Annotated in this window: 52 protein-coding genes and 1 tRNA gene (2 of these 53 cut by a window edge); 20 read left to right on the top strand and 33 right to left on the bottom strand. The window is 34.9% G+C overall.

The genetic code is table 11. The annotated features are described in order from the left end of the window. Positions 1–1,794, bottom strand: partial view of an ABC-F family ATP-binding cassette domain-containing protein gene (locus tag BLS98_RS17265; RefSeq protein ID WP_089737795.1) — the 5' portion only. 102 nt of this gene lie to the left of the window's left edge; the window shows 1,794 of its 1,896 coding nt (coding positions 1–1,794); it begins with the start codon at positions 1,792–1,794; its stop codon lies beyond the left edge, outside the window. A 284-nt stretch (positions 1,795–2,078) separates the two neighbouring features. Here BLS98_RS17265 and BLS98_RS17260 point away from each other — a divergent pair, with 284 nt between their 5' ends. Next, the gene (locus tag BLS98_RS17260; RefSeq protein WP_089737793.1) at positions 2,079–2,591 is read left to right on the top strand and encodes a 5' nucleotidase, NT5C type; all 513 of its coding nucleotides are present in this window, start codon (positions 2,079–2,081) and stop codon (positions 2,589–2,591) included. Positions 2,592–2,740: 149 nt separating this feature from the next. After that, positions 2,741–4,396, top strand: a complete 1,656-nt coding sequence (locus BLS98_RS17255) for an alpha/beta fold hydrolase (protein ID WP_089737791.1) — start codon at positions 2,741–2,743, stop codon at positions 4,394–4,396. A gap of 150 nt (positions 4,397–4,546) precedes the next feature. Here the strand turns inward: BLS98_RS17255 and BLS98_RS17250 are convergent, their stop codons facing one another. Then, complete coding sequence (locus tag BLS98_RS17250; RefSeq protein WP_089737788.1) at positions 4,547–5,410, bottom strand: glycoside hydrolase family 25 protein; 864 nt, start codon at positions 5,408–5,410, stop codon at positions 4,547–4,549. Positions 5,411–5,475: 65 nt separating this feature from the next. On the opposite strand from BLS98_RS17250, the gene BLS98_RS17245 reads away from it, so the two are divergent. From BLS98_RS17245 to deoC, 5 genes are all read left to right on the top strand, one after another. Beyond that, entirely contained in the window at positions 5,476–6,738 is a 1,263-nt protein-coding gene (locus BLS98_RS17245; RefSeq protein ID WP_089737786.1) for an NAD(P)/FAD-dependent oxidoreductase, read from the top strand. Next, entirely contained in the window at positions 6,735–7,406 is a 672-nt protein-coding gene (trmD, locus tag BLS98_RS17240; protein WP_089737784.1) for a tRNA (guanosine(37)-N1)-methyltransferase TrmD, read from the top strand. The genes BLS98_RS17245 and trmD overlap by 4 nt, the downstream gene beginning before the upstream one ends. Positions 7,407–7,782: 376 nt before the next feature. Next, positions 7,783–8,718 (top strand): endonuclease/exonuclease/phosphatase family protein, encoded by a 936-nt coding sequence (locus BLS98_RS17230; RefSeq protein ID WP_089737780.1) that lies wholly within the window; start codon positions 7,783–7,785, stop codon positions 8,716–8,718. A 28-nt stretch (positions 8,719–8,746) separates the two neighbouring features. Continuing rightward, positions 8,747–9,217: an Lrp/AsnC ligand binding domain-containing protein gene (locus BLS98_RS17225; RefSeq protein WP_002976659.1), complete on the top strand. Its 471-nt coding sequence runs from the start codon at positions 8,747–8,749 to the stop codon at positions 9,215–9,217. 4 nt (positions 9,218–9,221) lie between these two features. Beyond that, positions 9,222–9,965 (top strand): deoxyribose-phosphate aldolase, encoded by a 744-nt coding sequence (gene deoC, locus BLS98_RS17220; protein ID WP_089737779.1) that lies wholly within the window; start codon positions 9,222–9,224, stop codon positions 9,963–9,965. 56 nt (positions 9,966–10,021) lie between these two features. Here the strand turns inward: deoC and dusB are convergent, their stop codons facing one another. Continuing rightward, positions 10,022–11,017: a tRNA dihydrouridine synthase DusB gene (gene dusB / locus BLS98_RS17215; RefSeq protein ID WP_089737777.1), complete on the bottom strand. Its 996-nt coding sequence runs from the start codon at positions 11,015–11,017 to the stop codon at positions 10,022–10,024. A gap of 156 nt (positions 11,018–11,173) precedes the next feature. Beyond that, on the bottom strand, positions 11,174–14,401 hold the full coding sequence (locus BLS98_RS17210) for a hypothetical protein (RefSeq protein WP_089737774.1): 3,228 nt from the start codon (positions 14,399–14,401) through the stop codon (positions 11,174–11,176). Between the two features lie 150 nt (positions 14,402–14,551). Here BLS98_RS17210 and BLS98_RS17205 point away from each other — a divergent pair, with 150 nt between their 5' ends. The 3 genes from BLS98_RS17205 to BLS98_RS17195 all read left to right on the top strand — a co-directional run bounded on the left by BLS98_RS17205 (position 14,552) and on the right by BLS98_RS17195 (position 17,225). Then, positions 14,552–15,346 carry a T9SS type A sorting domain-containing protein gene (locus BLS98_RS17205; protein ID WP_089737772.1) on the top strand — a complete coding sequence of 265 codons (795 nt, stop codon included), beginning with the start codon at positions 14,552–14,554 and terminating at the stop codon, positions 15,344–15,346. 91 nt (positions 15,347–15,437) lie between these two features. Beyond that, positions 15,438–16,229, top strand: a complete 792-nt coding sequence (locus BLS98_RS17200) for a carbohydrate binding domain-containing protein (protein ID WP_089737770.1) — start codon at positions 15,438–15,440, stop codon at positions 16,227–16,229. 186 nt (positions 16,230–16,415) lie between these two features. Continuing rightward, positions 16,416–17,225 (top strand): T9SS type A sorting domain-containing protein, encoded by an 810-nt coding sequence (locus tag BLS98_RS17195; protein WP_089737769.1) that lies wholly within the window; start codon positions 16,416–16,418, stop codon positions 17,223–17,225. 54 nt (positions 17,226–17,279) lie between these two features. Here BLS98_RS17195 and BLS98_RS17190 read toward each other — a convergent pair whose 3' ends face one another. The 8 genes from BLS98_RS17190 to BLS98_RS17155 all read right to left on the bottom strand — a co-directional run bounded on the left by BLS98_RS17190 (position 17,280) and on the right by BLS98_RS17155 (position 26,580). Continuing rightward, positions 17,280–20,102 (bottom strand): gluzincin family metallopeptidase, encoded by a 2,823-nt coding sequence (locus tag BLS98_RS17190; protein WP_228425373.1) that lies wholly within the window; start codon positions 20,100–20,102, stop codon positions 17,280–17,282. A 53-nt stretch (positions 20,103–20,155) separates the two neighbouring features. After that, positions 20,156–21,535 (bottom strand): orotidine-5'-phosphate decarboxylase, encoded by a 1,380-nt coding sequence (gene pyrF / locus BLS98_RS17185; protein ID WP_089737767.1) that lies wholly within the window; start codon positions 21,533–21,535, stop codon positions 20,156–20,158. A gap of 123 nt (positions 21,536–21,658) precedes the next feature. Continuing rightward, entirely contained in the window at positions 21,659–22,000 is a 342-nt protein-coding gene (locus BLS98_RS17180; RefSeq protein WP_089737855.1) for a YkvA family protein, read from the bottom strand. 84 nt (positions 22,001–22,084) lie between these two features. Beyond that, entirely contained in the window at positions 22,085–22,624 is a 540-nt protein-coding gene (locus BLS98_RS17175; RefSeq protein ID WP_089737764.1) for a TlpA family protein disulfide reductase, read from the bottom strand. Positions 22,625–22,633: 9 nt separating this feature from the next. After that, entirely contained in the window at positions 22,634–23,197 is a 564-nt protein-coding gene (locus BLS98_RS17170) for a thioredoxin family protein (protein ID WP_089737763.1), read from the bottom strand. Positions 23,198–23,214: 17 nt separating this feature from the next. Next, positions 23,215–24,285, bottom strand: coding sequence for a chorismate synthase (gene aroC / locus BLS98_RS17165; protein WP_089737761.1), 1,071 nt, complete (start codon positions 24,283–24,285; stop codon positions 23,215–23,217). Between the two features lie 50 nt (positions 24,286–24,335). Beyond that, positions 24,336–25,907, bottom strand: coding sequence for an LIC_10190 family membrane protein (locus BLS98_RS17160; protein ID WP_228425371.1), 1,572 nt, complete (start codon positions 25,905–25,907; stop codon positions 24,336–24,338). 115 nt (positions 25,908–26,022) lie between these two features. Continuing rightward, a complete protein-coding gene (locus BLS98_RS17155; RefSeq protein ID WP_045500795.1) occupies positions 26,023–26,580 on the bottom strand; it encodes a glycine zipper family protein in 558 nt (185 codons plus the stop codon). 358 nt (positions 26,581–26,938) lie between these two features. Between BLS98_RS17155 and BLS98_RS17150 the strand changes: the two genes are divergently transcribed. Further along, positions 26,939–27,385, top strand: coding sequence for a hypothetical protein (locus tag BLS98_RS17150; RefSeq protein WP_089737756.1), 447 nt, complete (start codon positions 26,939–26,941; stop codon positions 27,383–27,385). Between the two features lie 216 nt (positions 27,386–27,601). On the opposite strand, the gene BLS98_RS17145 is transcribed toward BLS98_RS17150, so the two are convergent. The 8 genes from BLS98_RS17145 to thrA all read right to left on the bottom strand — a co-directional run bounded on the left by BLS98_RS17145 (position 27,602) and on the right by thrA (position 35,692). Beyond that, positions 27,602–27,829 carry a glutathione synthase gene (locus BLS98_RS17145; RefSeq protein ID WP_089737755.1) on the bottom strand — a complete coding sequence of 76 codons (228 nt, stop codon included), beginning with the start codon at positions 27,827–27,829 and terminating at the stop codon, positions 27,602–27,604. A gap of 709 nt (positions 27,830–28,538) precedes the next feature. Further along, positions 28,539–28,609, bottom strand: a tRNA-Cys gene (locus BLS98_RS17140). 59 nt (positions 28,610–28,668) lie between these two features. Then, complete coding sequence (locus tag BLS98_RS17135; protein ID WP_089737752.1) at positions 28,669–29,166, bottom strand: RDD family protein; 498 nt, start codon at positions 29,164–29,166, stop codon at positions 28,669–28,671. A gap of 45 nt (positions 29,167–29,211) precedes the next feature. Then, positions 29,212–30,576 (bottom strand): DUF4403 family protein, encoded by a 1,365-nt coding sequence (locus BLS98_RS17130; RefSeq protein ID WP_089737750.1) that lies wholly within the window; start codon positions 30,574–30,576, stop codon positions 29,212–29,214. A 35-nt stretch (positions 30,577–30,611) separates the two neighbouring features. Next, positions 30,612–30,980, bottom strand: coding sequence for a dihydroneopterin aldolase (gene folB, locus BLS98_RS17125; protein WP_089737749.1), 369 nt, complete (start codon positions 30,978–30,980; stop codon positions 30,612–30,614). A 3-nt stretch (positions 30,981–30,983) separates the two neighbouring features. Continuing rightward, positions 30,984–32,288 carry a threonine synthase gene (gene thrC / locus BLS98_RS17120; RefSeq protein WP_089737747.1) on the bottom strand — a complete coding sequence of 435 codons (1,305 nt, stop codon included), beginning with the start codon at positions 32,286–32,288 and terminating at the stop codon, positions 30,984–30,986. Positions 32,289–32,294: 6 nt separating this feature from the next. After that, complete coding sequence (locus BLS98_RS17115) at positions 32,295–33,230, bottom strand: homoserine kinase (protein WP_089737746.1); 936 nt, start codon at positions 33,228–33,230, stop codon at positions 32,295–32,297. A gap of 11 nt (positions 33,231–33,241) precedes the next feature. After that, positions 33,242–35,692, bottom strand: coding sequence for a bifunctional aspartate kinase/homoserine dehydrogenase I (gene thrA / locus BLS98_RS17110; RefSeq protein ID WP_089737744.1), 2,451 nt, complete (start codon positions 35,690–35,692; stop codon positions 33,242–33,244). A gap of 333 nt (positions 35,693–36,025) precedes the next feature. Between thrA and BLS98_RS17100 the strand changes: the two genes are divergently transcribed. From BLS98_RS17100 to BLS98_RS23105, 4 genes are all read left to right on the top strand, one after another. Next, the gene (locus tag BLS98_RS17100; protein ID WP_089737740.1) at positions 36,026–36,220 is read left to right on the top strand and encodes a bacteriocin-like protein; all 195 of its coding nucleotides are present in this window, start codon (positions 36,026–36,028) and stop codon (positions 36,218–36,220) included. 71 nt (positions 36,221–36,291) lie between these two features. Beyond that, positions 36,292–36,462, top strand: coding sequence for a bacteriocin-like protein (locus tag BLS98_RS23400; RefSeq protein WP_167356245.1), 171 nt, complete (start codon positions 36,292–36,294; stop codon positions 36,460–36,462). Positions 36,463–36,499: 37 nt separating this feature from the next. Further along, positions 36,500–36,712, top strand: coding sequence for a hypothetical protein (locus BLS98_RS17095; protein WP_089737738.1), 213 nt, complete (start codon positions 36,500–36,502; stop codon positions 36,710–36,712). 53 nt (positions 36,713–36,765) lie between these two features. After that, positions 36,766–36,969: a bacteriocin-like protein gene (locus BLS98_RS23105; RefSeq protein ID WP_139166144.1), complete on the top strand. Its 204-nt coding sequence runs from the start codon at positions 36,766–36,768 to the stop codon at positions 36,967–36,969. 55 nt (positions 36,970–37,024) lie between these two features. On the opposite strand, the gene BLS98_RS23505 is transcribed toward BLS98_RS23105, so the two are convergent. The 4 genes from BLS98_RS23505 to BLS98_RS17080 form a co-directional block, all read right to left on the bottom strand. Continuing rightward, complete coding sequence (locus BLS98_RS23505) at positions 37,025–37,183, bottom strand: bacteriocin-like protein (RefSeq protein ID WP_181575116.1); 159 nt, start codon at positions 37,181–37,183, stop codon at positions 37,025–37,027. A gap of 161 nt (positions 37,184–37,344) precedes the next feature. Beyond that, positions 37,345–38,364 carry a quinolinate synthase NadA gene (gene nadA / locus BLS98_RS17090; RefSeq protein WP_089737736.1) on the bottom strand — a complete coding sequence of 340 codons (1,020 nt, stop codon included), beginning with the start codon at positions 38,362–38,364 and terminating at the stop codon, positions 37,345–37,347. A gap of 106 nt (positions 38,365–38,470) precedes the next feature. Beyond that, the gene (gene gmk, locus BLS98_RS17085; RefSeq protein ID WP_089737734.1) at positions 38,471–39,034 is read right to left on the bottom strand and encodes a guanylate kinase; all 564 of its coding nucleotides are present in this window, start codon (positions 39,032–39,034) and stop codon (positions 38,471–38,473) included. 70 nt (positions 39,035–39,104) lie between these two features. Beyond that, positions 39,105–39,962: a YicC/YloC family endoribonuclease gene (locus BLS98_RS17080; protein ID WP_089737731.1), complete on the bottom strand. Its 858-nt coding sequence runs from the start codon at positions 39,960–39,962 to the stop codon at positions 39,105–39,107. Positions 39,963–40,057: 95 nt separating this feature from the next. On the opposite strand from BLS98_RS17080, the gene miaA reads away from it, so the two are divergent. After that, positions 40,058–40,972: a tRNA (adenosine(37)-N6)-dimethylallyltransferase MiaA gene (miaA, locus tag BLS98_RS17075; protein WP_089737730.1), complete on the top strand. Its 915-nt coding sequence runs from the start codon at positions 40,058–40,060 to the stop codon at positions 40,970–40,972. A gap of 159 nt (positions 40,973–41,131) precedes the next feature. On the opposite strand, the gene BLS98_RS17070 is transcribed toward miaA, so the two are convergent. The 4 genes from BLS98_RS17070 to BLS98_RS17055 form a co-directional block, all read right to left on the bottom strand. After that, positions 41,132–42,544, bottom strand: coding sequence for an efflux transporter outer membrane subunit (locus BLS98_RS17070; RefSeq protein ID WP_089737728.1), 1,413 nt, complete (start codon positions 42,542–42,544; stop codon positions 41,132–41,134). A gap of 224 nt (positions 42,545–42,768) precedes the next feature. Beyond that, a complete protein-coding gene (locus BLS98_RS17065; RefSeq protein ID WP_089737724.1) occupies positions 42,769–45,954 on the bottom strand; it encodes an efflux RND transporter permease subunit in 3,186 nt (1,061 codons plus the stop codon). A gap of 38 nt (positions 45,955–45,992) precedes the next feature. Continuing rightward, complete coding sequence (locus BLS98_RS17060; RefSeq protein ID WP_089737723.1) at positions 45,993–47,153, bottom strand: efflux RND transporter periplasmic adaptor subunit; 1,161 nt, start codon at positions 47,151–47,153, stop codon at positions 45,993–45,995. Positions 47,154–47,520: 367 nt separating this feature from the next. Next, positions 47,521–48,144, bottom strand: a complete 624-nt coding sequence (locus tag BLS98_RS17055) for a TetR/AcrR family transcriptional regulator (protein ID WP_228436030.1) — start codon at positions 48,142–48,144, stop codon at positions 47,521–47,523. A 263-nt stretch (positions 48,145–48,407) separates the two neighbouring features. Between BLS98_RS17055 and BLS98_RS17050 the strand changes: the two genes are divergently transcribed. Continuing rightward, entirely contained in the window at positions 48,408–48,962 is a 555-nt protein-coding gene (locus BLS98_RS17050; protein ID WP_089737719.1) for a thioredoxin family protein, read from the top strand. Between the two features lie 347 nt (positions 48,963–49,309). Here BLS98_RS17050 and BLS98_RS17045 read toward each other — a convergent pair whose 3' ends face one another. Then, positions 49,310–50,173 (bottom strand): AraC family transcriptional regulator, encoded by an 864-nt coding sequence (locus tag BLS98_RS17045; protein ID WP_089737717.1) that lies wholly within the window; start codon positions 50,171–50,173, stop codon positions 49,310–49,312. A gap of 123 nt (positions 50,174–50,296) precedes the next feature. Between BLS98_RS17045 and BLS98_RS17040 the strand changes: the two genes are divergently transcribed. Genes BLS98_RS17040 through BLS98_RS17030 form a run of 3 tightly spaced genes read left to right on the top strand, consistent with a single transcriptional unit; the run spans position 50,297 to position 55,490 of the window. Continuing rightward, a complete protein-coding gene (locus BLS98_RS17040) occupies positions 50,297–51,526 on the top strand; it encodes an MFS transporter (RefSeq protein ID WP_089737715.1) in 1,230 nt (409 codons plus the stop codon). 2 nt (positions 51,527–51,528) lie between these two features. Continuing rightward, entirely contained in the window at positions 51,529–53,010 is a 1,482-nt protein-coding gene (locus BLS98_RS17035) for a trehalase family glycosidase (protein WP_089737713.1), read from the top strand. Positions 53,011–53,033: 23 nt separating this feature from the next. Further along, the gene (locus tag BLS98_RS17030; protein WP_089737711.1) at positions 53,034–55,490 is read left to right on the top strand and encodes a TonB-dependent receptor; all 2,457 of its coding nucleotides are present in this window, start codon (positions 53,034–53,036) and stop codon (positions 55,488–55,490) included. Between the two features lie 64 nt (positions 55,491–55,554). On the opposite strand, the gene BLS98_RS17025 is transcribed toward BLS98_RS17030, so the two are convergent. The 4 genes from BLS98_RS17025 to BLS98_RS17010 form a co-directional block, all read right to left on the bottom strand. Next, positions 55,555–56,385 carry a hypothetical protein gene (locus tag BLS98_RS17025; RefSeq protein WP_139166143.1) on the bottom strand — a complete coding sequence of 277 codons (831 nt, stop codon included), beginning with the start codon at positions 56,383–56,385 and terminating at the stop codon, positions 55,555–55,557. A 74-nt stretch (positions 56,386–56,459) separates the two neighbouring features. Then, positions 56,460–56,795, bottom strand: a complete 336-nt coding sequence (locus BLS98_RS17020; RefSeq protein WP_089737707.1) for a DUF7674 family protein — start codon at positions 56,793–56,795, stop codon at positions 56,460–56,462. Positions 56,796–56,882: 87 nt separating this feature from the next. Next, positions 56,883–57,449: a leucine-rich repeat domain-containing protein gene (locus BLS98_RS17015; RefSeq protein WP_089737706.1), complete on the bottom strand. Its 567-nt coding sequence runs from the start codon at positions 57,447–57,449 to the stop codon at positions 56,883–56,885. 98 nt (positions 57,450–57,547) lie between these two features. After that, positions 57,548–57,671, bottom strand: partial view of an MBL fold metallo-hydrolase gene (locus tag BLS98_RS17010; RefSeq protein ID WP_089737853.1) — the 3' portion only. Its footprint extends 515 nt past the window's final position; 124 of the gene's 639 nt are visible here — the last part of the coding sequence; the start codon falls outside the window, past its right edge — the gene reads right to left on this strand; its stop codon occupies positions 57,548–57,550.

Raw genomic sequence — 57,671 nt, 5'->3', positions numbered from 1 at the left:
AGATTCGTTGTTAAGCTGATCTAAAATTTTTGTACGTTGCTTTTCAAGCTCAGGCATTTCTTTTTCAATGGTTTCTAATTCTCTTTGTTCTTTGAAGGTTAATTTCCTTTTTTGAGAATTGGATGATGAAGGAGCTTCTGTAACAGCAACAGTCTCTTTTACAGGTTCAGGTTTTACAGCTGTATTTTTTTCTAAAGCTTCCTCCCGGCTTCTTGCTTCCCGGTATTCTGAGAAGTTTCCTACAAAATCTCTGATTTTTCCATCCCCTTCAAACGCGAGAACATGATCTACGATTCTGTCCATGAAATATCTGTCGTGGGAAACAATGATTAAAGATCCCTGGAATTGCTGCAGGAAGTTTTCAAGAACTGTTAATGTAGGAAGATCCAGGTCATTCGTAGGCTCATCAAAAATCAAGAAGTTAGGATTCTGATATAAGATATACATCAGGTGTAATCTTCTCTTTTCACCTCCTGATAGTTTTGAGATAGGAGAGTATTGTGTCTGGTCATCAAATAAGAATAATCTAAGGAACTGCGATGCGGAAAGACTTTTTCCATTCGCTAATGGATAGAATTCTGCAATTTCCTTAATGAAGTCAATCACACGCTCATCCTCTTTATAGGTAAGACCTTTCTGGGCGAAATATCCGAAAGAAATAGTTTCTCCCGTTTCAATTTCACCTTTGTCTACTTTTTCAAATCCCTGGATGATGTTCAATAATGTAGATTTTCCGGCTCCATTTTTTCCGATGATACCTACCTTTTCACCACGTTGAAATTGGTAGCTGAAATCTTTTAATAAGACTTTATTTCCAAAGCTTTTATCAATATGTTTTAGTTCAAGAATTTTATTTCCAAGACGCTTCATTTCAAAATCCAGCTCTAAGCCTTGTTTTCTTGTATCGGTTTTGGCTACCTTTTCTGTTTCGTAAAAGGAGTCAATTCTGCTTTTAGACTTTGTTGTTCTTGCTTTGGGCTGTCTGCGCATCCATTCCAATTCCTTTCTGTAAAGGTTGTTGGCTTTATCAATAGTTGCATTAAGGTTATCCTCACGAATCATTTTATTTTCAAGATACGTGGCATATGAACCATTGTGAACATAAAGATTTCTATCTTCCATTTCCCAGATAATATCACAAACACTATCAAGGAAATATCGGTCGTGGGTAACAAGTAATAAAGTGATTTTTGCTTTGTTCAGATAGTTTTCAAGCCATTCTACCATATCCACATCCAAGTGGTTGGTAGGTTCATCCATAATAAGGAGTGTGTGTTTGTGCTCAGCTCTGGTTTCAGTTAATAACTTAGCAAGGGCAACACGTTTTACCTGTCCTCCGGAAAGGGTCCCCATTTTAGCATCAAGATCTGTGATTTTAAGTTGAGAAAGAATTTGCTTCATCTCATTTTCAAGATCCCAGGCTTTGTGGGCCTCCATATCAGCCAAGGCCTTCTCAATAAAGTCATGATCTGTAGAATGAAGAGACTTATGGTAGTTCTTCAACGCAAGAATTGGTTCAGAATTCAAAGTCATCATGAATTCATCAATGCTTAGATTGGAATCAAAATCGATTTCCTGGTCGAATAAAACAACCTGGATATCTTTATTAATGATCGCAGTGCCGCTGTCTGCAATTTCTTTACCCATTAAAATTTTCAGAAGGGTGGATTTTCCACTTCCGTTTTTGGCAACAATGGCAATTTTGTCCCCCTCATTGATGTGAAAGGAAATGTTTTCAAACAAAACTTTGATGCCATAAGATTTGGTAAGATTTTCTGCAGAAACGTAATTCATTGGGAATTAATAGTTTGATTTTAATTTTGAACTGAGCCGCAAAAATACGAAAATGTAACCATAAAATTTTCCAGAAGCTCCTTTATAAAAATGAATATTTATGATTTCTTAATAAACTGTGTCCATTATCTGAAAAAACAATTCGGTAAATTTGATGATAGAAGAGCTGGAAGCAGGAAGTCATTTTTGAACATATGATTTTAAGATTGTTGATATGTAAAGCTTACGATCAGCCATCATCCGGCTTCATACCTTAATAAATAATAAAAATCTGACTTAAAGCAATGAAAAAAGTGATTGTTGATATGGATGGGGTAATGGCAGATGTATACCATCAGCTGATTCAATTTGAAAAAAGAGATTCCGGAACAGAGATGAAACCTGATAGTATGACAGGAAAACCCGAACTAGAAAGCTTTCCCAATGGAAAAAAGCATGTAAATGAGGTGGGGTTTTTCAGAACATTGCCGGTAATGGAAGGAAGTCAGAAAGCCATAGAATACCTGAATAGCAAGTATGATCTGTATATTGTTTCGGCAGGAATGGAATTTCCAAACAGTTTAAGAGAAAAGTATGATTGGCTTGCAGAGCATTTTCCATTCATCACCTGGGAACAGATTGTTCTTTGTGGAAGCAAGAAAGTAGTATCGGGAGATGTAATGATTGATGATTATCCAAAGAATTTAGACCATTTTTCAGGGCAGAGACTGATCTTTACACAGCCTCATAATGAACTGATTGAAAACGAAACCTACACAAGAGTGAATTCATGGGAGGAAATCATGGAAATTTTATAGATGAATAGTAATATTTAAATGTTTTTTAGAATTGATGCTCTAAAATGTGAAATATTTAGAATAATTTTAACTAAAAGGTGATTAAATTTAATAATGCCTTATGAATGTTGATGGTTATAAAATAGATATGTTTGCATCAAACTTTTAACATGAAAAAACTTAGTGTTTTATCCTTTATTCTCACGGTTTCAGCCTTCAATGCACAGGTCATTTCCGGAACCATTATTTCTAAAAATGAAAATCAGCCTATTTCTTATGTGAAGATTGGGGTAGATAAGAAAACTATCGGAACCATATCAGACGGAAAAGGAAACTTTTCAATAGATCTTACTGGTCTGGACCTACAGCAAAAAGTGAAAATCGAAGTACCGGGATATGACCTGTATGAAGAAACCGTACAGAATTTCAAAAAAAACGATCAGCAGAAAGTTTTTTTAAATGAGAAAACTAAAACCATCAAGGAGATTGCCATTAAGCCTAAAAAACTGGTAGATAAAAACTGGGGTGTAAAAACGAAAACTAAAAGTGTTTTATATTTCGTTAATCCGGCAGGGGATAAAGCAGGTTTTCTGGGTGAAACAGCGCTGCAATTTAATACAAAGAAAAGATCCAAAATCAAGAACATTAATCTGAATATTGCCCGTTATACTTCCACGGAACCAGTTATGATGCGATACAGTATTTATAGCGAGAAAGACGGTTTCCCGGATGAAAACTTATTGGACGAAGAAATTACAGTACAGCTTACTGAAGATATGATTAAAGACGGAACTTATACGCTTGATGTTAACGATCATAACATCTGGGTGAAAGGAAAGTTTTTTGTAGGAATTCAGTTTTTAAAAGCATTTAACGGAAGCATTAAAATAAGTGCTGCACTATTCAAAACAGGATTCATTAGAGAGTTCTATGGAGACTGGAAAAAAATGACGATTGCAGCACCGGCTATAAATATCGATGTTAAAATGGATAAAAACGGAAAAGATACCAAGGATGACGATGGTGGATATGCAGATGATGATATCTCTCAGGGATGGATGGCAGATAACTCAAAAAATATAGAAGAAGCCAATCAGTCTATATATGGTAAAAATGACTCGGCCGGTAAGTATTTGAAACTGAAAGATACCGATATGTACTATGAAATTTATGGGGAAGGTGAACCTTTGGTATTGCTTCACGGAAATTCAGGGAGTATTAAAGATTATTATCAGCAGATTCCGGTTCTATCCAAGCAATATAAGGTTATTGCAATAGATACAAGAGGGCAGGGAAAAAGTAAAGATACTTCCAAGAGAGATTTTACCTATAAATTATTTGCAGACGATGTAAAAGCATTAGCAGACGAGTTAAAACTTGATAAAATTAACATTGCCGGTTGGAGTGACGGTGGAAATACAGGGCTTGAGTTTGCACTGAAATATCCAGAACGTCTCAATAAATTGATAACGATCGGAGCCAACACTTTTCCTGAAGGAGTAGAAGAAAAGCTTATCGAACGTTTTACCAATCAGATGAAACAGTTGAATGATTTGGCACCTGAGGAAACATTTGGTGAACGCAGACTTTTAAAAATCATGTTGACACAGCCTAATATCAGTAAAGAAGATTTAAATAAAATAAAAAGCCCGGTTCTTGTCATTGCAGGAGATAGAGATGTTATTAAGCCGGATCATACAGAATTTATTTCCAAACAAATTCCTAATGCAGAAAAAAGAATTTATAAAGATACAACCCACATGGTTCCTTTTGAAAAACCGGATCAGCTGAATGCAGACATTCTGAGCTTCCTTGGGAAGAAATAGATAAGCAGGAAAATATAAATTTAAAAAGCACCTTTTAATTTCAGTGTTGAAATTAAAAGGTGCTTTTTTTGGATCATTATAAAATAAATTTAAAATTGATATTGGTGACTCTAGAAGCTTCCTTCTTCCAGCATCCATCTTCCTTTCTTATCAATCCAACGTCAGTCTTTTCAAAGACCAGGAATTACCATTGTAAATATCAAGATCTACCTTTGTATTAATTCCGTGAACAATTCCGTTTTCTGTAAATTGCCAAAAATCCCATTGGCTATCTGGAGATGGAGTAGGAACATCATTATAATTAGCCAGCCATAAAGGGTAGCCTTCAAATTCACCTTTCAGAAAATCCTTATAATAATGATAATAGGTGTAAATGATAGGTTTCTCACCATAAGTCTCTTCTACGATTTTACACCATACCTTCAGGTCTTCTATTAATTTTTTATTCGTCTTTCGTTTCGGAATTTTTTCAATATCCAGAATAGGTGGTAAATCTCCACTTTCCAGTTTTACATTCGCTAAAAAATTATTCGCCTGGATCACCGGATCTTCATCAGCTCTGTAAAAATGATAAGCTCCACGGATCAGGTCATGCTTTTTAGCCATTTCCCAAAACTCATCAAAATGTTTATCTGCACTTTTATTTCCCATGGTTGCCCGCATTACAACAAACTCCAAAGGAATTGTTTTATTGCCAATGCTGAGGCTGTCCCATTTGATATCCTCCTTGTTTTGATAGTGAGAAACATCAAAGCCATAGGTCTTATCAAGATTGTTGGCTAATATTCTTTGGATTCTTGAACTTTCCTTTTCACTGTTGTGAAGTTTTCTATGGGTGAATTTATTAAAGTACAACGCATAGTAATAGCTTACGGATTGTTTAAGATAAAATCCGGTCCCGATTAAAGCTACAATTAAAATGGCTAATATCACCCTTCGGCGGAAAAAATAGCTGTTCCGTCTGTTCTTATGGATCTGTTTGGCAGTTTTTTTGGTATACTTTTTTGGTGTCATAAAGTTTTGCAAAACTAACTTTTTTCACTACTAAATGCTAAATAAAATCAGTAAATTTGTGTATTATGGAAACACGCGAAAAAATCATCATTATAGGAGGAGGATTTGCGGGGCTGCAGCTTGCAAAAACATTGAATAACAAGAATAAAAAGGTTATTGTTCTGGATCGGATGAACCATCATATGTTTCAGCCGCTTTTTTATCAGGTAGCCTCCGGAAGGATAGAACCTTCCAACATTTCTTTCCCATTCAGAAAGATTTTTCAGCAATCCAGAAACACTCAGTTCCGGATGACGGATGTAAAGGAAATTGATGCTGCTAATAATAAAGTCATTACCGATGAGGCTGAATTTACTTACGATAAACTCATCATTGCAACAGGGTGTAAAACTAATTTTTTCGGTAACAAAGAACTTGAAGGGAAAGCTTTCGGTATGAAAAATACCCAGGAAGCCATCAGTATCAGAAATCACGTTTTGATGACCTTTGAAAAACTGATTATTGAAAAAAGCCGCAGTGATGACGGGAACTGGAATATCGTTATCGTAGGAAGCGGACCAACCGGTGTAGAGCTGGCGGGTGCTTTTGCTGAAATGAAAAAAGATATTCTTCCGAGAGATTATCCTTATATGAATTTCGATCATCTGAAAATCATTCTCGTAAGTTCTACAGAGAAACCACTTGCTGTAATGAGCAGTGAAGCCCAGGAGAAATCTGAAAAATACCTTAAAGATCTTGGGGTAACCTTCATGAGTGGAGAAGTAGTTACAGATTATGATGGGGATAAAGTACATTTGAAAAGCGGGAAAGAAATACCCTCTAATAATGTAATCTGGGCAGCAGGAGTTACGGGAAATGTAATTGACGGATTCCCTGAAGAAAAATTAGTAAGAAACAGATATATCGTAGACCGATACAACAAAGTAAAGGGGTATGATAATGTATATGCAATCGGAGATATTGCTTATATGGAAACCCCTAAATATCCACAGGGACATCCACAGGTTGCCAATGTAGCCATTAATCAGGCCAAAAACTTAGGAAAGAACCTGTTGAAGAAAACTTCCAGTGAATGGAAAGAGTATGAATACGATGATCAAGGTTCTTTAGCAACTATAGGAAAGCACAGAGCCGTTGTAGATTTACCATTTATAAAATTCCAGGGATTTTTAGCCTGGTATTTCTGGATGTTTCTCCATTTAATGCTAATTTTGAGCGTTCGAAATAAGCTGGCCATATTCTTCAACTGGATGTGGAGCTATATCAACAAGGATTCTTCCTTAAGATTAATTATTATACCTACTAAGAAAAACGGAACATTACAATGAGAATTGATATCATAAGCGTACTTCCAGAATTGATGGAAAGTCCATTTACAACCTCTATTTTAAAGAGAGCAATGGACAAAGGACTGGCAGAAGTACATTTTCATCAGCTGAGAGACTGGGCAATCAATAAGCACAAACAAATTGACGATGAACCTTACGGAGGCGGAGCTGGAATGGTGATGATGGTAGAGCCATTGGATAAATGTATCTCAGAATTGAAGTCTCAAAGAGATTATGATGAGGTGATCTATCTTACACCAGATGGAGTAACGCTGAACCAGAAAATTGCCAATACTCTTTCTATAAAAAATAATCTGATCTTCCTTTGTGGACATTATAAAGGAATAGACCAGAGGGTGAGAGACCTTCATATTACCAAAGAAATATCGATAGGTGACTATGTGCTTACCGGTGGAGAGCTTGCAGCATGTGTACTGGCTGATTCTATTATTAGACTGCTTCCGGGAGTTTTAAATGATGAACAAAGTGCTTTAACAGATAGTTTTCAGGATGATCTTTTGTCGCCACCTATTTATACAAGACCTGAAGTCTATAAAGGACTGGAGGTTCCTAAAGTCTTATTAAGCGGAAATTTTGGAAAAATTGAAGAATGGCGCCACGATGAAGCAGTAAGAATTACTAAAGAAAAACGCCCTGATCTCCTTTAATATGGCGCTACAGGGTATTTAAACCCTATTTTTTTTATTTATTCTATTTGTCTATAAATTAAATGGAATAATATTTGTTATTTTTGTAAGTGAAAAGGAAAATATTAGCAACTTTGGTCTTTTAATTGGATTTTTGTTTTCGATATTTAAAATTTTGTTCATTATTTTAATTCTGATATATTGAATGAAATAATAGATTAATTGAAAATTTAATTCACTATTAATGGTTTTATTGATTTTTTTTATTACATTTGAAATATTTCTTATTATAAATTGATTTGTTAACATTGTGAACAAATCAATGCGATTTGAAAAAAATAATAAATTTACAATTAGGAAAAAGAGCATATTAATTAAAGTATAGAAATTTGTGTTGATGGAACTGTTCTCTTTTTATAATGTTGAAAATTTATTTTTACCCGACCCTAAGCCTGTCCATAAATTAGATCCTACAAAGTCAGGTTTAAGAAACTGGGATGAGAAAAGATATAAAAACAAGCTTTTTAAAATCTCTCATGCATTTCAATTGATGAAGGAGGAAAATGGAGTATTGCCATTTATTATAGGATTATCGGAAGTTTCCGGAAGGAAAGTTTTAGAAGATCTTGTAGAAATGGAACCTTTTAATTCTGAATATGGAATTGTACATTACAATTCTATGGATGAAAGAAAAGTGGATGTAGCCATGTTATATAATAAAAATAAAGTAGAGGTTATCGATTCTGAAACCATTACTTTCTTTTTTGAAATAACCTATAAAAACACAGGAAATTACGACACAACCAGAGACGTACTTTTTTCAAAAATTAAATATAAAGGGGAAATTATTAATGTCTTTATCGCCCATCTTCCCTCTAAGCGGGAAAAAGATATCAATAAACCTAAAAGAGCCTTTATATTGAATGAGGTTCGGCAGCGGATCATGAAAATTGTAGATGCTGATAAGGAACATGTCATATTGTGTGGTGATTTTAATGAAAACCCGGATGATGAAAATTTAGTACAAATTCTCTATGACAATGATCATGAGAAGGTTTTGATGAATCCTTTTCAGGAGTTGTTTTCTACAAGAAATTATTCTACTTTTCATTATAAGTCTGGATTGCTGTATGATCAGATTATGATGTCGAGATCCCTTCTTGACAATACAACACTAGCTTTTCAGGAAGCCCGTGTGTTTAATTCTGAGAAACTCAGCAGCAGGACCAGAAATTTTGAAGGACGACCTTTCCGAACTTATGCAGGCACCCGGTATTTAGGCGGATACAGCGATCATTTCCCGGTTTTTGTAAAGTTTAAAAGCTTATCATAAAAAAACATAAATAATAAAAAAGTAGAAAATGAAAAATTCGAGTAACACAAGCTATCATTTAGATTCCATCGACAAGGAAATAATCTACATGTTGATGGATAATGCTAAAACTTCTTTAGCACACATTTCAAAGAATGTTGGGATCTCTACAACAGCGGTACACCAAAGGATTAAAAAACTGGAACATGCAGGAGTTATTGAAAATTCAATTTCATTCCTTAATCCTAAAAAAATTGGATATAAAGTAATTTCTTATATCGGAGTTTTTTTGGATCAGCCAAGCCATTACCCTGAAGTGGTAAAATCTTTGCATGATATCAATGAAGTAGTGGAAGCCCACTATACAACAGGGAATTATACAATATTCCTTAAAGTTCTTTGTAAAGATAATGATCATTTGATGCAAATTCTTAGCAAACTCCAAAAACTGAAAGGAGTAACAAGAACAGAAACTTTTATATCTTTGGAACAAGGTATTTACAGACAATTGAAAGTATAACGATATGAACATAGCCCAATATTTGGATTCAACTTACTTGAAGACACCGGAACAATCAGGTATTTCACATGAAGGAACTCTTCAGATTGATAAAGAACTTGCACAGGTAGCCATTGATAATGGTATTTTTGCAGTAATGATTAGGCCGGATTATGTAGCGGAGATTAAAAAATATATTCAGGAGAGAAATTCAAATGTTGCAGTAGGAACTGTAATAGGATTCCATGAAGGAACATATTCGGTAGAAGAGAAGCTTGCAGAAGCCTCAAAAGCTATTGAAGATGGAGCAGATGAGCTGGATTTTGTAATTAATTACAGTGCTTATCTTCAGGGAAATACTGACTTGGTAAAAGAAGAATTTGTAAAATGTACAAAGCTGGCTTTGGAACACCATAAAATTACAAAATGGATCATTGAAATCGCAGCCCTTACTGATGCTCAGATTGCAGATCTTACCAAAAATATTTCGAACTGGGCAGAAGAGAATTTTTCAGCCAATGATTTACCTCATATCTTTGTTAAATCATCAACCGGATTTTATGAAACTACAGATGGGAAGCCTAATGGGGCAACATTTGAAGGAATAAAAATTATGTTGGATAACGCTGGAAAACTTCCTGTAAAAGCTGCCGGAGGAGTAAGAACTCCTGAAGATGCTGAAAAAATGATTACTATGGGAGTGAAGAGAATTGGAACTTCCTCAGCATTGGCACTCATTAAAAATGAAGCTTCATCAGGCGGATATTAAATTTGATATTCAAGAACAAATAAAAAACCATCAAGTTAATTTGATGGTTTTTATTTTTATACCTGAGCCTGATATTCTTCGTAGAATTGCTGGGTTTCCTTAATCAGTGCATCCATTTCTTCTAAGGTGAAAACTTCAAGGAATCTTTTTCTAAAATCCTTGAAGTGAGGAATACCTCTGAAATAGTTGCTGTAATGCTGTCTCATTTCTACCAGTCCTAATCTTTCCCCTTTCCATTCTGCACTCCACTCAGCATGCTGACGAACTGCTAATAATCGATCTGAAATAGTAGGAGCAGGTAAATGTTCACCTGTTTTAAAGAAATGCTTGATTTCATTAAATATCCAAGGATATCCAATAGCAGCACGTCCAATCATTATTCCGTCACAAGCATACTTTTGTTTGTATTCAAGTGCTTTTTCAGGCGAATCAATATCACCGTTTCCGAAAATCGGAATTTCAATATTAGGATTTTGTTTAATTCTTGAAATATGTTCCCAATCTGCTTCTCCCTTGTACATTTGAGCACGGGTTCTGGCATGTATGGTAAGTGCTTTAATTCCGGTTTCCTGAAGACGTTCTGCTACTTCGTCAATATTGATAGAAGTGCTGTCCCATCCAAGACGGGTTTTAACGGTTACAGGAAGGTGGGTAGAGCTCACTACAGCCTTTGTAAGACGAACCATAAGGTCAATATCTTTCAAAACTCCAGCTCCGGCTCCTTTGCAAACTACTTTTTTTACAGGGCAACCAAAATTAATGTCTACCAAGTCTGGATTTACTGTTTCAACAATTCTCGCAGACATGGCCATTGCTTCTTCATCACCACCGAAAATCTGTATCCCGACAGGTCTTTCATAATCGAAAATATCCAGTTTTTTACGGCTCTTGATGGCATCACGAATTAACCCTTCGGAAGAAATAAATTCCGAATACATTAAATCTGCACCGTGCATTTTACACAAACGTCTGAACGGAGGATCACTTACGTCTTCCATCGGAGCCAGCAAAAGTGGAAATTCCGGCAGTTCTATATTGCCTATTTTTATCATGGTGCAAATTTACAAAATTCTGATTAGTAGAAAATATGATATTATCTATTACTGTGAATGATGAGTTTGAAAGATGTTTGAGAGTATTAGAGTAGTGGGAAGAAAAATTTAGAGTTAGTGGGAAATAACTAACCTTAAACCTTAAACGTAGGGTTTTTAGAAACTTGCTTTTACCTGCATGCTTCCGATGTGGATGGTTCTTTCTCCGGAGTTTCTTCCTTCGTAATTTAAATTCAATTGGATAAATGAATTGATTGCCTGCTGAATGAATACACTCCATACCTGGTTTTTTCCTGGTTTCAGACCATCTAGCATCTGGTTTCCTACAATACTGAAATTATTACCATTGAAATTATTGTTGATGAAAGAGAAATTTCCACGAATGGAAGTCTTTCTGAATTCCCATTGGATGGTTCCTGTAACATCAAAAGCTTTTAACAATTCTTCACCATCTATCCTTTGTTTTTGGCGGTATGCAGACGAAAGCTCGGCCTGAAGAGCATCTGTAAACTTATAGGTGGCCTTTGGTTTGGTTTCAAAATTATTTAAACGATAATCTCTTGTTGCAAATAACTGTGAGGTATTTTTGATATCATGAACAGAGTTTTCCCAGTCTATCCTGAATTCTTTATTGAACCAATATCCAATATTCAGGAAATGGGAAGTTTGCTCACGTTCTTCGTTACTGAAATTAGCATTGATAAGGTTATCGTTGGTAATGAATCGGTAGTTTCCATTCCATCCGGATTTATCGGTCGGATTGAACTGTACCGAGGTTAAAATATTTTGATTTTTAAGGATCTGATCGCTATTTTTCTCAAACGGATTTAATACCAGAACCTTATCTTTTTTATAGAATGAGTTTTGGGAATTTAATGAAATATTGAAATTCCAACGTTTTAAGAAGGCATTTTCCGAATTAAAGACAATCGCCGGATTTACAAATAAAGCCAACTGTAATTTGTTTTTATTAGAAGGAATATATCGTACAGAGTTGGTATAAACCCTAATGTATTTAGCTAGGTCGGAATATTCGGCAATTTCAAATTCGTCAAGCTGCTGAATACCGTCACCATTGTAGTCTGTCCATTTATAAACACCTTGTCCATCCGTTACTTTAATATACTGAAACTCCCTTTGTGCTTCCTGTCCGTTTCCAAGCTCGTAAAACGCCTGTAAACGCATCCCATTTCTGAAAAGTTGTTGATTGTAAAGAATATTTCCAACCACAAAGTCATTATTTTTAGTGACCTCGCCTTCTGGGCCTGAATAAAAGAATTTTCTGTAATGAATCAATGCATTCAAAGTTGTTCTTTCAGTTTTGATAATCTGACTTTCCGCCATGAATCCAAGAATATTATTCATATTCTGAAGCCTGTTGTCACGAACTGAGTCATTATCCCTCATGTATACTTTAGCAAGCAATTTGGTACGGGTACTGTCTCCTATTTTCTTTTGAACGAAAATTTCTTTCCAGCTGAAACTTGTGACATCCATAAGTTGAGTGTCATTGTACTTCTTCTCATTATGCTCCATGCTTCCCCCTATTGCCCAGCTTCCTTTCTTTCCTGTAAATTCCGTTGAAATCCCACCACGAATGAATTTGGTGTCCTGAAGCGTTGCATTAGTACTCAGGTAGGATAGATTTCCTTTTGTAAAGAATTTTCCGGTGATCCAACCAAAATCAAGATCATTTTTAATCCCTTTATAAGAGTTTTGCTCATTTAAATAATTGATACGGTAATTTAATGTAGATTTATTATTCCACTTGTTTAAAAAGCTGAAGATAAAACGATTCTGTGTCTTTTTGTTAAACTCCTGTGTTAAATTGAAGTCTCTGGAGAATTCTACATCATTGATACGATCCAGGATATGAAACTGTTTGTCTATATACTGATATTCAAAGCTTGGAGTACCTTTCCAAGAGCTTCTTGTAAAGGTCTTGTTTCCGAAGATACGATAAGCATAGCCTGTATTCTGGTCAGAATCTTTAGATGAAAACAGGTTGATATCATAATTACTTAAGGAGATATCTGCACCTATTTTTCCTTCATTTAGCAAATATTCAGAATTAAGAGAGAATACCTGAGATTTCTGTGGTGAAGGAAGCTTTCTTACTGCTCTATAATCTCCTGCATTGGGCCCTACATACTCAAAAACACGTCCGTTATTGGTTGTTTTTGCTGTTTTATAATCTCCCTGATTAGCTCCAAAATAAGTAAATGATACCTGATAAAGCGTTTCATTAGGGTCTGTGGAAAGTTCATAGAAGCTTCCGGCAGGATTTAAACGGTATAAAATTTTATTAACATCATACTCTGTAACAACTCCTGATGGAGCATACATCAGATTGGGATCATTTCCAGCATTGGCTAAAATCTGCTCATCTTCTTTAGATAAATTTAAAGCAAGAGGTGCATTTTTGTTATCATTTTCCATGAACCAATTCAGCCCAACTTTGAATTTTTCTCTTTGATGTTCCAGCTTTCCGGTAAATAAATATCTTGAATAATTCCTGTTGGCGTAGTTGTACGAAATGGTGATAAAATTCTGCTGGAAAATAGGACGGAAACTGGTAAAGGTAACTTCACCTGTGTTATAGTTGATAACATAATCCTGGTTTTCCCCACGTTTCATTAAGATACCGTCAATAAATACCTGTTCAGAACCAGAGATCAAAGTAATGAACTGTTCTCCATTTTTCCCTGTTAAACGATAAGGTCCTTGGTTTCCTTCAACTCCTTGGAAACGGATCCTGTGAAATTCACTTCGTGCCACACCGGCAGAAATATCCACAAACGTTTTATTTTCTTTTCCAAATTCTGTCTGAAACTGAATTCCCATGCTTCGTCTCTGATATTTGGCAAAATAATTTTTAGACTCCATAAGGTCAAGGTGTCCAGCTCTAAGAATAGATTTATCCTTAATGTTAAGCTGCATGTAGATTTTATCAAACTCTTCTAAAGTTTGGGTATATCCATCAGCCTGAATGGGTAAGTTATGATCGGAAATACTTGCTAAAATGGTGACATCTTTGGAAAGTCGTCCAGAGATCTGAAGATCCATAGAACTTTGTACAGATTGTCCCTGATTATTACCAAATGTAATTCCACGGATAATGGAACCTTTAGAATTAAGTTCACCTAAAAACCTCTTTTTATCATTTTTTGCCAGTACGGCTTCATCAACAACAATTCTGTTATGAGTTCGGATAAAGTCTAAAGTATCTTTTGCAAAAATGTCCTGTTCAAGCTTAGCAACGAGAATACTATCTTTTTTAGCACTGTCCTCAGGAACGTTGGGATTTTTCCATGAAAATACCTGAGCATTTCCTGAAAATATGCCAAAGAAAAAAACAATGAATAGGATAAAAATATTCCGCAACTCCTGAAAAATAATTCGTAAAAGTAATTAAAAAATGTTAATAGCAGAGTGTCAACTATTATTAACAGAAAATTAATCCAAATATTGTTAAGTCCTTAAAATTAAGAGTAATTTAGCCTCTGAAATTATAAATAATATAAAATTATAATCATGAAAAAACTTTATTCGTTATTGGCAACAGCAATGCTTGCCATTACTGCATTTGGACAAACTACTCTTTTGTCAGAATCTTTTGGAACTACATCAACATTACCAACAGGCTGGACAAGTACTAATGTTACTAATGGTTGGAAATTAAATGGATCAAGTGTGTCAACAAATAAATATCCTGGGGCTTCAGGAGCTATGAATGTTGTCTTTGTTGGCCAGGGTCCCAATGGAATTACCCATACATTAACCTATTCTAATTTATCAACAGTTGGTTATACAAATATATCCATTATATGGGGTGGAATAGGAGCTGCTGCTTTTGATAAGGATATTGTATTTCAATGGAGCACAGATGGTACAACATGGAATGATGTAACTTATACTTATAATAAAAAGGCTACTGCTTGGGGGCTTGTTAATAGTGGGATACCTATTCAATTACCGGCAGGAGCAGAGAATGCTGCAACTTTAAGTCTTAGGTGGTCTTCTGTAACAAGTAATTCTGGTAACTATAGAATTGATGATGTAAAGGTAACAGGTGCTTCTGGTTCATTGGCTACTTCTGAAATAGTAAAATCTAAAAATACTTTCATTAAAAATACTTCTGTTGATCATGAAATTTATTTTGGAATAAAATCTGAGGTTAAAATTTTCAATGTAAATGGACAAATTGTAAAAACAGCATCTGTTTCTGAAAATGGATCTGTTAATGTAGAAAATCTACAAAGTGGGATTTATTTTGTAACAGGAAATGTCAATGGGAATGCCGTTTCTGAGAAAATTATCAAAAAGTAATTTTAATTAATTGTTAATTATATACCGCTGTCTCAAACGGATAGCGGTTTTTTTGTATTTTTACAACATAAATTTTAAAAAAAATTATTTTATGAAAAAGATCTATTCTTTAATTGCTCTTGGATTAATTTCAGGAAGTATGTTTGCTCAAAACCTGGTTGTCAATCCAACATTTGATAATGGGTTAACAGGATGGGCAGCAGGAACTGGTAACGGCTATACCTTACCTAATTTAGTTGTTGCGGATGGAAATAATGGTTCAAATTCTGCTCAATATTTGAATTCTACTGCAACTAATGGGTTTTATCAAGAAATCCCAGTTACAGGCGGACAATCATATACAATTTCGTTTTGGTATAAAGCAGCTGGAGATGGAACTGATGCGAGAATTTGGTCTACTTATAAAAATGCTGGTGGTACAATTATATATCAAGAAGGTACAGGGAACGCTGTTGGAAATGATCCGTTAAGAGGTCCTGCAAATGGATACTTACCAACATCTTCATCTTGGACTCAATTTACTACAACTGTAGTCGCTCCTGCAAATGTTGTCACTTTACAACTTGCTGTAAGAGCTTATAATAATAGTACTCTTGTTGCTTATGATGATTTTTCTGTAGTTGCTGCTGGATCTTTAGCTACTGGAGAAGTTGCTCCTTCTAAATATAGATTAGTAAAGAACACTTTCGTTAAAAACAACGAAATCACTTTCGGAGCTGATGTGAAAGATGTGAAAGTTTTCAACATGTTTGGACAGATTGTAAAACAAGCTTCTGTAAAACAAAACGGAACTGTAAACGTTGCTGAATTAACAAAAGGAAACTATATCGTAACAGGTACAGTGAACAACCAAGCAGTATCTCAAAAAATCTTAAAAGACTAATTATTTTAGATTAAAATAGAGTCCGGCCATTTCGAAGAAATGGCCGGACTTTTTTGTGCTTATTTATTTCAACTTTATTAGTTGGAATATAATATAATATATTTATACAGGATTTTTTGTAAATTTCCAATTAAAAGGTATTGTTTTTGATATTTTTATTACAACCCCGTTTCTAAAATTATTTAAATGAAAAAAATCTTTACTATTGCTGGTTTAGTTTTGATGACTGCTTTTACAAATGCCCAAATTGTGATCAATGAGATCTATGGCGGCAATGAAAATTCAGGGGCTGTTTTCAAACATAATTATATTGTCCTGAAAAATATAGGAACCACTCTGGTTTCTTTAACAGGAGCAAGTATACAATATGCACCTGCAATTGGAGCATTTACAGAATATCATACACTGCCTGATTTCACATTGGGACCTGAGGAAACTTATCTCATTCAGGAAGCAGCAGTGGATGGTGGAGTAGAGGCGTTACCAATACCGAATTTTATAGCAACCACTGTTACAAATTTTGATGGTACACCCAATAAATCTGTCGGAATAAGGATTTCAGGAACATCCGGAAAGCTAGTATTGGCAGGAAATATTGTAAAAGTAATGAATCCTTCATCTTCCAATGTATTAGATTTTGTAGGCTATGGTGCTAATGCAGATCAGTTTAAAGGTGATGGACCAGCTCCTTCTCCTACAGCTTCAACAGCGATTAGAAGAACTTTAGAGAATAACAGTGATAATATGGCAGATTTTTCTGCTGAAGGAGCAGCAAAAGCAGGCTTTGTGCAGAATCCTTTTGTTAAAGATGGTAATGTACTTTTCGGAATGCAGATTAAAGATGTAAAGATATATGATACTTTCAGGCAGGTTGTGAAAAAATCTCCTACAAAATTTGCTCAGAATATAGATATTACTGAGCTTCCAAAAGGAACTTATATTGTGACAGGAACTGTTAACAATGCTCCGGTTTCTCAAAAAATTGTAAAAGATTAGTTTTTCAATATTTTTTGATAAGGAACAGTTTAAATATAAGCTGTTCCTTTATTTTTAATACCAGCCTCTTCTTGCTGCATTAATGATGGATCCGAGATTAAGAACGAGTGTATATCTGATACGTTTTGCATAATCTTTAAATCCAGGCTCAAATCCCAATGAAGACTGTATCGGAAAATAAACCTCCAGGAAATCCGGGATAATTCTTACCTTAATTCCACTGTCCCAGATAAATTTTTCAGAATGATCCTTATTTTTATACATTCCTGCATCGGCATACACATGAAATATTTTCCATATACTGGAGTCTACATTCACAGAAGTAATCCATTGATTAACCGTTCCCGGAAGAAATGATTTGAATCCACCGTCAGCTAAAATAAACTGTTGCGAAAGAAGACCACTGCTGGCACTTTCTCCTAAAAGGTTATAAGAGAATGTATAGTTAGATACCCTTGAAATTCCATAATTGAATAAATCATTGCGGGTATCATTTCTAAGAAAGTATCCAGCAAATAAACGGATGCTAAGCTTTTGCCTTGGAGCAAATTCCCATCTGTAGAATCCTTCAGCTGTAATTTTATTGAAATCTTCCATTCCCTGTGCACTCAGACTGAAACTTTTCTCGTGAATCATCTGGCTGTCGCTATAGCTATATCCTAATCCCCAGAGATTGTACTTTTTATAATCATCATTAGCAATCATTAAAGGGCTCAGATCTCTTTCAAAATAATTATAGGAAACGCCCAGACTTCTGCTTACCGTACTTCTGGGATTTTTTCTAAAATTTAGAGTTGAAAATACAGAAGCTTTTCTGTATGCTAGGTTATAATCATAATGGAAATAAGATCCCGATACTCCAAACGTAATACTTCTGAACATACTTTCTGCAGGTAAGAAAGAGTAGGATACTCCCCCTGAACCAGTTAGTTTTCCTGTTCCGGTACTGTATGTTGGTGTAAATGAATACAGAAATTTCTGATCAAAAAATGATTGGTTTTTAAAGTTAGCTCCCAGCAAAAATTTATCATAAGTATTGTTGAATCGAACTCTTGGACTTACATAAATTTCATTGTATTCAGGATTTGGAATGTCTTTTATGAGTTTAAACTTAATTTTTTTTGTATTAGAAAATATACCTTTGGCATACAGGAAATTATCCCGATAACTGGATTCTGGGAAAATGTAACCATTATTTAGGGTTACTTTATAAATGTTATCTGATGCAGGAAGAGAGATTTCTTTTATTTTCTCATCTTCTTCTGTTTCTATCCAATAAGATTTTTTTTCGCCCTCTCTGGTTTCGGTTTCAAGCTTTACCGGAATAGAAGCTTTTGTATTTTTTGCGATTTTAATCTGTAAAGAATCATTTTCCTTACTAATATGTTTCAGCTTAAAATTGACCCTGTTTTTCTGTTCGAAAAAACTTTCAAGATAATGGGCCGATTTTTCTTTTTCTGAGAGCTGTTTCAAAAAATCATCCGGATTAATTCTACTTCCGGAATTCTTGGAAACGTACTCTTTTACAAGATCATTAAAAGACTGATCGCCCATTTTATCAGCAGAATAATTGAACAGGCTTCCTGTTTCAAAGCTGCTCACAGCCATATCATTGAAATTACTTAAACTGTTGAAATCTTCATCAATTTTCTGATCCAGGTTCTGAAGCATAATATATTGATAAGCCAGCCCGTAGCGATCCGAAAGCTTTACTTTAGACGCATGAAACAATTTTAGAGGCTTGAGTCCAAATAATTTGGTTTCAGGGAGTGCCCCTAAAAGTTTAGCGTCTTTATAGAATTTTTTCAGATATTGGATTTCAAGATAAGATTTTAAACCATTTTTAAACCAATGATCTTTTTGTTTATCTGCAATAACCTTTTCATCCAGAACTTTTTTGGTAATGATTCCAAAATAGTCAAGATCTGTTTTTTCAGCATCTGTAAATAGTTGAAATCTAAATTTCCAGATAGTAATATCATTATTCCCGAAGAAATCTTCTTTAGCTCTGAATTTATCTGAAATAAATATACCTTTCGGAAGAGAACCTATTTTTTCTTTGAGAAATTTTAAGTGAAGAGGTAAATAAAATTCCAGATTTTGTTTCTCTTCGGGCTTAAGGTTATAGCCAAATTTTATTTCAGTCTCACTACCATCAATATTGGTTTTTATAATAGGATAAGCATTTGGGGAAACTGAGAATTCAGGATCTGAATCCAGATATCCTTGAAAAGAATTCATCTGAATCTGTGGCAAATTACTTTCAATGAAAGTGTTCACCGGAATATCAAAATTTACAGTCCAGAAAGTATTGAAACTTACTGGTTCTTCAATATCGTGGTATTTTCTTTGAGAAATATTGTCCGGATCAAAATGATCCGGAACAATAAAGAAATATTTTAAAGCAGTATTCTGACCGGATGTTCCGTATCCCGTAAATTTTTTATCGGGAAGCTGCATACGGTAGTTAAGCTGCAGAGTGATGCTTTCTCCTGGTTTTAATATTTGCTTCAGAGGAAGAAAAAGGTTTTCATCTGAAATTGCATTGACTGGTATTTCCTGGTTTTCTGAATCTTTAATATTAAGCTCCAGAAGTTTTCCCACTTCATGGTTCTTTGCAAAATGCAAATCATTATTTCTGTCTTCCAGTTTTCGGTAGACTAAAGATGTTCCACGTTTGTTATAAGCAGAAACCCAATTCAGAAGTTTTACCGTTTGCAGGTCTTTGCCTGAATGATTGTAATAAACAATCTCCTGATTCACCTCAAGGGTTTTTCTGTCAGGAGAGAGTTTTGCTCCAATGTATATACTGTCTTTCTGTGCAGAAATCTGTATAACTCCACAAAACAAAATAAGGCAAATGCTGATCTTTTTCAAATATCCGTGATAAAGCTCAAATATAGCTTATTTTGTATATACTTTATAGGATTTTAGTTCTGAATTGCTTTTTTTTCCAAAGAATTAATATAAGCATTCCAACCTTCATTTTTATAAGTAACTGCCGCTGCCGCCGGATCTTCAGACTTATAGATTCCTCTTCCTACAATGATGAAATCTGTGTGTAAAGTTTTGAAAACATGTTCCGGAGTATTATACTGTTGTCCTTTTCCATCTCCTGAATCTGCAAGGTTTACCCCTGGAGTGAATAATAAAAGATCTTCAGGGATTTTATTCTGAGAAACTCCACCAATTACATTAGGATGAGATACAGCCACTTTTAATGCTTCTTCACGATAGCTGGCAGTAGTTAATGTGCCTTTTGAAGACATTCCAACAATGGCTACTACTCCTACGTTTTTGAAGCAATCTAAAGACTCAAAACCACCAATAACCTGAGACGTTACAAAATCTGCCCAATCTGTAATTTTGAAAACTCCACTTGTAAACTGTAATTCCTGTGTATTTCCGATGTCTGCAAATTTTCTATCTTCCATTAATAAAAACTGGTGTCTTGCAGCAATTTCTTTTAAAGGAGTGATTGTTTTTTCATACTCAAAATCAGAAATAATATCAATGTGGGTCTTTAAAGCAATGATATGCGGACCTACTTTTTCAGCAAATGTTAATAACTCCTGAGTAGTTGTAACATCCGCAGAAGCAATCAGGTTAGATTTTTTTGCTAAAGCTGTTTCCAGTAATTTTTTTGAAACAGAATGCTGGGTATTGCTTAGTTTTTGTTCATAAGAAGCTCTGGTTTCTTCTTCAAACTGAATGTGATTTCCTTGTAAGAAGTCCTGAATTCTCTTCACTTCTTCGTCCGATAATTCACCTGTTTCCTGAAGGACTCCACATACTTCCGTAATATTGAAAAGAGTGTGTACTCTATATCCTTTGCTTTCTAACAACTGTTTTCCACCTTGCTCTCTGTCCAGTACTACTACAATATCAGACACTTTAAGATCTTCCTGTTCTATTTCCGGAATAGTTTCTAGCAAAGATTTTCCTGAAGTGATAACGTCTTCTACCAATAGACAGTTTTGCCCTTTCTGATAAATTCCTTCAATCAGTTTCTTGGTACCATAGCTTTTTGCTTCTTTTCTTTTAATAATTAATGGAATATAGCTTTCCAGTGACATCGCAGTTGCCATAGGAAGAGCAGCATAAGGAACTCCACATATTAAATCAAAATTATCCAATGGAAGCATTTCCAATAAATAATTAGCCAGATTTTTTAAGATTTTAGGATCTGAAGCTAAAGGTCTTAAGTCTACATAAAAAGGGCTTTCGATACCACTTTTCAAGGTAAACCTTCCAAATTTAATGATGCCTAGCTTGTAGCACTCCAAAAAGAATTCTTTTTTACTTTCCATTATTTTCTATTAGATATTGCAAATTTAAGGATTTGAAATAAGGCTTAAAAATTTATCGCCCATTTGCTTAATAAAAAACCATTCTGTAAGTATCAGAATGGTTTTGAAAATATAAATAAACTATTATTTTAAGATTTCGGCTTCAATCACCTGGTTGCCCTTATATTTTTGTTCAGCTTCCCAAAGTAAAAATTTGTCAACCTCTTTGATGAGTTTAGGAATGGTTAGTGACAATACTGCCAAATCGTCCATAACTCCAAGTACCGGAATGGCAAATTCAGGAAGAAGGTCAAAAGGAGAGATGACATATAAAATTCCTAATAGCGGAAGAATAATGTCAATGGATTTTATAGGATAAGCTCCTTTTCTCCACATTTTTACCATTCTGAAAATATCAGGGATCTTTTTTACAAAGCCCTTGTGACTAATAGCTTCTTTTGCAAGATTTAATTTTGAATATTTCATTTTGTGTTTGGATTTAAACAAATTTTTCAACATTATAAATTTCACAAATCCTGTACCAACAAATTATAAAATTTAGTTAAAAAGTTATTTGATGATATTATCAATAAACTGGTGCACGGTCTCTGAGTCCCAGTCTTTTGTAGCATCTTCCTTAATAAGGATTCTGCCGGTTTTATCCAGAAGGAAAGTGGTAGGGAAAACCTTAGGAAGAATCTTCTCAGATATCGGGCTTTGAGCAATATATACGGGCACCGAATAATTATTTTCCTTTAAAAATTTTCTTACATCTTCTTCCTTATCGTTCATGGCAATAAGTACAAAATCTACATGTTCTTTTCTGGAATCATACAGTTTTTGAATAGATGGCCATTCTTTTCTGCACGGAGGGCACCATGTTCCCCAGAAGTTCAGGAAAACCGCTTTGTTCTTAAAATTCTTAAGGTTTGTGCTTGGTGCATTGATTCCTTTAAGTTCTACGTCATAATCTTCTTCATTGATATGTACGGCGTTTTCAATGGTAGCGATTGGGAAGAACTGGTTTTTCAGAAAATCCTTCACTCCCGGTATAAATAAAACAATACCGATGATAGCAATGATGGCAATATAAATGATACTTTTTTTCATATCCTGTTTTTATAACAGATCCAAGATTTCCTGAACGGCATCTTTTCCTCTGTTTTTAGCATAATAGATCTGCAGGTCGTTATAGAAAGTATCTTTTGGATAACCTTCTGGATCAGCTTTATATTTCATGAGTAGCTCGTAACCATATTTTGGACGCGGCCCCCACGAATTTTTTACATTAAAATCTTTATCTAAGATCAATACTTTAGGAATAGACTCCGTACCGTTGGTTAGGAACTGGTTAATTAAACTCTTATCATTATCTCTTAAGAAAACTCTGATTTCATTATGACCTTCAAAGAATTTAAATAAAGCAGGAACGGTTGCACTTGCATCTCCACACCAAGCCTCAGAAATGATTAAAATCTTTCCATCGAAATTTTTAGCTTCTAATTCTTTTCTCTGATCTTCATCCGGAACATACTTTTTTACAGTTCTGTCCATTCTATGAAGCCCAAGCTCATAATATTGTTTATATTCAATTTCCTGTTCGTTGGCAGGATTGTCTAATCTTTGCTGTGCAATTTGAAGGTATTCTTCAAAAGAAATTCCCTGATCCCAGTAATTTTTCATTACCAAAAATATTTATATTAAAAATTATTGATGTTTCTTGTTTTATTAATCAAAAATAAGTCTGCCAAAACAAATGCAGCAAGGCTTTCCACTACCGGAACAGCTCTTGGTACCACACATGGATCGTGACGTCCTTTTCCTTCTACAATAACAGGATTTCCTTCCTTATCAATACTATCCTGAGGTCTTAAAATAGTAGCTACAGGTTTGAAGGCTACACGGAAATAAATATCCATTCCGTTGGAAATGCCACCTTGAATACCGCCTGATAAGTTAGATTTTGTAGAGAAATCTGTGTTGAACTGATCATTATGTTCTTTCCCTGTCATTTTTGCACCACAGAATCCACTTCCATATTCAAAACCTTTGCAGGCGTTGATATTTAGCATTGCTTTAGCCAGTTCTGCCTGAAGTTTAGAAAATATAGGTTCACCAATTCCTACGGGAACGTTTTTGATGACGCAGGTAATAGTTCCTCCAATTGTATTTCCTTCTTTTTTAATTTCTTTGATTCTGGCAATCATTTTTTCTGCCGTCTCAGCATCCGGACAACGTACATCATTACTTTCCGTTTGAGAAAAATCAAGAGCCTGATATGGCTTTTCACAGAAAATATCGCCTACAGACGAAACATAAGCATTGATTTCAATCTCCGGTAAAAGTTGTTTAGCTAATGCTCCGGCAACTACCCAGTTCATGGTTTCTCTTGCTGAAGATTTTCCTCCGCCACGATAATCTCTTAAACCAAATTTTTGGTCATAAGTGAAATCGGCATGACTAGGACGATAAGCCTGAGCAATATGGTCATAATCCTTTGATTTCTGATTTTCGTTTTCAATGATAAAACCGATAGGCGTACCTGTTGTTTTCCCATCAAAGATCCCAGAAAGAAACTTTACTGTGTCGCTTTCCTTTCTTTGAGTAACAATAGCAGACTGGCCGGGCTTTCTTCGTCCCAGTTCATATTGAACTTTTTCAAGATCTACCGTTAAACCTGCCGGAAAATTATTGATGATACCGCCATAAGCCACTCCGTGACTTTCTCCAAATGTTGTAAGACTAAGAAGATTACCTAATGAATTGAACATGATACAAAATTACCTTTTTTTCTTCAGATAATAAAGTTTCAGCATTTGTTCTATTTATGAATTTTTTCAATAATGTTAATAGTCGCTGCTGCTTGCTTTTTTTCTTCAGAAGTCATTGTTTTCCAGATGAATCCTTTAGAAATGTCATTTTTGTTGATAGGCTGAGGGAAAATTCCGGCTTTTGCATCGTCAAAAATAAAGCTTGCGGAAATGGCAGGAAGAGGTGTTTCAAAGTTGTAAGGATAGTTTTTTGAAACATTAAACTTTAGATTTCCTACCTTAAAAGTGTCAAATTGATGATATTTATAAACTGATGGTTGATAAAATTGCTCTTTTTTAAAGCCAACCATAAAATTCCCTAGTTGAAAACTTGGAATATATTGTTGAATAAGACGAGGAAAAGATAATAACGAAACAAAAAATAAACTGAATACAGAAAAAAGGGCAATAGATTTTCTTTTATTTAAATATTCATGGAAGAGAACAAAAAATATAACGAAAAACACATCAATAAAAAATCGGTATTGAGCAGAAAAAGCCAGTACAAATATGCTTTTTATTAACAGTGAAATGCAGATCAATGTAATAAGTTTCTTTTTCTTTGTCCACGCAAATACTGAAAAAAGGCACAGGGATGCTATGAAAAGAATATTGATTTTTGATTTGATACCTTTCAGAAAGAACCATTTTTTTATGTGATCCCATGGGGAAAACTTTTGGATTTCTTCATACGAATACTGCATGTCGTAGGTTTTCAGAATAGCATATTGTGAAGAGATTTTCAATACTTCAGGATTGGGTTTCCAACTGAAGCCAAAATCTCCTATAGATACAGGGAATATAGGATATCCGAAGGTCCATATATTTTTAATAAAGAATAAAAATAAGATGGTACTTCCAAAAAGCAGTCTTTTAAAGTTTGATTTAAAAATAAAAATATTACAAAAGAAAACCAGTATCGGAAGCCAGATCATGGTGGGTTTTATAGCAAAAATAAAAACAGAAAAGGCAAAGAGAAGACTTGTATTTTTGTTTCCGAGTATGATTTCATTTAAAATAATTAAAGAAAAGATAATAACCGGAAGATCTGGACTGGGAGACTGTGAGAAAAGTAATAAAACAGGGAGAAAACATAGATGAATCCAGTTTTTTCTTTCAATACTATAAATGCTATAAATAACTAGCAGAGTTGAGTTGATTCTCAGGTAAGGATCTGAAAAATTGGAAAAACCTGCTTGGAAAATATGCCAGATCGACATTTGTCCCAAAGTAAGATCCAGATTGGAAATTCCCTTAACAAGTCCATATTCTGTCAACCACTTTATAGTGGGAATATAATATCCGAAATGATCTAATATATAAGGATAAGAAGCTCCGGTAAATAATATAATAACGGAACTACATGCTATTAAAAAAAAATCTTTTTTTGAAAACTTATAGAATTCCTGGTACAATTTTTCTTTAAAAAAGTAGAATAAACCTAATAAAACAGTAGGGATTTCTACATAAATATTTAAGGGAATAAAAAAAGAAATAACAGACCATACAAGACTTATTCCCATAATTCCTGAAAGAATTTTTTCTGAGATTCCCTGAAATAAAATTCCACAGAATTTTTCCATGATTTTCCCGAGTCCGCATAAGACTGGTAGAAGAAAAATAGTGGAACAGAGAATTAATATCATAAAAAAAGATTGCCTAAAAATAAGCAATCTTTATATGTTATGGAGAAAAAAATTATCTTCTCGGTTGTACTCTTCCGTCTTTTCTATCCTGTGATCTACCAATGGTATATCCGGTAGCTCCACCTACTACACCTCCGATTACAGCACCCAGTCCTCTGTTTTTCTTAGCAACAATTGCTCCTACAGCGGCACCACCTACAGTACCAATGATAGTACCTTTGGCTGCTTTGCTCATCCCTTTTTTCTGAGTAGTTCCCTGTGAAGCACTGCTTCCGTTGTCTGCATATCCACCGTTGCTTCCGCCTCCTGAGTTGGAATTAGAGCTTCTGTCACGGTATACCGTTCTTGTTTCTCTTATCACTTTTGGTTTCGAATTATTTTCAGCAGTAGCTTTTGCCTTTTTGGTTTCAGAGATGCTATCTGCTTTTTTCTGAGCTTCATATACTAGCTTTTCTTTTTCAATAGCCAGTTTTTGTCTCTCTATTTCAAGCTGTCTTGACTGGAATTCAAGTTTTTGCTCTTCCAGTGATTTCTCAGCAACTTTGTCGTCCTTCTTGCAGGCCGTTAATAAGAAAACGGATAAAAAACCTGCTAATACTATCTTTCTCATAATTCAAATTTTAATAAGCTTAAGCCAAAACGACTTTCGATTTAGTTTTATTTTCAATTATGAAGCCAAATTTCAGTTAAAGAGTGTTAAAGTTGATAATAAAAGAATTAAATTAATTTTAAATCCTGATAAATATCATGATAATAAGGTGGATGTGGAAAATTTAGGCATGCCGTTTGTTTGGAGGAAATTATAATTTTTAGATTTTAAAATTAATCTTCTAAACGAGATTCATCATAGTTCCCTGGTTGTACCAGGGAATTTTCTATGAAAAGGAATTTGTAAAGTATAGTTAATCCTTAGTTTTTGTTGAATTAATTTATGATGCCTACTTTTGAGAAACTAAATTACTTTCAATATGAAAAAATCAATTTTTACAGTGGCAGCTGTAGTAGGTTTGCTGACTGTTACCACTTCGTTTTCTTCTACTGATGTTGTAGAAGCTCCTTCTAAAGCTTGTACAGAAGTTTCTGTTCAGGACGCAAAAACAAAAACATATCCTGTTCGTTATGGACTTATATCCAAAAGTGGAACAAAAATGCTTTCAGGGTCAGGATTTGACCTGGGAGGTTTTGTTGCCAAAAATACAGCTACAGGAGATGAATATTTTACTGGGCAATACAATTACGGTGCGCTTCCACAATATTCTGAGGAAGATCTTCCAGAAGGAACTTATGAGTTTTCAGGAATCCAAGGCCAAGGGGGCTGGGTAGGTTATGGAACAGTAATGGCTACTGTATCGGATGATAATATAGATGATGACGGATACATTACTATATATGTTCCAATCACATGGGAAGAATAACTTTGTGAAAGACAAAATATTTATCTACATTTACCAATCCTCGAATGAGGATTTTTTAATCAATGTACAGTAATTAATAACTGTTGAATATTTCAAAACTATTTACGGATGAGAGATATAAGCAGTTTACACTATATTCTGTTTGGATTTTTCTGAATAGATTTTTTTCATCATTTGTGTTTTTTAGGCCTCCTGAAAGGGAGGCCTTTTGTATTTCTATTCATCAAAAATGAGTCTGCCATCAAAGGGATGATCCCAAACTATAAATATTCGGTCATTTAATCTTCTAACAGGAGCTTGTACCATTTCATATTCTCCTTTTTCATTCAGTCTTTGTACGATAAGGTCTATTCCTTCTCCGATTTCTGTTATTTTAAACTCAATCTGATATTGCTCTTCATCGTTTGGAGCAAAATCTGCTTTTTTAAACTGTTTTTGTGACATGATATTAGATTTGAATGTTATGTTAAATAGGAGAATAAATTGTGCCAAGTTGTAATTTTTTCTGTCTTCTTTGGCTTTATGCTGTATTTTGAAGAATTTCTCTTCTTTGTCTAGTTTTTTATTTTAAAGTTTTTTCAAATTATTAAATTGTTAATTATTGAGAGTCTTGAATGTTGTTGTGTGGTGTTTAGTGGAGTTATTATTTGTATATGTTTAAAGTTCAATATGTTTTGAGTATTAATTTTTTAATTGTATTTTCTCTGTTTATGAAGAAAATTTTGTTTTTTTTTTCAAAAAAGTAATTCTTGGCACGATTTTTCAATATACCAATGCAACTCATGTTTAATTTGAGTTTTCATGGTTATTAGTTTTTATCCTCGGAATTTCCGAGGATTTTTTTTGTTCCTATATGATGGTACTCATAAAAGGCGGTATCAAGGTTCATTTATCATTACTTTTTTATTATTGAGAAAGCTCCTCCTGAGTGGAAGAGTTTGTTTTGTTTGATGGTAATGGGTTAGAGTAGGAAGGTGCAGATATAATTTAGATTAATGTGATTTAATTTGATGCAAAGGTTTAATATCTTCAGCTGTATTTTTAAGAGAGCAAATATGGAATCAATTTTATGGATTCTTTTTAAGCTTGTGGGAAATTATATTGCTTAAACTACATAAAAAAAACCTCTAAATAAAATTTAGAGGTTTTAAAGAGGTACCTAGCGGATTCGAACCGCTGTAGATGGTGTTGCAGACCACTGCCTAGCCGCTCGGCCAAAGTACCATGTTTTACCATTTTTGAGGTGTGCAAATATAGCTAAATTTCAATACAAACCAAAGTTTTCATGCAATTTCTTTCTTTCCCAGACCGTCAATTTCGCTTTTTGCTTGAATTTCAGTTATATAATTTTTAATATTAATTACCCTTGTATCACTCCAGCTGTCGTGCCATCCATTAACTCCGAAGAAAGAAAGGCCATCAAAAGGGATAAGCCTGGTAAGATTTCTATATATAATTTGTTGGGAAGTTGGTTGGGTTCCGTCTGTGCTTATTACTTTTGTTCCGGTAATGTATTTTCCTACTGTTCTTCCGTTCATAAAATGTTCCATTGAAAAATAATAAATGAAACAATTAATATTTCCAAAGAGAATTTGCCATCCTATTCCTCCATTTCCATAAAGGTAGAAAAACTCAATATCTGTAAAGGCATAAAGAATATCAGATATAGAGGTAATAATAATGTTAAGGATGATTAATGTAAAAAGGTCAAGTAGGTTGTTTAGAAATCTGTTACCTAATGAGGCTTTATTGTATTCGACAATATTTAATATTTTTGTCATGAATGGTATGGTTATTAATTTTTTAGTTGAGTTTTATCAGATACTTTAAAATCCGTTCACAAGAAGTTTTAAAGTTGCGTTCGTATCAATGACTGCCGTGATTCCTGTACTATTGAGAAGGATCTTACTTGGCTTCAGGTTAAATACCTTTCCACTCATCTTTAGTCCTTTATAATATTCTTTGTTGAAAGCGTCTTCAATACTTTTTCTTGATGTTTCTTCAAGTTCCTGAGTTGGAATTCCGTATTCTTCTTCAATCATTTTCACAATTTTTCCTTGGAACAGGAGAGAAGCTGTTTTTTGAAGAATATTCATTGTTTTCAGTTTGAACTTGGTATCGGATAAAACAATTTTTCTTTTGGTTTCATCATATACCGGAATTCCTGAAATAATAGCAGTTCCTTTGATATAACCTTCTGTTTGTGCTTCAATAAGAATTCTGTTATCTAAGCCATACACTCTAATGTCTGTTACTTTTACTTTGGAATCTCTGATATCAAATTCTTTATTCAAGAACGTTTTTCTAGCCATATTACTGGCTTCAGTGAAAGGAATATTGGCCGTTGTCTGTAATAGAAATTTGTCAGCAACAGTAGGAGAAAAATTAAAATTGGTTGCCGAAGTTACAGTGGGAGATGCAGTAGGTTTATTTCCTGTAAATGTTTCTGAGAAAATATCAATTCCAAGAGTTGCATTGATCTGATTTCCATAGAATTTTAATGGCGTAATATTAACACCCACCGGACTTACTTTCAGCCAGGTGTTATATTCTTCTGAAATATTGAATGGCTGTGCAAAGGTATTCCAGGCCATCACGGCATATTGCTGGAAATTCAGCTGAGTCGCCATTTGCTGATCGATTGTTTTACAGAATTTCTCCTGTTGTTCTTTTAAACTCTTTTCAACGATAGGAGTAATTGGGATCTGTATTCTGCCATAGTCCAATACCGGTTTTGTTACCCATCGGAAGCCGTTGGGCTGAGTATTGGTGATAATTGTCCAGTTGTTTTTGAAAGTAACGGTTGTATTAAAGGACATTACCGTTTCAAAAGTGGTATTTTGATAGGAATATACTCCAAGGGTTCCAATTCCTTTTTCTGCCCAGATCTTTAATGGAACTTCAATCAAAAGGTTTTGACTGGTTCCGCCTACCAAACGGATAGGTCTGGTTTTCCAGACTTTTACTTTAAATTGGTCATTATTATTATCTGTATAAGAATCATCCTGATAGATAAGGTCTTTTACAGAGGCATTAACCATATTACTAAGCTCTGAAAGGGGAATAGTTACCGGCATAGTAATGCTGGACTTGATCTTCGGAAAGTTATAACTTGCCAATTGATTATCAACGCTTGCCTGACCGAAAGCATTGATGAATGCTACTAGAAATAATATTTTAATGAATTTCAATTTTGTATTTTTTTAATGAAATAAAAATAAGGATTTTAATTTTCCGGTTTAAAGCTTTTTTCCAGTTCAATGCTTGCGCCTTTCATTTCGCCCTGCATAGGCGGTGCTGTTTTGGTAAGTTTAAGCTTGATATAGTCGATTTGCGGAAAACAGTCGTGTATTTTTGAAATAATTCTCCCTGCAACATGTTCCAGAAGTTTAGATTTGATCTTCATTTCCTGATGAATGATATCATTAATATCTGCATAACTTATAGTATCATTCAGGTCATCAGATTCTGCTGCCTTCCACAAATCGGTATGAAGTTCTGCATTTAAAATATAGTAGGTACCAATAATATTTTCTTCAGGTAAAACCCCGTGGTAGGCATATATTTTTACATCTTCAAGATATATCTTACTCATTACTTAATTTTTATCAAGCAAAAATCGCTTTAATTCTTCAAAATCTGCATTTATTTCTACAGTTTTTTTCTCCTTTTTCATCAGAGCATTCAGAGATTGAGGAATTTCAATTTCTGTTTTGATGGCATTTTGTACGGCATCAGGAAACTTCACAGGATGGGCAGTTCCCAAAATGAAACCTTTTTTACCCGGATTTTCTTTAAGGTATTGTTCAAGAGAAGAAAAGGCTACAGCACTGTGAGGATCTAGAATATAATGATCTCTGTTGTAGACTTCCGTAATTGTTTCCTTAGTTTTTTGATCATCAATGGAGTACCCTGAAATTTTATTTTTTAAAGGATTAAACTCTTTGTTAAAGAGCTCCAGTATTCTGACAAAATTGCTTGGATCTCCCACGTCCATTGCATTGGATAGAGTAGCGACAGATTTTTTAGGCTTGAGATTCTGAGTTTTCAAATATTCAGGAATCACATCATTAGCATTGCAGGCTGCAATAAAATGTTCTGCAGGAAGACCACGAAGATGTGCTAAAATTCCGGCACATATATTCCCGAAATTCCCACTTGGAACACAAATTACAGGAGCTTTATTTTCTGTTTTCAGCCATTGTTTCAATGCTAATAAATAATAGATCTGCTGCGGAAGCCATCTTGCCACATTAATGGAATTAGCAGAAGTCAGGAATAACTGATTATTGATTTCCTCATTGGAGAAAGCTTGTTTTACCAGACTTTGACAATCATCAAAACTGCCATTAACTTCCAGCGCATAAATATTTTTTCCCAATGCTGTAAGTTGCTTTTCCTGAACAGGGCTTACCCTGTTTTTAGGATATAGAATAACAACATCTATTCCCGGAAGATCATAGAATCCATGGGCAACAGCACCGCCGGTATCTCCGGAAGTAGCAACTAAAACGGTAACTTTTTTCTGTTGATTTTCTAAGAAATAAGACAGGCATCTGCTCATAAATCCTGCACCAATATCCTTGAATGCAAGGGTAGGGCCGTGAAAAAGCTCCAGAACCAAGATATCATCATTAATTTTTTTCAAAGGAATTTCAAAACTGATGGTTTCAGCAACAATCTTTTTAAGTATTTCTGAAGGAATTTCATCTCCAACAAAGTCTTTCATGCATTGATAAGCGATTTCCTCATCAGAATACTGTTGAAGATTTTGAATAAATTCATCGTTGAATGACGGAAGATTTTCAGGAAAGAATAATCCTTTATTTTTTCCCTGGCCTTTTATGGTGGCAGTTCTGAAATCTACTTTTTCTTGACTGTCTTTTAAATTATAATATTGCATCTGTTTTTAATCTAGTTTTGGTTCTTCAATGATTTCAATTCCTGCGGGATTTATTTTTGAGATATAGACGAAGTTGTCAATTTTGATTTCGTCATATATGGTTTTCATCAGTTCAGCAATCTTTTCTGCAGTTTCTTTTTTTTCTGCCAACATAAAAATAGATGGTCCTGATCCTGAAATTCCGCCTCCTAATGCTCCAAGTTGAAGGCTTTTGGATTTAATTTCATCAAATCTTGGAATTAAGATGCTTCGTACAGGTTCTATAATGACATCGTTGAGGCTTCTGCCTATTAAGGCAAAATCATTTTTCTCAATACCGGCTACAAGCCCTGCAATATTTCCCCATTGTTCAACCGCACTTTTCAACGTAATATTTTTCTTTAAAATCTGTCTTGAATCGGAAGTTTTAACTTCCACCTGAGGATGTACAGCGGCAACAAATAAATTGGGTGCATTCAATGGAATAATATCGATGGGATCAGTAGATTTTACCAAAGTGATTCCACCATAAATACATGGGGCAATATTATCAGCATGACGAACTCCGGAAGCAAGTTCTTCTCCAAACATGGCAAAATGCACCATTTCATCTTTGGACATAAGATTTCCTAATACAATGTTGGCTCCCACGGCGGCTCCGGCGGCGCTAGCGGCGCTGGAGCCGAGCCCGCTTCCCGGTTTTATATGTTTATGAATAATAACTTCAAAGCCATTTTTAAGATTGAAATGCTCCTGAATTTTTGAAAGCACTACTCCTGCAACATTTTTACTGGGTTCTTCAGGAAGACCAAAAGAATCTGTGTGTTTGATGATGATTTCAGGAGTTTCCAATAAACGGATTTCCATTTCATCATAAGGTTCATTAACTGCCATCCCCAGGATATCAAACCCACATACAAGATTGGCTACGGTAGCCGGAATTTTTAATTTTACTTTTTTCATATTTTTTGTTTTTAAACGGAACGGATGATGTCTGCGAAAATTCCGCTGGCTGTTACTTCAGCTCCTGCGCCTGCTCCTTTTATAACCAATGGCTGCTCGGAATATCTCAGGGTTTTAAAAATGACAATATTATCTTTCCCATAAAGATGGAACAAATCACTTCCAGGGGCTATATGCTGTAAACCTACTTTAGCTTTTCCATCATTAAATTCTGCCGTATACTTCAATATTTTTCCTTCCTTTTGGGCATTGTCGAACAATGATTTAAAATGACTTTCATATTCCGTCAATTTTTCATAGAAATGTTCTACACTTCCTTCCATGCAGGCTTCAGGCAGGAAACCTATATTTTCAATCTCTTCAAACTGAAGTGGATATCCGGCTTCTCTGGCAAGAATTAATATTTTTCTTGCTACATCAGTTCCTGAAAGGTCTAGTCTCGGATCTGGTTCTGTGTATCCTTCTTTCTGCGCCTGAGCTACTACTTCAGAAAATGTTCTGCTTCCATCATAAGTATTGAATACAAAATTTAATGTTCCGCTCAAAACAGCTTCAATGGACGTTATTTTATCACCGCTTTTGATGAGATCATTTATGGTTCCTATTACTGGAAGCCCGGCTCCTACATTCGTTTCAAAGTGAAAACTGCAGTTATGATTTCTGGCAGTATTTTTTAATGTTTTATACTTTTCAAAATCTGATGAAGCGGCAATTTTATTGCAGGCAACAATATTGATACTTCTTTTCAACAAGTTTTCATATACTGTTGGAATCTCAGCACTTGCAGTGATATCCACAAAAACAGAATTTCTTAGATTACGGGTTACAATTTCTTCTGCAAATTTTTGAGCTGATGCTTCTACTCCGGCTTCATTCCAATTAGTATATTCTTTTTCTGAAATTCCTTTGTCTGCAAAGATCATTTTCCGGCTATTGGAAAGGCCGGCAATTCTTAAACTGATGAAGTGGTTTTCTCTCAGATATTGATTTTGATTATAAATCTGTTGGATAAGTTTAGCACCAACATTTCCTGTTCCGCATATGTAAAGATGAATCTGTTTTATTTCAGATTCAAAAAACTCTTCATGAAGGACATTCACTGCTTTTCTGGCATCTTTCTCAGTAATAACCACACTTATATTTCTTTCAGAAGAACCTTGTGCAATCGTTCTGATATTGATTCCATTATTTCCCAGGCATCCAAACATTTTAGCACTTACGCCGCTTCTGCTTTTCATGTTTTCTCCTACTAAAGCTACAATAGAAAGTCCTGTTTCTATTTTGACCGGAGCTACTCTTTTTAAATCAATATCATCTGAAAAAGAAGCATTAATGGCATTTTCAGCAGCTAACATATCTTTTTCATGAATTGCAATGGTAATGGAATGTTCCGAAGAACCTTGTGTAATAAGGATAACATTTATTTTTTCCTGGCTTAAACATTGAAACAGTTTAGCAGAAATACCGGGAATTCCTACCATTCCACTGCCTTCTAAGGTAAGAAGAGCAATATTACCCATATTTGAAACCCCAACTGCTACCTGTTGTTGTTCATTTTCCGAAATATTCAGATTGTGAGAAACCAATGTTCCCTGGGCTTCAGGATCAAAAGTATTTTTAATTTTAAGGTTAATATTTTTTACCATCACCGGCTGAATAGAGGGTGGATAAATAACTTTTGCTCCAAAATGGGAAAGCTCCATAGCTTCGTGATAGGAAATTTCTGCAATAGGTTTTGCATGGGAAGCCAAACGCGGATCGGCAGTCATCATCCCACTTACGTCTGTCCATATCTGAAGTTCTTCAGCGTGAATGGCAGCTGCAATAATTGCTGCAGAATAATCTGAACCACCGCGCCCTAATGTAGTAGTACGACCTTTTTCGTCACTGGCTATAAAACCAGGACCAATGAATATACGGCTCTGATGTTTTTTGAAATAATTTTTAAAGTTATCTTCAGTTACATTGAAATTAACTTTTGCATGGGTGAAATTACTGTCAGTTCTGATAAGTTCAACAGTATTCATCCATAGACAATCCAATTCCTGATCCTGAAGCCTAGCTGCAATAATGCTGGATGACAGAAACTCTCCATACGAGGCAATTTTATCTTTGATTCTTGGAGTAAGCTCACCAAGAAGAAAAATTCCGTTGCATAAGTCTTCGAGATCGTTGAAGTGTTTTTTTACAAAACTTAACAATGCGCTTTGCTCTAAAACGGGAATCAGCTCCTTGACAAGGTTTAAATGTTTTTCTTCTGCATTTTTAAGAAGCTGTAAGTAATCTTCATTCTTAACAGAGGCATATTCAGCAGCGTTAATAAGAAGATCTGTTATTCCATGAAGTGCTGATACAATGACTACAACATCATTTTTTGAAGATTCTTTTTTGATAATGTTTTCTACCAAAAGGATATTCTGAGAATTGGCGACTGATGTTCCGCCGAATTTTAAGATTTTCATCTATTATTTTATTTGAGGTTAGAGAAAATAAGTGGGTTACTCTTTGAAAAAAGAGTACGGGTACCGGAAATAATATGTGAAAATTTACCCCTTTACGGGGAAGTTGTTGTAGTTGTGAATGTAGAAACAGAAGATACTCCTGAAATAGGTGACTTCAGGGTAGAAATATCAGATATGTTTCTTAAAAAACTCATTGTAACGCAACAAATGTACAAATTATTTTGGAATAGCAAAGTCTTAACATAATAAATTAATAAGTCCTTTTTTGGAGAAATATTTTGTGTAATTGATTAAAAACGTTACATTTATTGGATAAACTATAATGAATATCCAATGAAAAATTCAAAAAAAATTAAAAGAGAGTATTTAAAATCAATTAATGGAGGTGGAATAGGTAATTGCTATGAAAATTGTCCAGTAGGTCCTTATGGACCGAATGAACCAAGATCATGCGGAGATTATCATGGATTACCGGAATGCTGCAAAAGAAGAGTACTAGTAAGTATGGATTGTGTTGGTCCATATTAATTCCTTCAAATAATAGAAGAGCATTGTTGTACTACTATGCTCTTTATTTATAATCTTAAAATTAAAACAGTATGAAAGCAATTAAAAAATTATCAAGAGAACAAAAGAAAAGCATCAGTGGTGGTGCAACACAAATCCAAATTGAAGCATGCGGTAGTGAGCAGTTAGTATGCTTTATGGGAGGAGGTAGATGGGGATGTTGGCTAACGCCTGGTGGAAAATGTTATCCTCCAAAACTGTAATTCGAATCAAATTAAAATCATTCAAAATCTTAATAGTATGAAAAAATTATCAAGAACAAGCTTAAAAAGTATTAACGGGAATGGAATGTCCGGTTGTGCAGGATGTCCAACAGGCGGAAATTATGGAGATGGCCCAGAGTATACCAACAGCTGTATGGCTTTTTGGGGATTATCTCCAAATTGCAGAAACTGTGTAGATGTAAGTGCAGATTGCTATGGACCGGATTATTCTGATTATTTCGGTAACTAAATACAATTTGTAATAACTATACTATTCAATACCATCAAAAAATTAAAACAACTATGAAAAATTTAAAGAAATTAAACAGAAAAGCCCTTGAAGAATTACATGGAGCAGGACCGTCAAGATGTAGTGGGTGTCCACAAAATGCGACTTTTGGAAATGGACCAAATGATTATTCATGCGAAACCTATCATGCACTTCCTACTTATTGTAAAATGTGTGTAATTGTAAGCAGTGATTGCATGGACGGCGGAGTTTCTTAACACATCTGGTTCATCAAATAAAAAAAGCACTGTAAAAATTACAGTGCTTTATTTTTTAACAGTTAGTAGGAAAGTAAGGTCCTCTTGGAAGGCATATAGGTTCTCCAAAGCATCCCGTGGCACAAATTTGACTGATTCCACAGTAGCTGCAGGTTTCTGATCCTCCGTTTACATTTTTAAGATTTTCTCTGTTTAATTTCTTTAAATTTTTCATGTTAATTATTATTAGTGTGAAGTATAAAAATAATAATTTATTCACTACTAAAAGAAATAATTATATTTTTTTGAGAAATTTAACAAATATTCAATTAGTTTTTGCTTTTGCTTCTTTGTTGATAACATTAAAAAAAGCACTGTGAAAACAGTGCTTTTTGTTTACTTTATACTTTTAGAAAGATCAAGCATAGCTTCAATAGGCTTCAATGCTTTTAATCTTAATTCTTCGTCGATAAGAATTTCCGGAAGCTCGTATTTCATACATAAATACAATTTTTCCATTGTATTACGTTTCATATAGAAACATTCTGAGCAGTTACAGCTTTCATCAAAAACCAATGCAGGAATCAATTCCTTGTGTGGTGCACGTTTTCTCATCTCATGAAGGATACCTTCTTCTGTTGCAATGATGAACTTCTGACAATCGTCTTTTTCTACATAATCCAATAGAGCAGAAGTGGAACCAATGAAGTGAGCTAATTTTAAAACAGCTTCTTCACTTTCAGGGTGTGCAATCATTTTTGAATCTGGATTGTCTGCAAGCTGCTGTGCAATTCTTTCCATTGAAAATGCTTCGTGTACGATGCAGCTTCCGTCCCAAAGGATCATATCACGACCTGTTTTTTTAGATAAATATCTTCCCAGGTTTTTGTCCGGAGCAAAAATGATAGGTCGGTCTTTTGGAAGGGCTTCAATTACTGTTTCCGCATTTGAGCTTGTTACGATGATATCACTTTCAGCTTTTGTTTCTGCATTACAGTTAATGTAAGTGGCAATTAAAGCATCAGGATGTTGTTCACGCATTTTTCTTAATCCTTCTCCTGAACATCCGTCTGCTAGAGAGCAGCCAGCCATTGTATCAGGAAGAACTACTTTTTTAGTTGGGTTAAGGATTTTTGCAGCTTCAGCCATGAAATGTACCCCGCAGAATACAATCATATCAGCATTTGTATCCTTTGCCTGTCTTGCCAATTGTAAAGAATCTCCAAGGAAATCAGCAATATCCTGAATTTCTCCCGGTTGGTAATAATGGGCAAGGATTACAGCGTTTTTCTCTTCCTTAAGCTTCAGAATGGCTTTCACCAGTTCTTCTCCCTGAGGAATCGCTATATCTTTTATATCCAGGAATCCTTTTACAGGAATCGCAGATTTAGCTTTTTCTAATGTTTCGGTACTCATATCAACCTTAATGTTTTTTATTATCAAAAGTTAGAGGTAAGAAATTAGAAGTTAGATTGCGATGAAAGTACATTACTTCCATCTTCTGACCTCCATCTTCCAGCCATTAATTATTGATAAAACTTTTTATTAAACTTTCTATTTCTTTTTTAGCTTCATCAAGATCGGAATTGATTACGATCCTGTCAAATTCTTTGGCATAAGACATTTCTTCTTCAGCTTTTTCAACGCGGGTTTTGATGGTTTCCGCATCATCCGTATTTCTTGAAATCAATCTTCGTTCCAGTTCTTCAATGGAAGGCGGTTCTATAAAAATAGACAAAGCCTTTTCTCCGAAGTATTTTTTCAGGGAGATTCCTCCTTTTACATCTACATCAAAAATAACAACTTTTCCCTGATTCCAGATCTTTTCCACTTCAGATTTTAAAGTTCCGTAATATTTATCAGTGTATACTTCTTCATATTCTACAAAGGCATCTTCAGAAATTTTTTGTCTGAATTCATCAGGTGATAAAAAATGATAGTCTACTGCATGTACTTCACTTCCTCTTGGCTGTCTTGTCGTACATGAGATTGAAAATTCCAGTTCCGGGAACGTTTCCAGGGAATGCTTTACCAATGTAGTTTTTCCGCTTCCAGATGGCGCTGAAAATATAATTACTTTATCCATTTAGATTAGAGATTTTTAGATTGGAGAGATGAGACAGCATCTCATAACCTCCTGTCTATAGGTCTATGGTCTATAATACGTTTAACGTTTGTTCTTTAATTTTTTCCAAATCATCCTTCATTCTCACTACAAGTTTCTGAATTTCAGCATGATTGGCTTTGGAGCCTAATGTATTGATCTCTCTTCCGATTTCCTGAGAAATAAAGCCCAGTTTTTTACCATTGAAAGATTCATTGTCCATTACTTCCTTATAATATTTCAAATGTTGAGTAAGCCTTACCTTTTCTTCTGAAATATCCAGTTTTTCTGTGAAGTAGGCCATTTCCTGGTAGAAACGGGTTTCATCCACATTTTCGAATTCTTTCAGAGACTTTTGGTAGCGTTCTTTCACACTCACAATTCTTTCTTCTTCGAAAGGAATCACTTCGCTCAGATATTTATCAATGTTTTGAATATTTCTGTTAAGCTCTTCGTGTAAATTGCTGCCTTCAGTTTTTCTGAACTCTTCAAAACGGTCTACTGCAGCATTAACGATTTTCGCTAGTGCTTCCCATTCGCCTTCTGTAAGTTCATCAGGTCTTGAGGTGATGGCATCCGGAAGTCTTACTGCCATTTTCAGATATTCGAAATCAGGACCATCAGATGCAATATTTTTAAGTTCCTTGATGTATGAATCAATTAAACCTTTATTGATTTTTACATCATTAGATTCTTCAAGGTTTTCAATATTGACGTAGCAGTCAACTTTTCCACGGATAATTCTATCGTTAAGAATTTTTCTGATCTCAAATTCTTTTTCTTTATAGCGTAAAGGAATTTTGATATTTAAATCAAAGCTCTTGCTGTTCAGTGATTTAATATCTATTGTTATTTTTTTTCCTTCAAAAACATCTTCGGCTCTACCGAAGCCAGTCATTGATAAAATCATAGTTTTTTATTGTTCTACAAAGATAAACATTTAAATTAGCACAGTGAAATCTGTAAAAGATTCTATTTTATGGATAAAATAATGAATGTGCATCGATGAAAAATCTGATTTCTGTAGTAGGACCCACCGGAATAGGGAAGACAAAACTGGCAATTGATCTGGCAAAACATTTCAATACCGAAATTGTTTCCTGTGATTCCCGACAGTTTTTTAAGGAAATGAAAATCGGAACAGCAGCACCATCTGAAGAAGAATTAGCTGAAGCACCTCATCATTTTATCGGAAATCTTTCTGTAGAAGAATACTATTCTATCGGGCAATACGAAGAAGATACCCTGAAAAAGCTCAATGAACTTTTCCAAAATCATAACACCGTCATTCTTGTTGGTGGAAGTATGATGTATGAAAAAGCGGTGATTGAAGGATTGAATGACTTGCCTGAAGCCAATATTGAGAATCAGGAAAAGCTTCAGAAAATGATGGAGGAAGAAGGAGTAGAAAAACTTCAGGAAATTTTAAAGGAACTGGATCCTGAGTATTTTGAAGTAGTGGATATTCACAACCACAGAAGACTTTTACGTGCTATTGACGTGATCTGGCAAACCGATAAAAAATACTCTGAACAGATTGCTGTTTCTCAGGATTCAAGAGATTTTAATGTGATAAGAATCGGAATTGAGGCTCCAAGGGAAGAATTGTATGACAGAATCAACCGCAGGGTTGATATCATGATGGAAAAAGGGCTTTTGGATGAGGTAAAAGGTTTGGAGAAATTCAAAGGATTGACCGCATTGAATACGGTTGGTTATGCTGAATTATTCAAATATTTCGATGGTGAATGGGATCTTGATTTTGCCGTTTCTGAAATTAAAAAGAACAGCCGCAGATATGCTAAACGCCAACTGACATGGTATAGAAAGGCGGATGATATTCATTATTTACATTTGGGATATTCTCAACAGGATTATGATGCCCTGATTCTTTGGATTACTGAACAATTTCCGAAATAATTTCCTCTATATTTTAAGCTAAATTTCACGCAGATCCCGCGAATTTCGCATATGGTTGCGTGTAACATTTTCAGACTTTATTAAGGATTAAAATAAATGTTAGTAACAAAAAATGCAGTCCTATAAAGAACTGCATTTCAAACAATATAATTTAATTTACTACTTCCAACCGCCGCCTAGCGCTCTGTATAAATCTACAATGCTGCTTAATCTCTGTCTTTTAATGGAAGCAAGATTCAACTCGGCCTGAAGAGAATTTCCCTGTGCGGTAATCACTTCAAGATAATTAGCTGAACCTCCTCTGTAAAGAAGTTGTGCACTTTTAATTCCATCTTTCAATGTCGTAGTTTGCTCAGTTGCTTTTTGTTCCTGAACTTTCAGATTTTCATTAGAAACCAAAGCATTGGAAACTTCACCTACTGCATTTAATACAGATTGACGGAATGCCAATACATTTTTCTCTCTTTGAATTTTAGCCACCTCAAAATCAGTTTTCAATTGTCTTTTCTGGAAAATAGGTTGAGTAATTCCTCCTAAAACAGATCCGAATAATGAGGCAGGAATCTGAAACCAGTTATCAAATTTGAATGAATTCACGCCACCGTTAGCCGTAATTTTTAAAGCTGGGTACATATTAGCCTGGGCAATTCCTACCATGGCATTAGATTCCAGTAAAACTAGTTCTTGCTGGCGTACATCCGGTCTGCGGCTCACCATAGCTGCCGGAAGACCTGCCATGATATTCTGAGGTAGGGAAGTGTCAGACATTTCAAGAGTTCTGTTGATTTTATTAGGTGTTTCTCCTATCAGAATACTCAAGGCGTTTTCCTGAATCGCAATATTTTGTTCCAATTGAGAAATCAAAAGTTCAGTAGCCTGTTTCTGAGCACTTGCCTGCTGAACACCCAATGAAGTTGTATCGCCACTTTCCCACATTTTTTGGGTAATCATCAGAGTATTGCTGCTTAGTTCCAGATTAGATTTTGCAATAGTTAATTGCTTATCAAGCATCAAAAGATTGTAATATCCTTGTGCAATAGCTGCTACAACTTGAGTCTGAATGGCTTTTGAACCTTCATACGTCTGCAGGTACTGCATTCTGGAAACTTCCTGCTGATTTTTAATTTTCCCCCAGATATCAGCTTCCCAAGATAAATTGAATGCTGCATTATAATCTTCAACATGGCTTTGTCCTAAAAATAGGTTTAAGCTCTGTCCGTTCATGCTGTTCTTGGATGGCTTAGAAATCTGAGCCGCTACTCCAAAACCAACATCAGGATATTGCATATATTTTGCCTGTTTCAGTTTTTCCTGTGAAGAAGCCACCTGTTTTAAGGCAATTTGAAGATCATAATTATTTTTAATTCCTTTTTCAATCAATCCTTGTAGAATTGGATCATTGAAAAATTGTTTCCATTCCAGATTGGCAATGCTTGCTGTATCAGCAGTAGCCGTGTACTGGAATTTTTCCGGTAGCGGAAGGTCCGGCTCCGTGTATGCCAGTTTTGACACACACGAAACAGATCCTAAAGCTATGGCGAATGTTAATATAATATTTTTTAGTCTTTTCATAGTTTTGGTTTAATGACTTAAATAATATTGAGGTTTATTATTTCCCACAGATTACTCAGATTTACACGGATGTTTATGGATAGGAAAATCGGAGATTTTCAAAAACTTATGTGTACTTCTTGTGCTCAAAGCTTTTAACTTAAAAAAACTTAAGTGTTTAAAATCTTTTGTGGCTTTTGACTTCGTCGAATCTTCGATTTGTGGTTTATACATTTCATTATTATTTAATTAATAGTACTAGCTAAAAGTTCTTCTTCCATCTGCTTTTTAAGAAGTCTTTTTTTCTTTTTGCTTGGCATTTTTTCATGCAGATATTGGAAAACCACATACATTACCGGAATAATGAAAATCCCGAATACCACTCCTGTAAGCATTCCTCCTACAGTACTGTAACCAATAGAGTGGTTTCCTTTTGCAGAAGCTCCCTGTGTCCAAACCAATGGAAGCATCCCTACGATGAAAGCAAAAGAGGTCATCAGGATTGGTCTTAAACGTAATCTTGAAGCCTGAAGGGCAGATTCAATTAATGATCGTCCTGCTTTTCTTCGCTGTACGGCAAATTCCACAATCAGGATGGCATTTTTAGCCAGTAACCCGACTAACATGATTAATCCTACCTGTACATAAATATTGTTATCAATTCCAGCCAGCCCTGTAAAGGCAAATACTCCAAATATTCCGGTTGGAATAGTTAAAATAATGGCAAATGGAAGAATATAACTCTCATACTGAGCAGCCAATAGGAAGTATACAAACAAAATACTTAGAAGGAAGATGAAAGTTGTTTGCCCTCCTGTTTTAATCTCCTCACGGGTGATTCCTGTCCACTCATAACCGTAACCTCTCGGAAGTGATTTCTGAGCAACTTCTTCTACTGCTTTAATAGCATCTCCGGTACTGTATCCTGGTTTTGGAGTTCCATTAATCGTTACCGCGTTGAAAAGGTTGTTTCTGGTTACTGTTTCAGGGCCAAAGGTTCTTTTTAAAGTTACCAATGTCTTTGCAGGAACCATTTCTCCTGATTTATTTTTTACATAAATTCCCTCCAGAGAGTTAATATCTGTACGATAAGGAATATCCGCCTGAGCCATTACTCTATAATATTTTCCAAATCGGTTGAAATCTGAAACGAAGCTACTTCCGTAATAAATCTGCATAGTTTGCATTAATTCTGTTACAGAAACTCCTAGCTGATTGGCTTTATCTGTATCCACATTAATAGTGTATTGAGGGTTTCCGGCAGCAAATGTTGTAAATGCAAATGCAATTTCCGGCCGTTTCATCAGTTCACCAATGAATTGCTGAGTGGTTGTTCCCAATTGTTCAAAAGAACCGTTGGTTTTATCCTGAAGCATAAATTCAAAACCGGACACGTTACCAAATCCCTGGATGGTAGGGAAGTTAAAGAAGAAAGCATTAGCATCCTTCACTTGGCTTACTTTTCCTGTTAATGTAGCAGCAATCTGATCCGGATCTTTCATATCTCCACGCTTGTCATAATCTTTAAGCTTGATGAACCCTGCAGAATAAGGAGAAGCATTAGCATTACTGATAAAGTTCATTCCATCAGCTACCCAAAGGTGATTGGTTGCTTTCTCGCCGTTAATGATTTTGTCAATCTGCGCAGTTGCGTTATGTGTTCTTTCCAATGAACTTCCCGGAGGAGTATTCACTGCATATAATACAAACCCTTGGTCCTCCGTTGGAATAAATCCAGATGGAGCCTTTTTAATCATAAAAATACTAGCAGCAGTAATCAAAACAAGACCTCCAATGGCTACCCATTTATTTTTGATTAAAAACTTAAGGCTGTAAATATATTTTTTAGTCATGTTGTTGAAGCTGGCATTAAATGCATTGAAAAATCTTGCTCCAAAACCTTTTTTATGACCATGCTCACCATGTTCTCCCTGAGGATCATTTAGGAACAAAGCACATAATGCAGGGCTTAATGTCAAAGCATTCACCGCTGAAATCATAATAGCAATTGCCAGTGTAAAGGCAAATTGTCTGTAGAAAACCCCAGCAGGTCCTTGCATAAATCCAACCGGAATAAATACCGCACACATCACCAATGTAATGGAGATAATCGCTCCTGAGATCTCACTCATAGAGTTCATGGTGGCGTGTTCCACAGGCATTCCCGTCTGTTCCATTTTGGAATGGACGGCTTCAACCACTACAATAGCATCATCCACTACAATACCGATGGCCAGTACCAATGCAAATAAAGTAAGCATGTTAATACTGAAACCAAATAACTGCAGGAAGAAGAAGGTTCCGATAATCGCTACGGGTACTGCAATGGCAGGGATTAAAGTAGATCTGAAATCCTGAAGGAAGATAAATACTACAATAAATACCAAAATGAAAGCAATTACTAAAGTTTCCACTACCTGATGAATAGAAGCATCAAGGAAATCTTTAGAATTATACATGATAATGGGCTTCACACCTTTAGGCAGGGTAGTACTGAATTGGTCTACCTGCTTTTCAATTTCAGTTAGTATCTCATTGGCATTGGAACCTGCTGTTTGTAAAATAGCAAATCCGGCAACCGGTTTCCCATCTACTCTGTTTGTTGCTGTATAGGTATAAGAACCGAATTCTACTCTTGCAACATCTTTTAATCTTAGGAATGATCCATCACTATTTGCTTTGATGGCGATGCTTTCATAATCTTCACCCTTGTTTAGTTTTCCTTTATATTTAAGGATATACTCGTAAGTTTCCTTACTTCCCTGCCCAAGACGTCCCGGAGCAGCTTCAAGGTTGTGATCTTTAATAGCATTCAAAACTTCCTGTGGAGAAAGATTGTTGGCAGCCAGTCTATCCGGTTTCAGCCAGATTCTCATAGAATAATCTCTAGTTCCGAAAACCTGTGCCTGTGCAACCCCTGGAATACGCTGGATCTGTGGAATCACGTTGATCTTAAGGTAATTTTGTAAGAAGAGTTCATCATATTGTTTTGGATCATCGCTGGATAATCCCATGAACATGATCATACTATTCTGAACTTTCTGAGTGGAAATTCCCGCCTGTACAACTTCCTGAGGAAGCTGGCTCATTGCTTTTGAGACACGGTTTTGCACGTTTACAGCAGCATTATCAGGATCAGATCCCTGCTTAAAGAAAACGCTTAGCGTCATGGTTCCGTCATTACTGGAATTGGAAGTCATGTAAGTCATGTTCTCAACCCCATTCACAGCCTCCTCAATAGGAGTAGCCACAGAACGTGCCACTACTTCAGCATTCGCTCCCGGATAAAAAGCCGTTACCTGAACACTTGGTGGGGCGATATCCGGAAAGAGAGCAATTGGCAAATTAAAGAGAGACAAGGCTCCCAATAATAAGAGTATTATGGAGATGACCGTTGAAAGTACCGGTCTTTCTATAAATTGTTTTAACATAAGAAGTTTATTTTTTTAAGTCTTCCGTTTCAGAATATTTACAAAGGTTTTGCTCTCAATAAACTGTCTGAGGAAATAGCTTTAGGTTTGATAGAAACACCATCTTTCAGGTTTCCGATTCCTGTGTAGACAATTTTTTCTCCCGGTGAAAGTCCTTCAGAGATAAAGTAATAACTGTCTGTTTTTCCAGAAATTTTGATAGGTCTTCCGGTTACTTTCTTATTCTTATCCATTACATATACATACGTTTTATCCTGAATTTCGAAAGTAGATTCCTGTGGAATAACAACTGCATTGGATATCAGTTGTGGCATGCGTATTCTTCCCGTATTTCCGGTTCTCAGTGCTCCGCTGGTGTTAGGGAAAACAGCTCTTACGCTGATGGCTCCTGTTGTTTTATCAAACTGTCCGTCTACAATACTTAATCTTCCTTTTTCAGGGTAAGTACTGTTATCTGCAATGACCAAGTCTACCATGGGCATATTTTTCAGTTTTTCTTCTAAAGTGGCTCCCGGATATTTATTTTGAAAAGCAATAAAATCAAGTTCACTTAAAGAGAAATACGCATAAATTTCGCTGATGTCTGATAATAAAGTCAATGGATTAGGGTCTGTTCTTGAGATCAGACTTCCCTTTTTGAAAGGGATTCTTCCTATATAACCGCTTACCGGTGCTGTAATGGTCGTAAATCCTACATTGATTCTGGCGCTTCCAACTGATGCTCTGGCTTGTGCGGATGCAGCTACTGCAGCTTCATAATTAGCTTTTGCTGTTTTAAGTTGCACATCAGAAACTACTTTTGCAGCTACCAAAGGCTGGAGTCTGTCAACTTCCACTTTAGCTTTCTGTATATTGGCATTGGCTGCCTGAAGATTAGCCTGAGCCATATTCATCTGCTCGCCATAGCTTCTTGAATCTATCTTAAATAAAGGTTGTCCGGCTCTTACATAAGCACCTTCCTCTACATAAATTCTATCAAGATATCCATCAACCTGAGATCTGATTTCCACATTGTTTTTTCCTTCCAAAGCAGTCGGGAATTCTTGATAAGTGGTAGCAGGAGAGGTGATAACGGTATAAACCGGAAGTTCAGGAGCTGGTGGTGCATTATTAGATCCTTCTGCAGCTTTGGTGCAGCTCTGTAAAAGAATTATACTTGAAATAAGTACAATAAACCTTGTTTTTCCAGGTATTTTCATTGTTAGTTTAATTTTTTTAATGAAGTGAGATTTAAGTAATGTTTTTCTTTAATAAATGCTGTTCTTTTTCCTAACAGTGTTAATGATTAGTTCAAAAAAAATTACAGAATTTTTAATGTCCGATCAGATCGATTGTTTCCATAATTGAAAAATGTTTTAATGTATTTAAGTATATAAAGATGTGAGGTGTAATAAGTGTTAATTTTTCTAACGGTGTTAATTATAAAAGAAAAATAAGTACCTTCAACAATTCAACAAAGTAGAGTTTTGCATAAATAGTTTTTGTTTTTAATCAGAAATCAACAGTTGAATGCTATTAATTCAGTGTTAAATTTCCTAACGGTGTTAATTTTAGTTCAAAAAAATATTATAAAGACTTAATAAAAGATGAAACTGTTTCATCTAAAGTCGATTTATTCATCGTAGACGGAATATCACCTGTACGCATCATCATAATGGAAATCATTCCATGTACCGCTGAAAACAGAGCATGAGACATGTGACATGCATTATCTGTATTCGAACCGTTTTTCTCAATAATGTTATAAGTACATTCGTAAATCAGTTCCTGGAATGAGGAAAACTCCTTTTTCATCTGCCCTTTTCCACAACACTGCATTCCCAAACCAAACATCAGTTGGTAATATTCTTTATTATTAAAAGCAAAGCTCCAATATGCATCTACAACAGCAACAAGTTGCTCTTCAGGAGTATCAAATTTTTGTTGCGCCTTTAATAGTTCTATATGTAATTTGTGGAAGCCATCTAATGAGATTTCAAATAGAATAGCATCCTTGTTTTCGAAATAATCATACACCACCGGTGCGCTGTACTCAATAGCGTCTGCTATTTTACGCATGGAAAGTGATGCCCAGCCTTCAGATTTAGCCAAATTGAAAGCCGCCTGCAAAATATTTGCACGGATGGATTCTTTTTCTCTTTGACGACGTTCATGTAAGCCCATGATATTCTTTTCTAACAGTGTTAGCAAAACTACAAACTTTTAAAGATAACTTCCAAACGTTATTTTAATTTTAATGAAAAAAGGAGGTTGGAAAATTTTTTTGGAAGCTGGAAGAATGAGAACTGGAAGTAGTTTAAGTGTATAATGTGGAAATGATTGTAAAAATTAATAAAGTATATAGCTTTACTCGATAAATACATCGGGAAGAATAGCTTCCGTCTTTCAGTTCCCATCTTCCTTACCATATAACGAAAGAAATTTCTATCTTTGTGAAACTAAAGAAAAAGGATATGAATACTCCCTCCAATATGTTGGCATTAGGAACAAAAGCTCCGTTTTTTGAGCTTCCAAACCCGTCAAAAACGAATGAACTTCAGTCTTTAGAAGAACTGAAAGGAGAAAAAGGAACATTGGTTATCTTCATGTGCAACCACTGTCCGTTTGTTCTTCATGTAATTGATAAAATCAATGAATTGTATGAAGACTACAATGAAAAAGGAATTGAATTCATTGCGATCAATGCTAATGATATTGAAAAATATCCGGATGATTCTCCTGAAAAAATGATTGAATTCCAAATCGAAAGAAGATTTGATTTCCCTTATTTATTTGATGAGAGCCAGACTATCGCTAAAGCTTATGATGCAGCTTGTACTCCTGATTTCTATTTCTTTGATGATAAATTGGATCTTGTATACAGAGGTCAGATGGATGAATCAAGACCTGGGAATAATAAGGATATCACTGGAGAAGACCTGATTATTGCTTTTGAAAATCTTTTAGCTGGAGAACCACAGGAAGAAATTCAGAGACCAAGTATGGGATGCAATATTAAATGGAAATAGTTCCGTTACCGGTTCTTATTTGTTATAATATATAGCTGTTCTTTTTAGGACAGCTTTTTTATTGCCCATAGATTACTCAGATGTTTATCCCGTTTTTATTTGCCACGAATTCACGAATGATTTTATTCGTGAATTCGTGGCTATTATAACATTCTCGTAGATTTAGGAGATTATGCAGATTTTTTGTTGCTGTATGATTCTATAACGCAAACATCTGCGAAATTAGCGAGATCTGCGTGATATTTTATTTGTATAAATTTTAAATGAAATATTTTCTCGCAGATTTTTTGATCTTGTATCATTTTATAACACAAACATCTGTGAAGTCTGTGAGATCTGTGCGAAATTCACACATTCACTTTATTATGCGCATAATCCTTAATAAACTCTGAAGGTGTCTTACCCGTATACTTTTTAAACATCCTGTTGAAATAAGTCACATTATTAAAACCACAGCTATAACTGCATTCTGAGATAGATTTATCCTGAGCCATCAGAAGGCAGGCTTTATTAATCCGGTATCGGTTCACAAATTCTGTAAAGGTGATCTGTGTTGCTTTTTTAAAGAAATTACAAAAGGCAGGTAAGGTGAGATTGGCGAGTTTTGCAACATCTTCAATATTAATTTCCTTGTCGTAATGGTGTTCTACGTAGGTGAAAATATTTTCAAGACGGGTTTTATTCTTTGAAATGATGGTGTAGGGCATAATTTCCTTGTTCAAAAGATCATAATCTTTACACTTTGACAATTCGAAAAGAATTTCAAGCAACAACAGATATCTTTTATAACCTTCCGATTCCAGCATCAGCTTTAATTTCGGAAGCAGGGCTTTCTTTACTTTATGATGAAAATGAATCCCATATTTTGAAAGTTCAAGCAAATTTTTGATGGATCGGGCTTCCACTTCCTGTTGGGGAAACTGGAGAATCTCTTCCTTGAACTGAAGGACAATTTCTTCATGCGGATCAATAGAATTTAATCCAAATCCTGAATGTGGAATATTGGAACCTATCAGAACCAGATCACCATGAGTATAATTACTTTTATGATAGCCAACGTGGCGGGTTCCGCTCCCTGAAATGACACATACCAGTTCAATTTCGGGATGATAATGATATTCCCATTTGAATTCTGAAATAGGGGAGTTATTATGAATCGTACGAAACGAGCTTTTCTCATTGGGAATTACTCTTTCAAAAGTAACTTTCATTTAGTTAATCATATTTATTCACTAAAAATACTAATTATATTAATATTGTTCAAATATTGATTTATTGTGTTAAATTATTGTGAACAGAAATGCTTCTATCTTAGCCGCAAAGAAATAACCTGAATGAAAAACTTCAACATCAAGGCGGTTCTGTTTTTAAACTATTTTGTTTTCGCAATTCTTCTGAATTCTGTAGGAACTGTTATTTTACAGGTTCAGCAGAACTTTGGAATTTCGAAATCATCTGCCAGTATATTGGAAGGATTTAAAGACCTCCCGATTGCCATCTGTTCTTTCATTCTGGCATCATTTCTTCCTAAAATAGGCATCAAAAAATCTATGCTGATCGCATTGTTTTTGGTGAGTGGAATGTGCTTTGTGATGCCGTTTACCAATGATTTTTGGGTCTTTAAATTATTATTTGCCATCGTAGGAGTTTCTTTTGCATTGATTAAAATTTCTGTTTTCACCTCTATTGGTCTGGTAACAGAAACAGATAAAGAGCACTCAAGCTTTATGGGCTTTCTGGAAGGGTTTTTCATGATTGGAGTATTAGCAGGAAATCTATTGTTCAGTTTATATATTGACGATCATAATCCGAAATCTACCCATTGGCTGAATGTATATTGGGTTTTGGGAGCTCTTTCTACGCTGTCTTTTTTGTTTTTATTCTTTTCAAAACTAAATGAAAAAGCCGCGAAAAGTGAGAGAACCGATTGGTTGGGAGATCTGAAAAACAGTGCAAGCTTATTCAGTTATAAAAAAGTATTATGCTTTTTACTATGTGCTTTCCTTTTTGTATTGGTAGAGCAGAGTTTTCAGACATGGACTCCTACATTTTATAAAGAAATTTTAAAAGTTCCTACTTCTATGAGTATTCAGGCAGGAGCAGTTTTGGCGGGAGCTTTTGCATTGGGAAGGTTTCTATCCGGGTTCTTTTCCAGAAAGATCAGTTGGATTTATGTGGTATCATTCTGTGTGATTGGATTTGCAGTAAGTTTACTTTTGGTCCTTCCATTAACTCACAATATTCATATTGATGCTGGTACAAACTGGCTGAATGCACCACTTGTAGTGTATTTATTTCCATTAATGGGCGGTTTGCTGGCTCCAATTTATCCGAGTATCAACTCTGTGATTCTGGCTTCCATTCCTAAATATTTACACAGCGCAATGTCCGGACTGATTGTAGTTTTTTCTGCGATTGGAGGAACAATAGGCTCAATTATTACAGGTTTTGTATTTCAGGAATTCAGTGGGCAACAGGCATTTTACCTGTCTCTGATTCCGCTTTCGCTGTTAATTACTTCGGCCATTTTCATGAATAAATTAAAAATCAATCCTAAAAAATAACTATGAATAATCAGCTTTATATCAAAGAAATTCAGGTCCTTTTTGACGCAGTACAGAAATCAAAAATTTTTGAAGATCAGAAAATGATGACGGATGCAGTTCCTTTATTTCCGATTGCAGAGATTAATGCAAAATATGAGCAGGAGAAAGATGCTGCAGGCTTTGATCTGAAACATTTTGTGATGACTCATTTTGATTTTTTAGGAGCTAAAATATCTGTTCGGAGAGAAGATCATCTTCCCATCGATCAGCATATAGAAAAGCTATGGGATGAACTTACACGTAACGCTTATGAAGAAAAGGGAACACTTTTAAAATTACCAAAGCCTTATGTCGTTCCAGGTGGACGTTTCAATGAGTTTTTTTATTGGGACAGTTATTTTATCATGCTTGGACTACAGGTTTCCGGGAGAGTGGAAATGATGGAGAATATTGTGGAAAACTGTTCTTATTTGATTCAGAATGTTGGATTTGTTCCCAATGCGAGTAGAACCCATTTTTTAAGCCGGTCACAACCGCCTTATTTTTCATTAATGCTGGAACTTCTTGCTGAGACAAAGAATGATGAAGCTATTTATTCAAAATATCATGATACTTTGGAAAAGGAATATGCTTTCTGGATGAATGGAGAAGAGGAAGCAGAAAGTGGTTCGGGATTCAAAAGAGTTGTAAAAACCCAGGATGGAGATATCCTGAACAGATATTATGATGCTGAAAATGTACCTCGCCCTGAAAGCTATCTGATTGATATTGAAGATCAGGAGAATGCTTCGGGAGAAGAATTTTACAGAAATATAAGAAGCGCCTGTGAATCGGGCTGGGATTTTTCCAGCAGATGGTTTGCAGACGGAGAACATATTCAGACAATAGAAACCCTGAATCTTGCTGAGGTTGATTTAAACTGTCTTTTATGGCATTTGGAAACTACATTGGCAAGATCATCAGCACTTCAGCATCTGAAAGACAAAGAAAATTATTTTACTGAAAGAGCAGCAAAGCGAAGACATATGATTAATAAATACTTCTGGGATGAAAAGACGAAGATTTACAAAGATTATCATATTAAAAAAAACACAAAAACACCGTCTGAACATATTGCTGCTCTTTACCCTTTATTCCTTGGAATTGCAGATCAGGAGCAAGCCAAAGCAATAGCTGAAACTATTTCTGGAAAGTTTTTATATCCGGGTGGGTTGGTTACTACTACCCAAAAAACAGGGCAACAATGGGATTTACCCAATGCCTGGGCACCTTATCAATGGCTTGGCTTTAAAGCAATGAAAAATTATGATTTTAATGAACTGGCTGAAAAAATTAAAAATAACTGGTGTTTCAATGTAGAAAGGGTCTACAAGAATACAGGGAAACTGATGGAAAAATACAATGCATTAGATACGGAAACAATAGCAGGAGGCGGGGAATATCCCAATCAGGATGGATTCGGTTGGACAAATGGAGTGTATTTAAAACTACAACAAAACTGAAACTAACAATAAAAAATAGGGCTATGAAAAAAAAATCAATCTTTTTAATCGCCGCAACTGCTGTATTGTATTTCAATAAAGCGTATGCACAGGAAACTCCACAAGATTCCGTGAAAGTTTCTTCTATCGATCAGGTTGTCATTACCGGGAATTCCAATCCTAAGAAAAAAATAGAATCCAGCACTGCTATTTCAACATTCAGTGCCAAAGAGATTCAAAAGCAGAACCCGATTAGTGCTGCTGCTTTGCTTCAGAGAGTTCCGGGGTTTGCCGTGGAAACTTCAGGTGGTGAAGTAGGGAACAACCTTTTTGCAAGGGGAATTCCATCTGCAGGAGCTTATGAATTTGTGCAGGTTCAGGAAGATGGCCTTCCGGTTTTTGAAGATGGGGCGCTTCAATTTGCCAATGCAGATAATTTTTTCCGTGTGGATAATTCTGTAAGCCGCTTAGAGGCTTTGAGAGGAGGTTCCGGATCTATTTATGCCAATAATTCCCCGGGAGGTCTTATCAACTTCATTACAAAAGAAGGAACCAATGATTTTAAAGGAAGTGCAAAATTGGAAACCAGTACCTATGGTTTGATCCGTACAGATCTTAATGTAGGTGGTGCTTTGGTAAAAGATAAATTATTTTTCAATATTGGTGGTTTCTACAGATCAGATGACGGAATCAGAAAAACAGGATTCAAAGCCAATAACGGAGGACAGATCAGAATGAATCTGAAATATGTTTTTGATAAAGGATATGTTAAAGTATATTATAAAAAACTGGATGACAGAAATACTTTCTTCCTGCCAATTCCATTGACACAAGATGGAGATAAATTGAAAGGATTTGCAGGTTTTGATCCTAATTACGGGACCTACAGCTACAGAGCCATCAGTCAATTAAATATTCCACAGGCTGGAGGTGGCTTTTTCAACAGAAATCTTGAAGATGGAATTCATCCGAAAGTAGATGTATTAGGAGCTGAGTTTAAGTATGACCTGGGTGGAAATTTCAGCGTCATCAATAAAACTCGATACACTAATATAGATATGAACTATACGGGGATTTTCCCGGCAGGTGCGCCTCAAACAGGTGCTGATTTTGCAACAAAATCAATAGATAAAGGAGGCCTTGGAATGACTAACTATCAGTACTCCATGGTAAGCAGTGGAGCAGTGGTAGCTCCTCAGTTTGTTCAAAAATTAGGATTCTGGGCTATAGATAAACAGATGAATAATTTTGTGAATGATTTGCAGTTCAACTATAAATTCGACAAAGGAAATGTAACGGCCGGGTTTTATAAATCAAATTGGAAATCTCATCAATATTGGAACTGGAGTAATATTTTGGCAACAGCAACAGACAGACCTGAGTTGTTAAACCTGGTTGATCCTTCTCTTAGTCCAAGCAGCGCTGGATATTCTAAAACCTATAACGGAGTTCTAAATATGTCTAGCCTACTTAGGGATTCGCAGATTCAGGGAAGCTTAAATGATCTTTATTTAAATCTGGATTATAATATAACGGATGCATTAAGTTTTAATGGAGGAATCCGTTACAGCCGTGATTATTACAGAGGATATAAAGTGAATACCACTACAGCTAATCTTAATAATTCAGGATTAACGGTAGACGGAACACATGGTTTTGATACTACCACAGCAGATGATAATATGAATGTTTTAGGAAATCAATATACGTATTGGTATTATGATATTAACAAAGTCTCTTACACCTTAGCTTCCAATTATAAGATTAATCGTGAAAATGCAGTATATGCTCGTTTCTCTCATGGTTTCAGATCTCCGAATGAAGAAGCATATTACAATAATATAGGAAAACTTGATCTTGTAAAACCTGTATTAACCAATCAACTGGAAGTAGGGTATAAATATTATTCCCGTACTTTCGATATTGCAGTGATTCCTTTTTATTCTGCGCTTAAAAATCTTTCGTTTACCGATGTTTATTCAGACGGAACTTCAGAAAATAAATTTGCCAATACTACCAATTTTGGAGTTGAAATTGAAGGGTATGCAAGATTATTCAATAATATTTTTGAAGTTACTTTCAACGGAACGATTCAGAATCCAAAATATAAGGATTTTAACGGACGAAACGCCAATGGTACTACATTTGACTATAGTGGTAATGTTGTAAGAAGAATTCCTAAGTTCTATTTCAATATTTCTCCCGCAGTGAATATCACCAAAGATTGGAGAGCGTATGTAAGCATGAATTATTATGGGAAGCGTTTCCAGGATGAAGGAAATACAGATGATAACATTCTACCTTCCTTCACTGAATTTGGAGCAGGAATGTCTTATCAGCTGGGTAAAATTCGTTTTGCAGTTGATGGAACCAATATCTTTAATACGATCGGAATTACAGAAGGAGATCCAAGATCTCAGGCTGTAGCAGGGTCTGCTATCAGAATGGCAAGACCTATAATGGGAGCTGCTGCCCGAGCTTCAATTACTTTAGATTTCTAAACTCTATTTCTTTATAACACGAAACCGTCAGGACCTGGTTCTGGCGGTTTTTTTGTTAGCGTATCTATTTTTCGTCCGGTGAAGTAAGAACTGAAGTTTCGTTTATCATACTTTTTTCAACAGATTGATACGGGATTTTAGTTCCGAAATTCTTTTTATGACTTCCACTTTCAACTGATATTTTGGCATCTTGAATCTTTTTCAATGTTTCAGCAGCTGTCAACTCTTTTTGTTTTATAAATCTATCAAAACCAATGTAATAGTTTTTATTTTGTTTTGTAAGTTTTAAGGTGACGGGTGACAGAATAGAATCAATATTTTGTATGACAATGTAGTAATTATACTTTTTATTTATTGGATATGTGTAACTCAATGCGTCAAAAGGATAGCTGATATTGTTTTTATACTTATTTTTATTGCGTGGAATACTGATTGTCATCCAATTATACCCGTTGTTGTTTTTTGTGAACTCATAACTACTTTCGAATAATTTCTTATCATCATTAAAAATGGACTGAAATTTTTTCTGAGCGGTAATATCCCTGGAAAAATTTATAAAAGCATATGATTTAGAAGGCCCATTCAGGTAGCCCAATAGATTAATGGTAATATCTTTTTTATTTTTATCAAATTTTCCATAAACTTCAATAGGATCTTCTTCAGCTTTAACTTCAGTTAATATTATATTGTCTTCATCAACTTTAGACCATTTTCCGGTTTTCCAACTGCCATATTTGAAAAAATAAAATTCATTGTTGGGTAATATAAATAATGAAGGATTTGGCGAATCTAAATCTTCGTCATCGAACTTATAATACCCTACAAATTGAGCATTCACTTTTATCATGTAAAAAAACAAGATAAAAAATAAAGTATATATTTTTTTTGATTTCATTGTAATACTTATAAGTTATCTATGGCTAAAGGTATATATACTTCTTTAGATGTTTTTTTTGTCTATTATGTGATTTAATCAAATTTATAAAAGCCCGTTAATTTATCCCAATGCTTTTTGGTCAAAGGAGAGAGCCAGGTATCAAATTCGTATCGCATATCAATTTTTTTATACGGACATATCTGTTGGATTCCTTCTATTAATCCTGCCAAAATTAAATTTTTAACTTCGGAATCAGCATCATTAAGGATAATTTCAACTTTATCAAAAAATGATTGAAGGGCTTTTGATTTTTTCTTTTGAAATAACTTTATTATGAAAGCGCTAATCGCCATCATGTCAAAATATAAAAGCCGTTCACAATTGTCTTTATATTCTGTATTGTAATATTTACTCCATTTTTTCTTCAAATATGATGAATCTGATACCAGTAGGTCAAATACAGCATCAATCTGATTTATGATGTATGTTCTGGTCATAAACAGTCGTTTATTTTTCTAGTCTTTCCATGTGCCTTCAAATTCCCCATTATAGAATGACCCATTTCCTTTTGCTAAAAGCTCACAATCTTCTGGAAGTTCACGGGATATTTGTAAAAGACCTTCAAATGTGTAATTGTTATTCTGAACGTAAATAATAAGCTTTTCAAGATATTTCAAAGCCGTTAATTTTTTCAGCCCATTTTCAGTAATTGATGTTTCTTGTATTTCAAGATTCTCTAAATTCTCCAGCTCTATCAAATAGGGAACGCATTCATTTGTAAGTTGTAAGTTATCTTTTAATCGAAGATATCTCAGAGTGTACAGATTTTGTAAATATTGTATGCCTTCGTTTGTAATTTCGGTATCCTGTAAATTTAAATTTTCAATCATACTGCAATTTGATACGTGAGCCAAGCCTTCATCATTGAGGTTTGTATTGGTAAAAGTAGCAGATCTAAGATTGGGAAATTGACTCAGATAAGACAATTCATTGAAATTTCTTAAAGATTCTCCCCATTCCAGACAGAAATGTTCACTGTTGATATCATAGTAATAATTTCCTATTTTTATTGGATTTTCCATTGAATGAATCATTAAGCAGGTTGCATCTCCAAAATTATAATTTAAAATAAGGTTCAATTCACAGCAATATCAATTTATAATCTTAAAAGTTTTATTTTTTACTTTAAAAACGGATTATACTGCTTCTCAAATCCAATAGAGGTAGGGTTTCCATGACCGGAGAAAACCTGTGTTTCAGGATCCAATACAAACAGTTTTGTCTTGATACCATCAATTAACTGT

This window comes from Chryseobacterium jejuense (assembly GCF_900100075.1).
Classification (GTDB): domain Bacteria; phylum Bacteroidota; class Bacteroidia; order Flavobacteriales; family Weeksellaceae; genus Chryseobacterium; species Chryseobacterium jejuense.
Note: the sequence above shows the minus strand (reverse complement) of the source record. Positions and strands in the feature narration are given on the sequence as shown.

Excerpts from the sequence above, each read along its gene's own strand:
- BLS98_RS17260 (WP_089737793.1), top strand. The coding sequence starts at position 2,079 with ATGAAAAAAGTGATTGTTGATATGGATGGGGTAATGGCAGATGTATAC.
- BLS98_RS17255 (WP_089737791.1), top strand. The coding sequence starts at position 2,741 with ATGAAAAAACTTAGTGTTTTATCCTTTATTCTCACGGTTTCAGCCTTC.
- BLS98_RS17250 (WP_089737788.1), bottom strand. The coding sequence starts at position 5,410 with ATGACACCAAAAAAGTATACCAAAAAAACTGCCAAACAGATCCATAAG.
- BLS98_RS17245 (WP_089737786.1), top strand. The coding sequence starts at position 5,476 with ATGGAAACACGCGAAAAAATCATCATTATAGGAGGAGGATTTGCGGGG.
- trmD (WP_089737784.1), top strand. The coding sequence starts at position 6,735 with ATGAGAATTGATATCATAAGCGTACTTCCAGAATTGATGGAAAGTCCA.
- BLS98_RS17230 (WP_089737780.1), top strand. The coding sequence starts at position 7,783 with ATGGAACTGTTCTCTTTTTATAATGTTGAAAATTTATTTTTACCCGAC.
- BLS98_RS17225 (WP_002976659.1), top strand. The coding sequence starts at position 8,747 with ATGAAAAATTCGAGTAACACAAGCTATCATTTAGATTCCATCGACAAG.
- deoC (WP_089737779.1), top strand. The coding sequence starts at position 9,222 with ATGAACATAGCCCAATATTTGGATTCAACTTACTTGAAGACACCGGAA.
- dusB (WP_089737777.1), bottom strand. The coding sequence starts at position 11,017 with ATGATAAAAATAGGCAATATAGAACTGCCGGAATTTCCACTTTTGCTG.
- BLS98_RS17205 (WP_089737772.1), top strand. The coding sequence starts at position 14,552 with ATGAAAAAACTTTATTCGTTATTGGCAACAGCAATGCTTGCCATTACT.
- BLS98_RS17200 (WP_089737770.1), top strand. The coding sequence starts at position 15,438 with ATGAAAAAGATCTATTCTTTAATTGCTCTTGGATTAATTTCAGGAAGT.
- BLS98_RS17195 (WP_089737769.1), top strand. The coding sequence starts at position 16,416 with ATGAAAAAAATCTTTACTATTGCTGGTTTAGTTTTGATGACTGCTTTT.
- pyrF (WP_089737767.1), bottom strand. The coding sequence starts at position 21,535 with ATGGAAAGTAAAAAAGAATTCTTTTTGGAGTGCTACAAGCTAGGCATC.
- BLS98_RS17180 (WP_089737855.1), bottom strand. The coding sequence starts at position 22,000 with ATGAAATATTCAAAATTAAATCTTGCAAAAGAAGCTATTAGTCACAAG.
- BLS98_RS17175 (WP_089737764.1), bottom strand. The coding sequence starts at position 22,624 with ATGAAAAAAAGTATCATTTATATTGCCATCATTGCTATCATCGGTATT.
- BLS98_RS17170 (WP_089737763.1), bottom strand. The coding sequence starts at position 23,197 with ATGAAAAATTACTGGGATCAGGGAATTTCTTTTGAAGAATACCTTCAA.
- aroC (WP_089737761.1), bottom strand. The coding sequence starts at position 24,285 with ATGTTCAATTCATTAGGTAATCTTCTTAGTCTTACAACATTTGGAGAA.
- BLS98_RS17160 (WP_228425371.1), bottom strand. The coding sequence starts at position 25,907 with ATGGAAAAATTCTGTGGAATTTTATTTCAGGGAATCTCAGAAAAAATT.
- BLS98_RS17155 (WP_045500795.1), bottom strand. The coding sequence starts at position 26,580 with ATGAGAAAGATAGTATTAGCAGGTTTTTTATCCGTTTTCTTATTAACG.
- BLS98_RS17150 (WP_089737756.1), top strand. The coding sequence starts at position 26,939 with ATGAAAAAATCAATTTTTACAGTGGCAGCTGTAGTAGGTTTGCTGACT.
- BLS98_RS17145 (WP_089737755.1), bottom strand. The coding sequence starts at position 27,829 with ATGTCACAAAAACAGTTTAAAAAAGCAGATTTTGCTCCAAACGATGAA.
- BLS98_RS17135 (WP_089737752.1), bottom strand. The coding sequence starts at position 29,166 with ATGACAAAAATATTAAATATTGTCGAATACAATAAAGCCTCATTAGGT.
- folB (WP_089737749.1), bottom strand. The coding sequence starts at position 30,980 with ATGAGTAAGATATATCTTGAAGATGTAAAAATATATGCCTACCACGGG.
- thrC (WP_089737747.1), bottom strand. The coding sequence starts at position 32,288 with ATGCAATATTATAATTTAAAAGACAGTCAAGAAAAAGTAGATTTCAGA.
- BLS98_RS17115 (WP_089737746.1), bottom strand. The coding sequence starts at position 33,230 with ATGAAAAAAGTAAAATTAAAAATTCCGGCTACCGTAGCCAATCTTGTA.
- thrA (WP_089737744.1), bottom strand. The coding sequence starts at position 35,692 with ATGAAAATCTTAAAATTCGGCGGAACATCAGTCGCCAATTCTCAGAAT.
- BLS98_RS17100 (WP_089737740.1), top strand. The coding sequence starts at position 36,026 with ATGAAAAATTCAAAAAAAATTAAAAGAGAGTATTTAAAATCAATTAAT.
- BLS98_RS23400 (WP_167356245.1), top strand. The coding sequence starts at position 36,292 with ATGAAAGCAATTAAAAAATTATCAAGAGAACAAAAGAAAAGCATCAGT.
- BLS98_RS17095 (WP_089737738.1), top strand. The coding sequence starts at position 36,500 with ATGAAAAAATTATCAAGAACAAGCTTAAAAAGTATTAACGGGAATGGA.
- BLS98_RS23105 (WP_139166144.1), top strand. The coding sequence starts at position 36,766 with ATGAAAAATTTAAAGAAATTAAACAGAAAAGCCCTTGAAGAATTACAT.
- BLS98_RS23505 (WP_181575116.1), bottom strand. The coding sequence starts at position 37,183 with ATGAAAAATTTAAAGAAATTAAACAGAGAAAATCTTAAAAATGTAAAC.
- nadA (WP_089737736.1), bottom strand. The coding sequence starts at position 38,364 with ATGAGTACCGAAACATTAGAAAAAGCTAAATCTGCGATTCCTGTAAAA.
- gmk (WP_089737734.1), bottom strand. The coding sequence starts at position 39,034 with ATGGATAAAGTAATTATATTTTCAGCGCCATCTGGAAGCGGAAAAACT.
- BLS98_RS17080 (WP_089737731.1), bottom strand. The coding sequence starts at position 39,962 with ATGATTTTATCAATGACTGGCTTCGGTAGAGCCGAAGATGTTTTTGAA.
- miaA (WP_089737730.1), top strand. The coding sequence starts at position 40,058 with ATGAAAAATCTGATTTCTGTAGTAGGACCCACCGGAATAGGGAAGACA.
- BLS98_RS17070 (WP_089737728.1), bottom strand. The coding sequence starts at position 42,544 with ATGAAAAGACTAAAAAATATTATATTAACATTCGCCATAGCTTTAGGA.
- BLS98_RS17065 (WP_089737724.1), bottom strand. The coding sequence starts at position 45,954 with ATGTTAAAACAATTTATAGAAAGACCGGTACTTTCAACGGTCATCTCC.
- BLS98_RS17060 (WP_089737723.1), bottom strand. The coding sequence starts at position 47,153 with ATGAAAATACCTGGAAAAACAAGGTTTATTGTACTTATTTCAAGTATA.
- BLS98_RS17050 (WP_089737719.1), top strand. The coding sequence starts at position 48,408 with ATGAATACTCCCTCCAATATGTTGGCATTAGGAACAAAAGCTCCGTTT.
- BLS98_RS17045 (WP_089737717.1), bottom strand. The coding sequence starts at position 50,173 with ATGAAAGTTACTTTTGAAAGAGTAATTCCCAATGAGAAAAGCTCGTTT.
- BLS98_RS17040 (WP_089737715.1), top strand. The coding sequence starts at position 50,297 with ATGAAAAACTTCAACATCAAGGCGGTTCTGTTTTTAAACTATTTTGTT.
- BLS98_RS17035 (WP_089737713.1), top strand. The coding sequence starts at position 51,529 with ATGAATAATCAGCTTTATATCAAAGAAATTCAGGTCCTTTTTGACGCA.
- BLS98_RS17030 (WP_089737711.1), top strand. The coding sequence starts at position 53,034 with ATGAAAAAAAAATCAATCTTTTTAATCGCCGCAACTGCTGTATTGTAT.
- BLS98_RS17025 (WP_139166143.1), bottom strand. The coding sequence starts at position 56,385 with ATGAAATCAAAAAAAATATATACTTTATTTTTTATCTTGTTTTTTTAC.
- BLS98_RS17015 (WP_089737706.1), bottom strand. The coding sequence starts at position 57,449 with ATGGAAAATCCAATAAAAATAGGAAATTATTACTATGATATCAACAGT.